The sequence below is a fragment of the Aquirufa rosea genome (genome assembly GCF_004118285.1).
Taxonomy (GTDB): Bacteria; Bacteroidota; Bacteroidia; order Cytophagales; family Spirosomataceae; genus Aquirufa; species Aquirufa rosea.
In genome coordinates, this window is sequence record NZ_SDHY01000003.1 from 346028 (window position 1) to 403698 (window position 57671).

Annotated in this window: 45 protein-coding genes and 1 tRNA gene (2 of these 46 running past the window's edge); 36 read left to right on the forward strand and 10 right to left on the reverse strand. The window is 39.1% G+C overall.

Features of this window, described 5'->3' with window-relative positions:
- Together ESB04_RS06605 and ESB04_RS06610 are read left to right on the forward strand one after the other, a co-directional pair.
- On the forward strand, nt 1-289 hold the end of the coding sequence (locus ESB04_RS06605) for a vanadium-dependent haloperoxidase (protein WP_129026936.1). It extends 1025 nt beyond the left edge of the window; the window shows 289 of its 1314 coding nt (coding positions 1026-1314); its start codon lies off the left edge, out of view; the stop codon is at nt 287-289.
- Nucleotides 289-678, forward strand: coding sequence for a group III truncated hemoglobin (locus ESB04_RS06610; RefSeq protein WP_129026937.1), 390 nt, complete (start codon nt 289-291; stop codon nt 676-678). Before ESB04_RS06605 ends, ESB04_RS06610 begins: the two co-directional genes overlap by 1 nt.
- A 106-nt stretch (nt 679-784) precedes the next feature.
- Here the strand turns inward: ESB04_RS06610 and ESB04_RS06615 are convergent, their stop codons facing one another.
- Entirely contained in the window at nt 785-1870 is a 1086-nt protein-coding gene (locus tag ESB04_RS06615) for a DUF5009 domain-containing protein (RefSeq protein WP_129026938.1), read from the reverse strand.
- Between the two features lie 78 nt (nt 1871-1948).
- On the opposite strand from ESB04_RS06615, the gene ESB04_RS06620 reads away from it, so the two are divergent.
- From ESB04_RS06620 to ESB04_RS06650, 7 genes are all read left to right on the forward strand, one after another.
- Nucleotides 1949-3025, forward strand: coding sequence for a GHMP family kinase ATP-binding protein (locus ESB04_RS06620; RefSeq protein ID WP_129026939.1), 1077 nt, complete (start codon nt 1949-1951; stop codon nt 3023-3025).
- Between the two features lie 8 nt (nt 3026-3033).
- Nucleotides 3034-3900, forward strand: coding sequence for a sugar phosphate nucleotidyltransferase (locus ESB04_RS06625; protein WP_129026940.1), 867 nt, complete (start codon nt 3034-3036; stop codon nt 3898-3900).
- Between the two features lie 160 nt (nt 3901-4060).
- Nucleotides 4061-5374: a gluconate:H+ symporter gene (locus ESB04_RS06630; RefSeq protein ID WP_129026941.1), complete on the forward strand. Its 1314-nt coding sequence runs from the start codon at nt 4061-4063 to the stop codon at nt 5372-5374.
- A 208-nt stretch (nt 5375-5582) separates the two neighbouring features.
- Entirely contained in the window at nt 5583-8789 is a 3207-nt protein-coding gene (locus ESB04_RS06635) for a SusC/RagA family TonB-linked outer membrane protein (protein WP_129026942.1), read from the forward strand.
- Between the two features lie 21 nt (nt 8790-8810).
- On the forward strand, nt 8811-10241 hold the full coding sequence (locus ESB04_RS06640; RefSeq protein ID WP_129026943.1) for a SusD/RagB family nutrient-binding outer membrane lipoprotein: 1431 nt from the start codon (nt 8811-8813) through the stop codon (nt 10239-10241).
- A 181-nt stretch (nt 10242-10422) separates the two neighbouring features.
- Entirely contained in the window at nt 10423-13572 is a 3150-nt protein-coding gene (locus ESB04_RS06645) for a SusC/RagA family TonB-linked outer membrane protein (protein WP_129026944.1), read from the forward strand.
- 18 nt (nt 13573-13590) lie between these two features.
- Nucleotides 13591-15036, forward strand: a complete 1446-nt coding sequence (locus ESB04_RS06650) for a RagB/SusD family nutrient uptake outer membrane protein (protein WP_129026945.1) — start codon at nt 13591-13593, stop codon at nt 15034-15036.
- A 442-nt stretch (nt 15037-15478) separates the two neighbouring features.
- Here ESB04_RS06650 and ESB04_RS06655 read toward each other — a convergent pair whose 3' ends face one another.
- Nucleotides 15479-17512, reverse strand: a complete 2034-nt coding sequence (locus ESB04_RS06655; RefSeq protein WP_129026946.1) for a M13 family metallopeptidase — start codon at nt 17510-17512, stop codon at nt 15479-15481.
- 47 nt (nt 17513-17559) lie between these two features.
- Here ESB04_RS06655 and ESB04_RS06660 point away from each other — a divergent pair, with 47 nt between their 5' ends.
- Entirely contained in the window at nt 17560-19605 is a 2046-nt protein-coding gene (locus ESB04_RS06660; RefSeq protein WP_129026947.1) for a S9 family peptidase, read from the forward strand.
- 58 nt (nt 19606-19663) lie between these two features.
- On the opposite strand, the gene ESB04_RS06665 is transcribed toward ESB04_RS06660, so the two are convergent.
- Nucleotides 19664-20746, reverse strand: coding sequence for a Gfo/Idh/MocA family oxidoreductase (locus tag ESB04_RS06665; protein ID WP_129026948.1), 1083 nt, complete (start codon nt 20744-20746; stop codon nt 19664-19666).
- 175 nt (nt 20747-20921) lie between these two features.
- On the opposite strand from ESB04_RS06665, the gene ESB04_RS06670 reads away from it, so the two are divergent.
- Nucleotides 20922-21812 (forward strand): sugar phosphate isomerase/epimerase family protein, encoded by an 891-nt coding sequence (locus ESB04_RS06670; protein ID WP_129026949.1) that lies wholly within the window; start codon nt 20922-20924, stop codon nt 21810-21812.
- A 4-nt stretch (nt 21813-21816) separates the two neighbouring features.
- On the opposite strand, the gene ESB04_RS12400 is transcribed toward ESB04_RS06670, so the two are convergent.
- Nucleotides 21817-21987, reverse strand: a complete 171-nt coding sequence (locus ESB04_RS12400) for a hypothetical protein (RefSeq protein WP_164969612.1) — start codon at nt 21985-21987, stop codon at nt 21817-21819.
- A 151-nt stretch (nt 21988-22138) separates the two neighbouring features.
- Between ESB04_RS12400 and ESB04_RS06675 the strand changes: the two genes are divergently transcribed.
- The 4 genes from ESB04_RS06675 to ESB04_RS06690 all read left to right on the forward strand — a co-directional run bounded on the left by ESB04_RS06675 (nt 22139) and on the right by ESB04_RS06690 (nt 24950).
- On the forward strand, nt 22139-22870 hold the full coding sequence (locus tag ESB04_RS06675; protein ID WP_129026950.1) for a dioxygenase family protein: 732 nt from the start codon (nt 22139-22141) through the stop codon (nt 22868-22870).
- Nucleotides 22871-22977: 107 nt separating this feature from the next.
- Nucleotides 22978-23406 carry a CBS domain-containing protein gene (locus ESB04_RS06680; RefSeq protein ID WP_129026951.1) on the forward strand — a complete coding sequence of 143 codons (429 nt, stop codon included), beginning with the start codon at nt 22978-22980 and terminating at the stop codon, nt 23404-23406.
- A gap of 9 nt (nt 23407-23415) precedes the next feature.
- Nucleotides 23416-24273, forward strand: coding sequence for a diacylglycerol/lipid kinase family protein (locus ESB04_RS06685; RefSeq protein WP_129026952.1), 858 nt, complete (start codon nt 23416-23418; stop codon nt 24271-24273).
- A gap of 62 nt (nt 24274-24335) precedes the next feature.
- On the forward strand, nt 24336-24950 hold the full coding sequence (locus ESB04_RS06690) for an arsenate-mycothiol transferase ArsC (RefSeq protein WP_129026953.1): 615 nt from the start codon (nt 24336-24338) through the stop codon (nt 24948-24950).
- Here ESB04_RS06690 and ESB04_RS06695 read toward each other — a convergent pair.
- The gene (locus ESB04_RS06695; RefSeq protein WP_129026954.1) at nt 24943-25368 is read right to left on the reverse strand and encodes a YybH family protein; all 426 of its coding nucleotides are present in this window, start codon (nt 25366-25368) and stop codon (nt 24943-24945) included. The genes ESB04_RS06690 and ESB04_RS06695 overlap by 8 nt on opposite strands.
- Nucleotides 25369-25536: 168 nt before the next feature.
- Between ESB04_RS06695 and ESB04_RS06700 the strand changes: the two genes are divergently transcribed.
- Both ESB04_RS06700 and ESB04_RS06705 read left to right on the forward strand, forming a co-directional pair.
- Entirely contained in the window at nt 25537-28386 is a 2850-nt protein-coding gene (locus ESB04_RS06700) for a PQQ-dependent sugar dehydrogenase (protein WP_129026955.1), read from the forward strand.
- A gap of 126 nt (nt 28387-28512) precedes the next feature.
- Nucleotides 28513-29859 carry a glycoside hydrolase family 88/105 protein gene (locus ESB04_RS06705; protein ID WP_129026956.1) on the forward strand — a complete coding sequence of 449 codons (1347 nt, stop codon included), beginning with the start codon at nt 28513-28515 and terminating at the stop codon, nt 29857-29859.
- 52 nt (nt 29860-29911) lie between these two features.
- On the opposite strand, the gene ESB04_RS06710 is transcribed toward ESB04_RS06705, so the two are convergent.
- Nucleotides 29912-30880: a phytanoyl-CoA dioxygenase family protein gene (locus ESB04_RS06710; RefSeq protein WP_235832189.1), complete on the reverse strand. Its 969-nt coding sequence runs from the start codon at nt 30878-30880 to the stop codon at nt 29912-29914.
- A 127-nt stretch (nt 30881-31007) separates the two neighbouring features.
- Between ESB04_RS06710 and ESB04_RS06715 the strand changes: the two genes are divergently transcribed.
- The 9 genes from ESB04_RS06715 (at nt 31008) to dnaG (ending at nt 43549) form a co-directional block, all read left to right on the forward strand.
- Nucleotides 31008-31862, forward strand: a complete 855-nt coding sequence (locus ESB04_RS06715) for an AraC family transcriptional regulator (protein ID WP_129026957.1) — start codon at nt 31008-31010, stop codon at nt 31860-31862.
- A gap of 45 nt (nt 31863-31907) precedes the next feature.
- Entirely contained in the window at nt 31908-32663 is a 756-nt protein-coding gene (gene kduD, locus ESB04_RS06720; RefSeq protein ID WP_129026958.1) for a 2-dehydro-3-deoxy-D-gluconate 5-dehydrogenase KduD, read from the forward strand.
- 145 nt (nt 32664-32808) lie between these two features.
- Nucleotides 32809-33981, forward strand: coding sequence for a glycoside hydrolase family 88 protein (locus tag ESB04_RS06725; RefSeq protein WP_129026959.1), 1173 nt, complete (start codon nt 32809-32811; stop codon nt 33979-33981).
- 190 nt (nt 33982-34171) lie between these two features.
- Nucleotides 34172-35692: a bifunctional phosphoribosylaminoimidazolecarboxamide formyltransferase/IMP cyclohydrolase gene (gene purH, locus ESB04_RS06730; RefSeq protein ID WP_129026960.1), complete on the forward strand. Its 1521-nt coding sequence runs from the start codon at nt 34172-34174 to the stop codon at nt 35690-35692.
- Nucleotides 35693-35831: 139 nt separating this feature from the next.
- Complete coding sequence (gene gyrB / locus ESB04_RS06735) at nt 35832-37799, forward strand: DNA topoisomerase (ATP-hydrolyzing) subunit B (RefSeq protein ID WP_129027045.1); 1968 nt, start codon at nt 35832-35834, stop codon at nt 37797-37799.
- 4 nt (nt 37800-37803) lie between these two features.
- On the forward strand, nt 37804-38016 hold the full coding sequence (locus tag ESB04_RS06740; RefSeq protein ID WP_129026961.1) for a hypothetical protein: 213 nt from the start codon (nt 37804-37806) through the stop codon (nt 38014-38016).
- An 8-nt stretch (nt 38017-38024) separates the two neighbouring features.
- The gene (gene ppk1, locus ESB04_RS06745) at nt 38025-40313 is read left to right on the forward strand and encodes a polyphosphate kinase 1 (RefSeq protein ID WP_129026962.1); all 2289 of its coding nucleotides are present in this window, start codon (nt 38025-38027) and stop codon (nt 40311-40313) included.
- A 28-nt stretch (nt 40314-40341) separates the two neighbouring features.
- Nucleotides 40342-41580 carry a NupC/NupG family nucleoside CNT transporter gene (locus ESB04_RS06750; RefSeq protein WP_129026963.1) on the forward strand — a complete coding sequence of 413 codons (1239 nt, stop codon included), beginning with the start codon at nt 40342-40344 and terminating at the stop codon, nt 41578-41580.
- A 4-nt stretch (nt 41581-41584) separates the two neighbouring features.
- A complete protein-coding gene (dnaG, locus tag ESB04_RS06755; protein ID WP_129026964.1) occupies nt 41585-43549 on the forward strand; it encodes a DNA primase in 1965 nt (654 codons plus the stop codon).
- A 243-nt stretch (nt 43550-43792) separates the two neighbouring features.
- On the opposite strand, the gene ESB04_RS06760 is transcribed toward dnaG, so the two are convergent.
- The 3 genes from ESB04_RS06760 to ESB04_RS06770 are packed head-to-tail and all read right to left on the reverse strand — an operon-like array spanning nt 43793 to nt 47146.
- On the reverse strand, nt 43793-44845 hold the full coding sequence (locus ESB04_RS06760) for a sugar phosphate isomerase/epimerase family protein (RefSeq protein WP_129026965.1): 1053 nt from the start codon (nt 44843-44845) through the stop codon (nt 43793-43795).
- A gap of 4 nt (nt 44846-44849) precedes the next feature.
- Nucleotides 44850-45995, reverse strand: a complete 1146-nt coding sequence (locus ESB04_RS06765; protein WP_129026966.1) for a Gfo/Idh/MocA family protein — start codon at nt 45993-45995, stop codon at nt 44850-44852.
- Nucleotides 45996-46006: 11 nt separating this feature from the next.
- Nucleotides 46007-47146 carry a Gfo/Idh/MocA family protein gene (locus ESB04_RS06770; protein WP_129027046.1) on the reverse strand — a complete coding sequence of 380 codons (1140 nt, stop codon included), beginning with the start codon at nt 47144-47146 and terminating at the stop codon, nt 46007-46009.
- 270 nt (nt 47147-47416) lie between these two features.
- Here ESB04_RS06770 and ESB04_RS06775 point away from each other — a divergent pair, with 270 nt between their 5' ends.
- Both ESB04_RS06775 and ESB04_RS06780 read left to right on the forward strand, forming a co-directional pair.
- Entirely contained in the window at nt 47417-48628 is a 1212-nt protein-coding gene (locus ESB04_RS06775) for an MFS transporter (protein WP_129026967.1), read from the forward strand.
- A 45-nt stretch (nt 48629-48673) separates the two neighbouring features.
- Complete coding sequence (locus ESB04_RS06780) at nt 48674-49252, forward strand: peptidylprolyl isomerase (protein ID WP_129026968.1); 579 nt, start codon at nt 48674-48676, stop codon at nt 49250-49252.
- Here the strand turns inward: ESB04_RS06780 and ESB04_RS06785 are convergent.
- Complete coding sequence (locus tag ESB04_RS06785) at nt 49233-50924, reverse strand: sodium:solute symporter (RefSeq protein ID WP_129026969.1); 1692 nt, start codon at nt 50922-50924, stop codon at nt 49233-49235. The two genes, ESB04_RS06780 and ESB04_RS06785, sit on opposite strands and share 20 nt — an antisense overlap.
- Nucleotides 50925-51226: 302 nt before the next feature.
- Here ESB04_RS06785 and ESB04_RS06790 point away from each other — a divergent pair.
- The 8 genes from ESB04_RS06790 to ESB04_RS06825 form a co-directional block, all read left to right on the forward strand.
- Nucleotides 51227-51311, forward strand: a tRNA-Leu gene (locus ESB04_RS06790).
- Nucleotides 51312-51378: 67 nt separating this feature from the next.
- Nucleotides 51379-52719, forward strand: coding sequence for a trigger factor (locus ESB04_RS06795; protein ID WP_129026970.1), 1341 nt, complete (start codon nt 51379-51381; stop codon nt 52717-52719).
- Nucleotides 52720-52860: 141 nt separating this feature from the next.
- Nucleotides 52861-53568 (forward strand): ClpP family protease, encoded by a 708-nt coding sequence (locus tag ESB04_RS06800; protein WP_129026971.1) that lies wholly within the window; start codon nt 52861-52863, stop codon nt 53566-53568.
- Nucleotide 53569: 1 nt separating this feature from the next.
- Nucleotides 53570-54820, forward strand: coding sequence for an ATP-dependent Clp protease ATP-binding subunit ClpX (gene clpX, locus ESB04_RS06805; protein ID WP_129026972.1), 1251 nt, complete (start codon nt 53570-53572; stop codon nt 54818-54820).
- Between the two features lies 1 nt (nt 54821).
- Nucleotides 54822-55349 carry a putative periplasmic lipoprotein gene (locus tag ESB04_RS06810; RefSeq protein ID WP_129026973.1) on the forward strand — a complete coding sequence of 176 codons (528 nt, stop codon included), beginning with the start codon at nt 54822-54824 and terminating at the stop codon, nt 55347-55349.
- 3 nt (nt 55350-55352) lie between these two features.
- Complete coding sequence (locus tag ESB04_RS06815) at nt 55353-56075, forward strand: alpha/beta fold hydrolase (protein WP_129026974.1); 723 nt, start codon at nt 55353-55355, stop codon at nt 56073-56075.
- On the forward strand, nt 56068-56754 hold the full coding sequence (cmk, locus tag ESB04_RS06820; protein WP_129026975.1) for a (d)CMP kinase: 687 nt from the start codon (nt 56068-56070) through the stop codon (nt 56752-56754). The genes ESB04_RS06815 and cmk overlap by 8 nt, the downstream gene beginning before the upstream one ends.
- Nucleotides 56741-57671 carry the 5' portion of an NAD(P)/FAD-dependent oxidoreductase gene (locus ESB04_RS06825; RefSeq protein ID WP_129026976.1) on the forward strand. Its footprint extends 110 nt past the window's final position, so only the first 931 of its 1041 coding nucleotides appear in the window; the start codon lies at nt 56741-56743; the stop codon falls past the right edge of the window. Before cmk ends, ESB04_RS06825 begins: the two co-directional genes overlap by 14 nt.

The following is a 57671-nucleotide window of genomic DNA, read 5'->3' on the forward strand; positions in this document are numbered from 1 at the left end:
TTTACAGACACCTCCCTTTCCAGAATATACCTCAGGTCATAGTACCATTTCTAGATCAGCTGCAGTTGTTTTAACGAAGTTGTTTGGAGAAAATGTTGCTTTTAATGACTCTACAGAAATTCCTTATGGCCTTCCTCCAAGGAAATTCAATTCCTTCATTCAGGCATCTGATGAGGCTTCTATTAGTCGACTTTATGGAGGAATCCATTTCTGGCCCGCTTTGGATGAGGGAGCGAAGCAGGGGCAAAAAGTGGCGGATTGGTTGACTCAAAAAGTTAAGACTCGCTAATGAAAAGGGATATAACTTCCAAGGCAGATATTGAAGTTTTTGTTGATGCATTTTATAAAAGTATGACCTCAGATGATTTGGTGGGTCATATATTTTTGGATGTCATGAAAGTGGACTGGGATCATCACCTACCTAAAATGTACGATTTTTGGGAAATGCTCTTATTGGATGGGCATTCCTATCGTGGTGCACCCATGCAACCACATTTAATGGTAAATCAAGTTATCCCCTTGTCTAAAGCCCATTTCGAACATTGGATTAGCTTGTTTACCCAAACCATTGATTCCTTATTCGAAGGGCCTAAAGCGGAAGAAGCTAAGACGAAGGCATTTAATATAGCTCAAACCTGGGCTTATAAATTTGACTACTTAAACAAGTTGGAGAAATAATCAAATTATCAACTTGCTGCGGTGTAAAATCGAAATTTTTTATTTGCTTGAACAACGTTGACAAGGTTTAAAACCTTGTCAACGTTGTTTTTGGTCAATGGGTAAGCTACAAGGAAATGTAGATTTTATGCTTATCCAGCCAAACAGCAATGCCTCCAATCAGTCCTAACACGACGAGGGAATTAACCAATTCGGCCCAATTTTCAGTGATGTGCAATTTTTCCATAAAGCCTCCAACAAATACAAAGGATGCTTTATTGAGCCATTGTGGACCTACAGATTCAAAGAACAAATAAATAAAAATAGAGTTTTTCCCAAAGGATAAAATATATTTCGGCGCAGGTAAAATGGGCTTGCTTCTTTCCCAGTTTAGATAAAATGCAGCCATCATCAAAGATATCCAGCCTCCAGAGGCTAATGTGAAGGAGAGGGTAGCAGTTCTTTTTATGATGGGAATCCCAGCAAAATCTAATCCATAGCCCACTAAAAGCCCTAATATTCCCAATCCAATGAAGGTGCGTAGCACGTTCGTGGGTGATGTACTTCTATGAATGATTCTTCCCATTAATGCTCCCCAAATGGTATGCGCCGCTGTGGGAATACAATTGATGGCAATCCAATGCCCACCGCTTAATTTTCCCATTAAAAACATGTCCATGTAAGAACCAAAGTTTTTATCCGGTGTATAAGGTTCGTTATATCCTGGAATGTCACTAAATACATATAAACTATGAGAAAGTAATAATAGTAACAGGGAAGCGGCGATTTGTAGAGGAATGGAGAACCGTAATAAGAAAAAGGCAATAATGGTGGTAACGGATAATTGAGTCAGTACATTCCATAATTCAAAAACCAACCTTTCTTTGCCAAGGCAATGAAGTCCTGTACCAAATAAAAATAACAATAAGGATCTTTTTAAAACCTTTGGCCATAATGTGCCATATGTTTCACCGTTATCCAATCTTTTATAAGTTGAAAAATAGAGAGCGGCACCCGCAATCATCATAAAACCTGGTTGAATTAAATCCCAAAAATGTAATCCCTGCCATTTGACATGAAAAAATTGGGAGATAATGAAATTGTCAGGAAATAAATTGTCCAAATTATGGTACAAATCAGTACTTTCCGCGGCAAGTAGAAAGAGAATAAAGCCTCGAAAATAATCGACAGATGGTATGCGCTTGGTGATCATCGATGATATTTAAGTGTTTCAAAGGTAAGGTATTTTTTTAAATCTAATTTGTACTTTTGTTTTACTTTAAATTTTAGCATGATTGTTTCTACCCCAGGTCGAATTTGTTTATTTGGCGAGCATCAAGATTACTTAGGTTTACCCGTTATTGCCGCGGCCATTTCTAAAAGAATACAGATGAAAGGTCAGTTTCGGGCCGATAAAAAGGTTCGCTTTTCATTACCGGATGTTCAAGCTGTGGAGGAATTTGATTTGGATTTTCCTTTAGAATATACCAAAGAAAGAGACTATTTTAAAAGTGTCTGCAATGTGTTGCATCGGAATGGCTATGCCCTTGGTAAAGGTTTGGAGATAGAAGTGAAAGGAAATATTCCAATCAATTCGGGAACATCTAGTTCTTCTGCTATGGTTGTTTCCTGGGTAAAGTTTCTAAGTGAAATGTACCAAATGCACCTCAGTCAAAAGGAAGTTGGAGAGATTACCTATGAAGCTGAGGTGCTAGAATTTACTGAGCCAGGTGGTATGATGGATCAATACTCCACGGCGGTGGGGAATGTGATATTTTTACAAAGTAGACCTAAAATTTCTATAGAAACCTATGCCAGAGAATTGGGAACGTTTGTTTTAGGAGATTCTTTGGAGGCCAAGGATACTTTGAAAATTTTGGCGCATGTCAAGTTTGGAATGTTGAGTGGCCTAGATAAAATTAAAAAGATTAACCCAAGTTTTGATTTAGAAAAGGCAAGCCTAGAAGATTGTTTACCTTATCAATCCAGCATAAATGAAGCCGAGTGGATTTTACTTCAAGCCAATATTTCCGATCGGGATATATTGTTAGAGGCGAAAGCCATGTTTGAAGGAAAGCAAACCTGGAGTGATGAAAAATTGGGAGATTTACTAAACCAACATCAGTTAAACCTAAGAGAGCACAAAAAAATCTCCACATCAAAAATAGATCGCATGATTCAAGCTTCCTTGGAAGCGGGTGCTTTGGGAGCGAAAATTAATGGCTCTGGCGGAGGTGGTTGCATGTTTGCTTATGTGCCCAATAACCCTGAAAAAGTGGTTGCCGCCATTGAGAAAGAAGGGGGAAAAGCCTACATCATTCGAGTGGATGAGGGGACAAAAGTTGAAAAAGAAAGTTTGTTTTATTAATACCAGACATGAAAAAAAGATTATTGATTTTAGCGGGTGGAATGGCTTCTCGTATGAAGAAGGCCTTGTCAGAAGGAAGTGATTTAGATCCTAATTTGGTAGCTCAAGCTAATTCTGTTACTAAAGGAATGATTCAAGTCGGGAAAAATGGAAAAACCCTAATTGACTACCAATTATACAATGCTCATCTAGCAGGAATAGAGGAAGTGATGCTTTTGTTGCATCCAACAGATCAAGTAACGCAAGAATATTGTGAAGATTTAATGTCTAGAGATGCTTGCTGGGGGATGAAAATTGTTTTTGCCCGTCAGCAAATACCTGCGGATCGTGAGAAACCTGCTGGCACAGCTGATGCCGTTTACCAAGCTTTAATGCAGCATGAAGATTGGCAAAAAGGTAGAGTGATTGTGTGTAATTCCGATAATCTATATTCTGTGAATGCGCTCAAGACACTTTGGGCTACTGAACATGAACAAGCTTTGATTTCATATCACCGGGATAGCCTATTATACCCAGCTGAACGAATATCTGCTTTTGCTCTAATCCGCACGGATGCGGAAGGCTATTTGTTGGAAATCATTGAAAAACCTACAGCTCAGCAGGCGGAGGAATTGATGGCTCAGCTAGGAAGACTAGGTGTGAGTATGAATATATTTGTGTTTGAAGCTTCTACTTTTTTACCCTACTTAGCCAAAACGCCCTTTCACCCTGTGCGTAATGAAAAAGAATTACCAACTTCAGTCGCTCTGTTTGGGGAAGGTACTGGAAGAGGTTTTTACGCCATTCCATTAGCTGAAAACGTTCCCGATCTAACTTCTAAAGAGGATATATTAGTGATGCAAAAGTATTTGGAAGATACTTATGGGGATTTTTAATGGAATTTAAAAGCTGTAGAGATTAATCAAACCTGCTTTTGTTTCCATGATTTTCTTCCTTTTACTAAAATATTTCAAAATAAATGGAGTAATTTAAAGAAAAAATGTGCTTTTGCTAATAAATTAAAACACTCAGTTTCCCTCAATTTATCCTTTACTCATGACCATCGCCATTGTAATCTTGTGTATTTGCCTGCTCGTTTTTTTGATAACCTATCAAAAGGTAAATGCCTTTATTGCGTTTTTGATCATAAGTCTAACGACAGGTTATTTATTAGGCTTGCCGTTGGGGGATTTAGCCAAATCAGTTCAGAAAGGAATAGGAGATACCTTGGGATCTTTGGTCACTATCATTGTATTGGGAGCCATGCTGGGTAAACTGGTCGCGAGTAGTGGGGCAGCTCAACAAATCTCTGGAAGTTTGATTCAGGCATTTGGTCAAAAAAATATGGCATGGGGGTTGATGTTAACGGGTTTTATCATTGGTATTCCTTTGTTTTATAATGTGGGTTTTGTGTTGATGATACCTTTGATTTTTTCATTGGTTCATCAGTTTAAATTGCATCCATTGATGACGGGTATTCCTATGATGGCTTCCCTGTCAGTAGCGCATGGCTTTTTGCCACCTCACCCGTCGCCGGCTGCCCTAGTGGCTCAGTTTAATGCGAATATGGGTACTACTCTTTTTTATGGCATCATCGTATCCATTCCAGCCATCATCTGTGCGGGTCCTATTTTTTCCAAGACTTTAACGAATATGCCTATTCGTTCATTGAAGGCGTTTCAAGGGGATGAAATTCCAGCCTCTCAATTACCCAGTAGGACATCCAGTTTTATTACGGCATTATTTCCCGTCTTTTTATTGGTATTGACGACTTTGGCTGATATAAAAATGGATAAGAATTCAGCATGGACTCCCTGGATTCATTTAATAGCCGACCCTTCCATGGTCATGTTAATTGCCATCTGTGTGGCAACCTATACCCTAGGTTTACGAATGGGGAAAAAAATGGAAGAAATTATGCACATTTATACAGATGCGGTAAAGGATGTGGCCATGATTTTATTGATTATTGCTGGGGCGGGATCATTGAAAGAAGTTTTGTTAGTTTCTGGCGTTAGTAAAGAAATTGCAGGCTATTTGCAGACTTTACCTTTTCCTCCTTTGGTATTGGGTTGGTTGATGGCAGCCATTATTCGCGTTTGTGTAGGTTCTGCCACCATTGCAGGATTGACAGCCGCTGGTATGATTTATCCTATTGTCTCCACGGGACTTGTTAATCCCAATCTCATGGTATTGAGTATAGGTGCTGGGAGTTTAATGTTTTCGCATGTCAATGATACCGGCTTTTGGTTATTTAAAGAGTACTTTAATTTGTCTGTGAAAGAAACCATTCGTTCTTGGTCACTTATGGAAAGTATTGTATCTATCGTAGGCCTACTAGGTGTGCTTGTGGTGGATCAGTTTATTTAATGGTTGAGTCATTATTTTTTTAAGAAAAAGTTGACTTTATTCAATTTCTCTAGGAAAAATTCAATATCAAATTTTGCTAATTTGTGCATTTAGGCATTTTTTCGCCTGTGAGCTTGTCTTTATACATAATTTTCTTTGGTATCTATTGGAAAATTTATAATTTGCCAAAGTTTTCAAATTATTTTTTCATTAAATAAACTAAGTCAATATGAAAAAACTCTTACTAGTGATGGCACTAGTGGCGACTGCATTCAGTACGTTGCTAGCCCAATCAAGGGTGGTTACCGGTAAGGTGACTGCTTCAGAGGATGGCGCTGCGCTTCCGGGCGTAAGTGTTAGCCTTAAAGGTACCTCGCGTGGTGTTACCACCGCAGCTGATGGTTCGTACAAAATCAGTGTAGACAACGGAGCAGCTCTTCAGTTCTCTTTTGTGGGTTACAAAGCTCAAACAATCAATGTAGGAAGCCAAAGCACAATCAACGTTGTGTTAGCAGCCGATGCAGCTGAATTGAGTGAGGTTGTTGTAACTGCCTTGGGTTTGACACGTACCAAAAACTCTTTGCCTTATGCTGCACAGCAAGTAAAAGGAGACGAGTTAACTCGTGTTAGATCAGGTAATGCATTTTCTGCTTTATCTGGTAAAGTAGCAGGTCTTCAAATTATTCAGGGTAATGCGATTGGTGGTTCCACTAACGTGGTTATTCGTGGTAACAAGTCCTTGACTGGTAACAACCAAGCTTTATTTGTAGTAGATGGTGTACCTGTAGATAACTCTGTTAAGAACACTTCTAATCAGCAAACTGGACGTGGTGGTTATGACTACGGTAACGCTGCTGCGGATATCAACCCAGATGATATCGAGTCTATGACTGTATTGAAAGGTGCTGCTGCAACGGCTCTTTACGGTTCTCGTGCTTCTAACGGTGTAATCATGATTACTACTAAGAAAGCGAAAAAAGGTTTAGGTTTGACAGTTAATGCTGGTTTAACGGTAGGAACTATTGATAAATCAACATTTGCTACTTACCAAAACCAATATGGCGCGGGTTATTCAGATCCATACCAAAAAGATGGTTTCTTGTATTTCGATGCTAACGGTGATGGTACTAAGGATTTAGTTATCAATACAGCAGAGGATGCTTCCTATGGAACTAAATTTAATCCTTCATTGATGGTTTATCATTGGGATTCATTTGATCCTGCAGGTCCAAATTACTTAAAGGCTAAGCCTTATGTAGCGGCTGCTAATACTCCAGTGAAGTTTTATGAGACAGCTATTTCCAACAACATTAACGTTCAATTGGATGGAGCTACCGATCAAGGAACTTTCAAGTTAGGATTTACTCGTAACGATGAGCGTGGTACTTTACCTAACTCAAGCGTGATCAAGAACATCATGAACTTAGCTGGTTCATACAATATCTCGAAGAAAGTAACAGCATCTGCTGCAGCTAACTTCTCAGTAATTGATGGTAAAGGTCGTTATGGTTCTGGTTATAGTGGATTGAACGTGAACCAAAACTTCCGTCAGTGGTACCAAACTAACGTAGATATCTTAGAGCAAAAAGAAGCTTATTTCAGAAATCAACAAAACGTAACTTGGAACTGGTCTGATCCTTCAAGTGCTGCTGGTTTGAAACCAATTTATACAGACAACTACTACTGGACTCGTTATCAAAACTACCAGAACGATACTCGTTCTCGTATTTTTGGTAATGCCATGTTGAACTACAAAGCTGCTGACTTCTTGAATTTCATGGGTCGTGTGACAATTGATACGTACAATGAATTCCAAGAGGAGCGCATTGCAGTAGGTAGCCAAGGTGTTCCCGCTTACAGCCGTTTCGATCGTACTTTCCAAGAGCTTAACTACGATTTGATGGGTAACTTTGACAAGGAAATCCTTTCAGGTTTAAATATGAAAGCCTTAGCTGGTTTGAACTTGCGTAAATCTTATGTTCGTTCTATTTCTGCTGCTACTAATGGTGGTTTGATCGTACCAGGTTTATACTCTATCGCTAACTCTAGAGGTACTGTATCAGCTCCTTCAGAAAACTATAACCCACGTGAGGTATTTGGTGTATTCGGAGGTTTGACCTTTACTTACAAGGATTTCTTAACTTTAGATGGAACTATCCGTCAGGATAAGTCTTCCACTTTGCCAGTTGCTAACAATGCTTATTTATACTACGCTGGATCAGCTAGCTGGTTATTCTCTCACCACATTGAAGACCTTCCATGGTTGACTTCTGGTAAATTGAGATTGAACTACGCAACTGTAGGTAATGATGCTCCTTGGGGATCTATCAAGAACGTATATGACAAACCAGATCCATTTGGTTCGACTATCTTGTTCTCAGCTCCTTCTACTCAAAACAACCCATTCTTGAAGCCTGAGCAAACTCAGTCTAAAGAGATCGGTTTAGAGATGGCTTTCTTGCAAAATCGTTTAGGTTTTGACTTTACTTATTACCACACGAATACTTTAGATCAAATCTTACCTGCTTCAGTTTCTTCTGCAACTGGTTTCTCTAGTACATTCGTAAACGCTGGTAATATTGAAAACAAAGGTTTCGAGGTTAGTTTATATGCTACTCCAATCAAAACACCTGATTTCTCTTGGAATGTAAATGTGAACTGGACTAAGAATAACAGCTTAGTATTGAGTTTATACAACGATAGCAAAAACTTGCAATTGGCTACTTTCCAAGGTGGTGTTAGTTTAAATGCTACAGTAGGTCAGCCTTACGGTATCTTACAAGGAAAGACTTGGAAGACTTTGAATGGTCAAAAATTAGTGAAGGCAAATGGACGTTATGACATTACTTCTACTACTACTAACAATATCGGTAATGTAAATCCAGATTGGATAGGAGGTATCAATAACTCATTCAAATATAAGAATGTAACATTGAACTTCTTAATCGACATGAAGCGTGGTGGTAGCGTATTTTCATTGGATCAATACTACGGACAAGCAACAGGTGTATATCCTGAGTCAGTTGTGTTGAATGATAAAGGAAATCCTTCTCGTTCGCCAATTGCTGAAGGTGGTGGTGTGATTATGCCAGGTGTTTTAGCTGATGGTTCTGTTAACACAATCCGTGTAGAGAACGATTACGGTACATTTGGTTATGCACAGAATCCAGCAGCTGCATTCGTATACGATGCTAGTTATATCAAATTAAGAGAGGCAAACATTGTTTACTCTTTACCTAGTTCGGTTGTACGTAAATTAGGAGGTGTTAAAGGAGTTGATTTGTCAATTTTCGGTAGAAACTTGTGGATCATCCAAAAATATGTTCCTTATGCTGATCCTGAAGAAAACCTTTCAGCAGGTAATATTCAAGGAAATCAATCAGGGGCTTATCCAACTACTCGTTCGATTGGATTTAACATCAAATTATTATTCTAATTATCCTAAAATTTGATAAAGATGAAAAAAATATTTTTAGTTTTTGTACCACTTTTGCTCCTTGCATCGGCTTGTACAGAAGATATTTCTCAACTGAACGTTGAGACTAAAAGGCCAGCAGCAGTACCTGCTCCTACCTTATTTTCAAATGCGATAAAGACAATTTCCGGATCTTTAGCATCTGCTAGTGTTAATACGAATGTATTCCGTTTTACGGTTAGCCATTGGGCTATGTCTACTTATCAAGATGAAGCTCAGTATGATTTTGCAACACGTAACATCCCTCAAGGATGGTGGACAACCATGTACCGTGACGTAATTGCGGATTTACGTGAGTCTGCTAAATTGATCAATGCTGATGCTTCTTTGAGCGCAGGAGAAAAAGCGAATAAATTAGCTATTCTAGATGTGATGGAGGTTTATACTTACAGTATTTTAGTGAATACTTTTGGTAATATTCCATACTCTGAGTCCTTGAATCCAGCTATCTTATTTCCTAAATACGATGATGCTAAAACTGTGTCTACCGATTTAATCAATCGTTTGAATGCAGATATCTCTAAAATGAATGCTTCTGCTGCAGGTTTTGCTTCTGCTGAAGATTTAATTTACAAAGGATCTGTTTCTAAGTGGATTAAGTTTGCTAACACCCTTCGTATGAAATTGGGAATGATCCAAGCTGATGTAGACGCTACTTTAGCCAAGACAGCTGTTGAATCTTCCGATGCAAATGCAATCTCTTCTGCTGCTGACAATGGTTTGTTTACCTACATGGCCGCTTCTCCTAACCAAAATCCATTATATGTGGATATCGTGCTAGGTGGTCGTTCTGACTATATCGCTGCGAAAGATTTAATGGATAAGTTAATTGGCTGGAATGATCCACGTAAAAGTGCTTACTTTACTCCTAACAATGCTGGTGTTTACGCTGGTGGTATTGTTGGAAAAGGAAATACTTACGTAGACTTCTCTCGTGCAGGTACTAAAGTTATCGATGCTTCGGCTCCATATGTTTTGGCTGATTATGTAGAGACTGAGTTTTTACGTGCTGAAGCTAAAGAAAGAGGATTTAATGTAGCAGGTACTGCTGAGTCTCACTACAACAATGCGATTCGTGCTTCTATCATTTACTGGGGTGGTACAGCTGCTGATGCTGATGCTTATTTAGCTCAAGCTGACGTTGCTTATTCCACTGCTGCTGGAGATTGGAAACAAAAAATCGGTACTCAGAAGTGGATTGCTTTATATAACAGACCTTATGAAGGATGGGTAGAAATTCGTCGCTTAGACCAACCTAAGATTTCAACTCCAGTAGGAGCTAAGTCTGGTTTCCCTACTCGTTTAACTTATGCTGCAAATGAGCAAACTTTAAATGGAACTAACTACACTGCTGCAGCTTCTGCGATTGGTGGTGATGTGGTAACAACTAAATTATACTGGGATAAATTCTAGTTATTTTTAGTATAAAGTTTATTTACATATTTTGAAAAAATGGGGCCTCTTTTGGGGCCCCATTTTTATTTTTAATCAAATGAAAACAATTTTTTAACAATTTGGTTAATAAATTTGTATGGGGTATTCGTGCATTTATGTATGTTATCTCAACTTATTTCTCATAATCAAACTAAATAAAATGAAAAAACTATTACTCCTCGGGGTATTGATGGTGGCTTCATGTGCCCCATTAATAGCTCAAATGAAACAGGTTACAGGGAAGGTGACCTCATCAGATGATGGAAGTGCCTTGCCAGGTGTCAGTGTAAGCGCAAAAGGTTCAGCGCGTGGAACCACAACCTCTGCAGATGGTTCATACAGTATTCAGGTGGCAGACGGTGCCTCCTTGGTATTTAGTTTTGTGGGTTATACCAGCCAAACCCTTCCTGTTGGAAATCGCTCTGTCATCAATGTTCAGTTAGCATCTGATAACAAACAGTTAAGTGAAGTTGTGGTTGTAGGTTACGGTACCAAAAAACGCACAGAGTTTACTGGTTCAGCTTCTACCATTAAAGCAGCAACCATTGCTGAAAGACCAGTTCAAAGCTTTTCACAAGGTTTGACTGGACAAGCGGCTGGGGTAAACATCACTCAACCTAATGGACTTTTGAATAACCCTCCAGTTATTCGTGTGCGTGGTTTGAGTTCATTGTCCCTTAGCTCTTTCCCTTTGGTAGTGATTGATGGTATACCTATCAGTACAGATAACGTTTCTGCCAACTCAACTACCAACAACCCATTAGCCGATATTAACCCTTCTGACATTGAGTCTATCGACGTGTTAAAAGATGCGGCTTCAGCAGCTATTTATGGTTCTAGAGCAGGTGCCGGTGTTTTATTGATTACTACTAAGCGTGGTAAATCAGGTAAGGCTAAAGTATCCATTGACTCTTGGGCAGGAGTAAGTCAGGCAGTTCGCTTACCAGATGTGTTGAATGCTCAGCAATACATGGATCACAAAAACATGGCGATTGCCAATGCTCTTTTGTTAAATCCTAATGCAGTAACATCTACTCAGCGTAACTCTGAGAACAAATCATTTTTACCTAACTACAATCCTGATGGAAGTTTAATTGATACCGACTGGTACAAAGAGGTTTATCAGACAGCAGTGTCTCAAAACCACAACATGACTATCACTGGTGGAAACGATAAGACTAGCTATTATTTTTCTGGGGGCTATTCTGACCAAGATGGTTTCTTGAGAAATAACACTTTCCAACGTCGTTCAGGTCGTTTTAATTTAGATCATCAAGCGACCAAATGGTTGAAATTAACTACCAATATCAACTATTCTAACACCTTCAACAGAGCCCCTATGTCAGGTTCTAATGCTGGTGGTGCTTTTAATACATCAGGTTTGGGTCGTATTGCAGTAGCGCAAGTGCCTAACTTGCCAGCATATTTACCAGATGGTTCATACAACTTAGAAAACAATACGGTTGGCCGTATGAATAACTTATTACCAGCTCAGTTCCCTAACCCAGCGGTAGTTCGTGATTTGGATAAGATTACTTCTGAGAATACTCGTTTGATTGCCAATTTAGGTGCTGAAATTCGTATTTTGGAAGGTTTAACTGCTAAAACTTCCTATTCATGGGATCGTAGAAATACGGAAAATATCCGTTTCTTTAACCCTTTCAATGGTGATGGTTGGTCAACATCTGGAGATGCTTATAACAACACAGCTCGTTCGGACAACTGGAACTGGATCAATACCTTACAGTATAATCTAACTTTAGCAGAGAAGCATAATTTTTCAGCGATTGTAGGTTCTGACGTTCAAAAGACTCGCGTATTAAACTGGGGTGCTCAGCGTCAAACATTAGCCGATTTCTTCTTTACTGATTTCCAAGGAAACTTTGGTACTAACTTGGCGGCTGGTAATGGAATATATCAAGTATCCTACGAGGCATACTTCGCTAACTTGAGTTATAACTTCAAAGGAAAATACTTTGTAAGTGGTAACATCCGTCGCGATGGTAACTCGGCTTTATCGACAGAAAACCGTTGGGGTGATTTCGGTGGAGTATCCTTGGGTTGGACTGTGTCTGAAGAAGAATTCTTCAAAAACATGGATCTAGGAAATACTATTTCATCTTTCCGTTTGAAAGCTAGTTATGGTAAAGTGGGTAACGGTAACGTTCCAAATGCTTATGGTTCTTACTCTACATTTGGATCAGGATTGTACGGAGCTGTTCCGACTTTATCCTTTAACCAAGCGGGTAATAAGGATTTGAAATGGGAAACTTCTGCTCAAACTAACGTAGGTTTAGACCTAAGTTTCTTAAATGATCGCATCACTTTAGAGGCAAACTATTATTACAAGGATATCAACAACTTGATTTTGAACGTGCCGCAAGCACCTTCTAAAGGTATCCCAGGAAACTCTATTTTGGCGAACGTGGGTGCGATGTACAATAAAGGATTTGAGATTGCTTTAACAGCTACTCCAATCAATACAGGTAAATTTAGCTGGAATACCAACCTGAACTTTGCTACCAATGAAAACATGGTGACTTCCTTGGTGGATGCTAATACCCCAATTTTGACGAATACTTCTGGTTTAGAGGCAACTTCTATCACTAAAGTAGGCTATTCAGCCGCTCAAATTTACGGTGTAAAAACAGGAGGAGTTAACCCAGCTAACGGCCGCAGAATTTTCATCAAGAGAGATGGTACTAAAGTACAGTATTTACACCTAGGAGGTGCTAATGCTTGGACTACTTTAGATGGTAAACCTACTACTTCTCCATCTTCAGAGCAGCAAATTTTGGGAAATACACTTCCAACGTTTTATGGTGGATTTAACAATACGTTCAAGTATGCAGGATTTGACTTAGGTCTAAACTTTACATTCTCTGGAGGAAACTATATCTATAACGGATCTCAAGCAGGTTTACGTGATCAGCGTGTTTGGAATAATTCGGTAGAAGTCTTGACTTCTTGGAAAAAAGAAGGTGATATCACGGAGATTCCAAGAGCTGTTTACGGAGATAACGTATCCAATGGTTCATCGTTCTTGATTGATGCCAATATTCAAAAAGGTGATTTCTTGCGTTTACAAACAGCTACCTTGGGATATAAAATTCCAGCTGATTTAAGTCGCTTAGGAATTTCAAGTTTACGTGTATATGCTCAAGGAACTAACTTGTTCTTGTTGACGCCTTACAAAGGTGTTGACCCTGAAATCTCTTCCAATGGAGATTCTAACTTAGCTTCCGGTATCGAGAGAAACTCCATCCCTCAAGCAAGAGCATTCACTTTTGGTATTAACATCGGTTTATAATTTTAACGTATAGATAAAATGAAATTATTCACAAATAAAATAGGATATTTGACTATAGCTTTTGCTATGACGGTATCCTCCTGCAGCAAGGATTTTCTTAATGCAGTTCCTGAACTAGACCTGTCTGATGCGACAGTATTTAGTACACCTGCTCGTGTGCTTTCTCAAGTAAATGGTTTGTATGGCTCCGCGAAGAGTGGTAGCTTATTCGGTGGTCGTTATTTAATTTATAACGATATCCGTGGAGAGGAATTTGTTAACCGTACGACTAACTCGGTAACAGGTTATTCTACTTATCAAGGAAACCAAGATCCTTCTGACACGTATTTAGCTGGTTTCTGGATTCAAGGTTATTTGACTATCAACCGTGCTAACTTATTCCTAGAAGGTTTAACAGCTAATCCAAATGCAGTTTCTTCTACTTTGGCGGCTAATTACCGCGGGGAGGCTAAGTTTATTCGTGCCTTGACTTATTTTTCTTTGGTACAATTCTTTGCTAAGCCATATATCTTAGACAAAGGAGCATCTCCGGGATTGCCATTGCGTTTGAAAGGAGAAACTTCTTCTTCTAACAATAATTTGGCAAGAAGTACAGTAGCTCAAGTATATGATCAAATTTTAAAGGATTTGAATGAAGCTGAAACTGAACTTCCAGATAGTTATTCAACCGCTTTGTTAAACACAACACGTGCACACAAGAATACGGCTATCGCCTTGAAAACTCGTGTATTGTTAGCTAAGGGAGATTATGCTGGAGTTATCACTGAGGCAAATAAAATTGTTTCAGCCGCAGCTCCGTTTAGATCAACCACTCGTGTAGCACATGCTTTACAGGCAGATGTTTCTGCTGTGTTTAAGGCACCTTACACCACTACTGAGTCTATTTTCTCATTCCCTATGGATGCAACTAATGCTCCAGGTACTCAAAACCAGTTGGGATATTATTTCAATGCTGGTAACGTAGAATACTATTTGAATACAGGTTCCACGGGTATTTACAGCCATCCGCAGTTTGCTGCCACCGATGACCGTAAGACTAAGTTGACAGTAGCTACTACGGCTATTGCCAGATTCCCATCTTCAACTAAATTCAGTGGAGTATCTCCATACATCGATTTCGTGCCAAACATCCGTTATGCTGAGGTTTTATTGAACCTAGCAGAAGCTGAGGCAGAAGCGGGTAACTTGAATCGTGCAATCAGTATCTTAAATGCTGTTCACAAGCGCTCAGATGCTACTTATGAGTTTACTGGATTAGATACCAAAGCTAATGTAGTTAGAGCTATCTTGACGGAGCGTCGTATTGAGTTTTTAGCGGAAGGTTTCCGTGCTAATGACGTATTACGTAGAGGTGAGCCATTAAATTCTTTTGGAGCTGGTACTTTAATTCAACCATCAGATCCAAGATACATTTATGGTATTCCATTAGTGGAGACTCAAACTAACCCAGGTATCGGTAATTAGTAGAGTTTAATTCCCAAAAAAAAGGCTTGCCATCGGCAAGCCTTTTTTTTCTAAATTTATTAGATATTGATTAAATAAACCGTTAAACCACTAATAATATACCTATGGATTTAGTCCAATTTTCATTTTTGCAATTAGTATGGCAAATTTTCAATATAATTATTGTCTTAGCTATTTTAAGTTTGATTTATTTTAAGCTAAAATTCTTTTTTAAGAAAAGAAAGGAGGAGTGAATTATTACATCAGTCCACTGAACTTTGTAAAATTGGATTAAAATACAATGGAGTAAATTATTCTGCTAGAGATAATTTCTTGAATGAATAATCTTACAATTACATTGAACTGCTATTAATTGAGAAACTCTTTAAAAAGGTACATGCTCATCCAATAGTTAGCAACTATCAAATGAGCATGTAAAATTAGGGTAAGGTATTTTATTAAATTACCAAATCTTAATTCGGTCCTCTGGTTTCTTATACAGTTTGTCGCCAGGCTTAACATTAAATGCTTCATACCAAGCGTCCATATTTACTGGTGCACCAATGGTACGGAATTCATTCGGTGAATGTGGGTCAGTAATAATTAACTGAGCTGCTGTTTCTGGTAAAGTAGAACCGCGCCACACCTGAGCCCAAGACAGGAAGAATCGTTGATCAGGAGTAAAGCCATCAATTTTCTTTTTGGATTGTCCTTGCTTGGTCATTTTAAATGCTTCATAAGCCATGTTCAGACCTCCCAGATCTCCAATGTTTTCTCCCATGGTTAATTTACCATTTACTCGAATGGTATCTAAAATTTTATAGCCGTCAAACTGGGCACCCAATAAAGCTGTTTTGGCTTTGAATTTATTCAAGTCCTCATCGGTCCACCAATTTCTCAAAGTACCATCTTTATCGTACTTACTCCCAGAGTCATCGAATCCATGTGACATTTCATGTCCAATCACAGCTCCAATTCCACCATAATTAATAGCATCATCTGCCTTAGGATCAAAAAATGGGAATTGTAAAATTCCTGCTGGGAACACAATTTCATTCATTACCGGGCTGTAATACGCATTCACCGTAGGAGGGGTCATTCCCCAGCGGTTACGATCTACTTTCTTGCCTACTTGACTCACATTCTCTTTGAATCCCCAAGCACCTGCATTACGAATATTTTGAAAGTATTGATCACCTGAAATTTCTAATCCTTCATAAGTTCTCCACACATCCGGATAACCTACTTTAGGACGGAAAGCATGCAGCTTGTCCATGGCCTTCTTCTTGGTGGCTTCGCTCATCCAGTCTAGTTTTTGAATTCGTATCTCAAAGGCCTTTCTAAGGTTTTCAATCAATTCATTCATTCTTTCTTTCGCCTCAGGCTTGAAATACTTTCTCACATATAATTGGCCTAATAATTCACCAATGGTTCCATCAGTTAAGCTGGCCATACGTTGCCATCGAGGAGTTTGGACTTTTTGACCACTTAATAGCTGATTGAAACTAAAGCTAGCTTTCACAAATGGGCTGCTCAAATGAGTAGCAGATCCCTTTAAAATGTTCCATTGTAGGTAGGATTTCCATTCAGGAATTGAAGTTTCTTTTAATATTTGATTCACATCTTCAAAAAACTTAGGAGCGGATACCAAAATGGAATCCTGCTTCGGAACGTTCATTTGTTGGAATAAAGTCGACCAATCGATTTCAGTCGTTTTCTGTTGGAATTCGTTCCATGCGAATTTGTTGTAGGTTTTATAAGGATCACGCATTTCTACACGTGACATTTGAGCCTGAGCCAATTTCTTTTCTAAGGCAAATACCGTGGTAGCATGTGCGTTAGCTTGCTCAGAGCTGTTGCCAACTAATTCAAATAGGGTTTTGATGTAGTTCTTGTAGGCTTCTTGAATCTTGGTGCTTCTTGCGTCAGATTTTAAATAATAATCACGGTCAGGTAAGGTGGTTCCTCCTTGATATAATTGCGGCACCATTTTCTCTACATTTTTTCTGTCTTGACCCACACCAAAACTAAAAAGAGGTGAACCCATACCAGAAATTCTAAATTGAGCTAGTGCATCCAAAACCTCTTTTTTGCTAGAAATGGTATTTACTTTATCCAAATCAGGCTTGATAGGCGTATAGCCCATTTTCTCAATAGCCACGCTATCCATAGCAGCAGCGTAAAAATCGGCTACTCTTCTTTCAATACTTCCCACTGGATAGGATTTTTGATTGGCTCTAGCTTCTTCTAAAATATCCTTGACAGCTTGGATATTAAAATCTCTCAATTGATTGAAACTTCCCCAGCGGGTTTCTTTGGCGGGAATTGGATTATTCTTTACCCATGTTCCATTGGCGTATTCGACGAAATCATCCCCCGCTTTTACTTTCAGGTTCATATTTGATTTGTCAATAAACTTTTTGGGGCTTTGGGCAGTTGTATTAGCTGGGGCAACAAAAAGACCAGCCAATACCAGGCATTGGTAAATTGCTTTCATTTTCTTTAGTTTGTCGATTTATTACAATTATTTTAATTAACTCATCAATGAACAAATTGTTATCCTGTATTTTACTTTTGCTGTTGGCATTGGGAAATCTTAGTGCACAATTGCCTGTTTTAAAGACATTTAATCATGAGGCAATGATGTCGACTAAGCGGGTGGCTCCACCAAAAATCAGTCCAGATGGTATGTGGGTTATTTATTCTCAACAAATTGTGAGCTATGATGCCGATGGAAATTCCAGCGACCTATGGTTGGCTGCAACGGACGGAAGCACCGCACCAAGAAAAATTACCCATTCCAAATCCAGCGAAGACAATTATTTTTGGCATCCTACTGAAAATAGAATTTTCTTTACCGCCAAACGTGAGGGAGATGAAGCTTCACAATTATATTCTTTGGATTTATCCTTGGGTGGGGAGGCGCAGCGAATCAGTCAATTTAGTTTAGGAATAAGTAGTCCCATGATAAGTAGAGATGGGAGTAAAATTCTGTTTAGTGCCAAGGTTTTTCCAGGAGTTTTTACTGATTCTTTGAATAAGAAGAAAGCAGAGGAAAAGAAGAAATTAAAGTATAATGCACGAGTATACAATTCATTTCCTATTCGCTTGTGGGATAGCTGGTTAGATGAAAAGCAATCTCATGTATTTGTATTGGATTTATCCAATAAACAGGTGAAAAATTTATTCGCTGAGATTAGCTTAATTCAATCTCCTGGTTTTCAGTTAGGATCATTTAATTGGGCCCCAGATCAGCAGTCTGTGGTATTTACCGCCACAACGGAATTAAATACGACAGCCTATCAAAATGCCATATCCAAGTTATATCAAGTAAGCCTTGAAGGAGGCAAAGAAAAGTTGTTAGTGGATGATTCATGGGATTATGCCTCGGTCGACTTTAGTCAAGATGGGAAATATCTCATAGCTACGGGTGCAGCTTTAGATCAAACCAAAATTTACCATTTAAACAGATTGTATCGATTCAATTGGCCAGATATGTCTGGGAAAATGGAATTAATCAAGACACTGGATAGGCCCATCAATCATATGGAAATTGGTCAAAAGGAGATATTGGCTAGTGTGGAAGACCAAGGCTTCGATCGCATTATCAAAATTTCCATTCAGGATGGAACTTTTCAAAATGTATTGGGCGGAAAACAGGGTTCTTACACTCAGGTTTCAATGTCTCAAAAGGAGAATATCTTTGCTTATCAATACCAAAGTATGGCTTTGCCTGCCGAGAATTTCGTTTCATTTGCTACCAAAGAAATAGCTATTTCGAAAGCCAACGACGCAAAGTTAAAGGACTATGATTTGAAAGATCCAGAGGTATTTTGGACGGTTAGTAGAGGTAGAAAAATTAGGAGTTTTCTTTTAAAGCCCGCATCTTTTGACCCGCAAAAAAAATATCCGCTATTTGTTTTAATGCATGGAGGTCCAGCCATTTCTATTAAAGACGCCTATGGCTATCGCTGGAATCCTCATGTGTTAGCTGGTACAGAATACGTTATCGTAATGACTGATTATACGGGTTCAACGGGTTATGGAGAAAAATTTGCTCAAGACATTCAATTGGATCCATTTAGGGGGCCAGGTCAGGATATTTTAGAAGCAGCAAAAGATGCCATGAAAAGATATTCTTTCATCGATGGGAACAGACAAGCTGCCGGTGGGGCGAGTTATGGAGGGCATTTGGCTAACTGGATGCAAGCAAGTACCAGTCATTTTAAATGTTTGATATCTCATGCCGGGCTAGTGAATTCTGAATCACAATGGGGTACATCAGATTATATTTGGGGAAGAGAACTGATGAATGGAGGTGCTCCCTGGGTTCCTACCAAAACTTGGAAAGAGCAAAATCCGATGCGATATGCTGCCCAATTTAAAACACCGATTCTTTTGACGGTGGGAGAAAAAGATTTCAGGGTTCCTTTGAACAATACCATTGAAAACTGGAGTATACTTCAGCGACAAAAAGTGCCTAGCAAATTGATTGTTTTTCCAGAAGAAAATCACTGGATTTTAAAGCCAGAAAACTCCCGTTTTCATTACCAAGAAATTCGCAATTGGTTAGCTACTTATTTGAAATAAAACAAAAGCCCGAGTCAGTAGCTCGGGCTTTTAATTGAAATTATTAGATAAATAGGAATTAGTTCAGTTCAATCATTTTTCCTGTTTTCACAGATTCATCACAAGCGAATGCAATTTTTAGACTATTAACGGCATCTGCCACGTGATCACTTAGATTCCAATCTTGTATAATGGCTTGATAGAAATATTCCTGCTCACGGTCGCATAAGCCTTGGTGATCAGGCTCATCCATTAAGTTTACCCATTCATCCTCTTGAGTAAACTCATTTTCAGTATTGATACTGGAATTATGCACTCGGAGAGATTCAGTTTTAGTATGTGATTCTACGGAATCTGATTTGCCTTCTCCACCAGCTTCTTTCGCCACAATGGAAACAGAGCCAAGTGGACCGAAAACATCTTTTACAAAATAGGCAGTTTGTGAGATCATTGGACCCCAGCCTGCCTCATACCAACCTACTGATCCGTCTTCAAAATAAATTTGAAGTTGACCATAATTGTAATTGTCCGCAGGAATATCATTGGTTAATCTAGCCCCGATAGCCGAAACACGAATAGGTTTGGATCGTGTCATTTGACACATCACATCGATGTAATGCACTCCACAGTCCACGATAGGGCTTAAGCTCTTCATGAGGTTTCGGTGTACATCCCACATAAATCCATGGCTTTGTTGATTCAAGTTCATTCGCATCACCAAAGGCTTTCCTAAACCTTTGGCAATTTCAATGAATTTTATCCAAGAGGGATGATGTCTAAGAATATAACCAACTACTAATTTCTTACCCGTCTTGCGAACCACTTCGGCGACTCTCTCTGCACCCGCCAAAGAATCAGCTATGGGTTTTTCTAAAAATACGTGGCAGCCTGCCTCCAAGGCAGCGATGGCATAAGCTTCATGCGTATCTGGATAGGTTGAAATACAAACTGCATCAGGGTTAGTTGCATTTAATGCTTCCGTATAGTCGGCAAATAAAGCATACTTGCCACCCAATTGTTGGTTTAATTTCTCTTTGCTATTTCCCGGGGAGACTAATCCACAAATATCAAATCCATCATGGGTATGGTATGCCGTAGCATGAGATGCACCCATATTACCACATCCCACCACTAATACGCGTAATTTATTTTTTGAACTCATTTTATTCGGTTTATTGATAAGTGAAATTAAAAAGATTGATGCATAAATGGAAAAGGCTTATAGGCTTTTGTGGCAATATGCCTCATTTTCTGAAAACTAGTCTGAATTTATACTGAATTAAATTTTATTGTATCAAAACAATACATTATAATTGTACCATTAAAACCCAACAATCATGCAAAGAAGGCAGTTTTTGCAACAATCCAGTGCCCTAGCGGCGTCATCCTTATTTTTACCGAGTCTAGGAGCATGGGAGCAAGCATTCACTTCAAAGCCCCTAGGACTTCAGTTATTTACCTTGTTTCAGGTGATTGATCAAGATGTTCCTGGCAATTTGAAGAAAGTGGCTGATTTAGGAATTCAGGAACTTGAGTCTGCTTTTAGCTTTAAGCCCATGTTTTATGGTTACTCGGGAAAAGATTTCAAGTCATTGACAAATAGTTTGGGATTAAAGTGGGTTTCCCATCACGTAATGGGGGCACCATTGAAGCCAAGACCGGGTTTTGATGTAAGTAAAATGCCTAAGTTTTTAACACTGAAAACTGATTCCAGTCAAATTATTGACAATGTAGCTGAGGCAGGTATATCCTATTTGGTTTGTGCCAACATACCGATCGAGTCAAAAACTGAAGTATCAGAGGCAGTTGAAATTTTGACTAAGGCTGGAGAATTAGCTAAGAAAGCTGGATTGACTTTTTGCTACCACAATCATGATGCTGAATTTAAAGAGATCGATGGCCAAAGGGCATTCGATGTGTTTTCCACTCAGATTTCTTCAGATATATTGAAATTTGAACTGGATTTAGGATGGGCAAATAAGGCTGGTGAAAATATTGTTGAGCTATTCAAAAAACAACCAGGCCGTTTCCCATTATGCCACATTAAAGATTTTGATGCAGATTACAAAAATATCGTTCCAGTAGGACAAGGAATCATTAATTATAAGCCTATTTTCGAAGCAGCCTCTATTGGAGGATTGAAGCATTTCTTCCTAGAGCATGATATGCCCAAAGATGCATTTGAGAGCATTCGATTAGGTAAAAGCGCTTTAGATAAAATTTTATAAATACCTAAATATCCCCTAAGAATCCGCCAAAAGTTGAATTGGTCAGGATAATATCACAAGCTGCCTTTTTCCAGAGGTTTTTTCTTTGGTTAAAGGCAGTTTTTATTCCATTCATTAAGGGTATCCAATTCATTGATTTTTTTGATTTTGCAAATTTATGAACGGGTAGTTTCATGTACCGTTTGGATTTAAATAGGTAGGTTATTCATCGACGTCCTTAGCTATTTTGACATTATCAATTATATGTTGACCGATTGTTGCAGAAATCATTAGACCTATTGTTCTATTTTTATCTTAAGTATAACTAAACTCTAAAGATAAACACATTGAAACGTAAAGACTTTTTATTTAAAGCAGGAGCCTCCGTAGTTATGGGCACTCTTGCTACCTTAGCTTGTAAATCAGATGAAACACTTAGTCCATCCAGTACTACTAGCTCCAGTTCTAATTCATCCTCTAGCAATTCCACTTCCTGTAAAGTTGGAGACACAGAAACGGATGGTCCCTATCCTTTATACAACAAGCGAGATGCATCCATTACGCATGCTGATATTACGGAGGGGAAAACAGGTATTCCCCTGAATATGATGATTGCAGTGAAAGATGTAAATGCTAATTGTGCTTTGCTACCTAATGCCCGAGTGGATGTATGGCATTGTGATAAGGATGGATATTATTCAGGATATGTCAATTCGGGATATTTAGGAACACAAGATAATACTTCAAAGACTTTTTGTAGAGGGATTGCCACTACAGATGCCAATGGAATAGCCCGTTTTACAACTATTTATCCAGGTTGGTATCAAGGGCGAGTTACGCATATTCACGCACAAATATATGTAAACAATGTCCTGAAATTAACCACACAAATAGCTTTTCCAGAAGAGATAAATACGGCCGTGTATAATACCGATTTATATAAAGCTCATGGCCAAAATGCCACTAAAAACACGACAGATTCCATCATTAAAGATTCTTTATCGAATGAATTAGCTAGTGTAAGTGTCAATGCATCAGGGGGATACGATTTGAATCATACCATTTTTATTGCGTTGTAGCTCATAGATATTTCTTCAAGAGGCTTCGGCCTCTTTTTTTATGCCCAATTATTTTGTTTGTAATATTTTTGTTTTAATTTGGATAATTCCTGCAAAAAATTAAAGTTATGAAAAAAGTCCACGATATTTTGTCGCAAAGAAAGAGGGATACCATAGCGGTGGCCCCAGATGCACCTGTGATTGAAGCATTAAAGATTATGCAAGATCAAAATATAGGTTCTGTGGTAGTCATGGATGGGAACCATTATTTAGGAATCATGACAGAGAGGGATTATGCTAGAAAGGTAATTCTCTTAGGAAAAAGTTCGATCGATGCCTCTGTAAAAGAAATTATGTCCACGGATTTGCCTCATGTAAATCGAGAAACTACCATTGAAATGTGCATGATCATCGTATCAGAGAAAAACATTCGGTATTTACCTGTACTAGAAAATGGGCATTTTGTTGGGATTATTTCGGTAAATGACCTAATTACTGCCACTATTCAAGACCACTTGGATACCATTGAGCATCTAAAGAATTATATTCAGATGTAATTGCTGGAGGTGGAAAAACTAGTCGTCGCGTTTTTAATTAATCCTATTTGTTCCTCTAAAACTAAATCCTATGCCCAATGGGTAGAGGAAATGGTAAAGGGAAAAAAAGGGCATTCCATTAATTTGAAATTGTTTTTTGGGGATTGGCCAAGTGATTTGAGTCCTTACAATCAAGTCTGGGTATTAGGTGGTGATGGGACCTACCATTATTTTGCCAATAGCTATCCCAATTGTTCTTTACCCATCGCCTTTTTCAAGGGTGGGACTGGCAATGATTTTTATTGGAAGCTTTATGGCAATTCCAGCCCTGAGGAACATTTGGAGATTGTACTTCAAGGTAAGGTTAAGAAAGTGGATGCCGGCCTATGCAATGGAAGATTATTCTTAAATGGAGTAGGAATGGGTTTGGAAGGAGAGGTGCTAGAATCTATGAATACAATTAGAGCCATCGGAGGCCTTATAGGCTATTTTTTAGTAGCAATCCCTCAGATTTTTTTATTCAGGTCATTTAAAGTCAAAATAAGCCTTGATCAAGAATGGTTGGAACGAAGGGTTTTTTTATGCATGGTTTTTAATTCATCTCGAGCTGGTGGAGGGTTTCATTTTGTGCCTCATGCTTCCATCTGGGACAATCAACTGGATGTATTATTATGTGAACCTTTGTCCATACTTAAAAGGATTTGGTATTTACCCAAGATTCAAAAGGGGAAGCATGAGCATCTATCTTTCCTTCAATTTAAACAAGCCAAACAAATAATCGTACAGGCTGAAAAGCCAATTAAAGCGCAAGTGGATGGTGAAATGATGATTTCTAAGCGCTTTGATTTCCAAGTGTTGGCGCAACATTTTCTAATCATCGTCCCTTAATTTTTTTTCATTGAACAGTATTTAGCATAAATTTTATCGTAATATTGCGATAAATTAATTGTATGTATCCCATTTTAGCCAAGAAAATTCAAACCTTACGTCAGCGAAGCATATCTGAAGAAAGAAAAGAGCAGGTAAATCTCTTAATTGATTACATGCGGCAATGCATAGTTGAGGCTAAACCCATCCGTTTGAATTTCATTTGTACCCATAATTCTCGAAGAAGTCAATTGGCACAAATATGGGCACAAACTGCTGCCCATTATGTAGGAATTCCTTTGCAATCATATTCGGGTGGGGTGGAAGAAACGGCCTGCAATGAACGTACCATCGCTTCATTGAAACGATTTGGATTTGAAGTGTACCAACGTGGTCATTCCAATCCCATTTATTTTATTTTTCATACTGAGGATGAACCATGTATGATAGCATTTTCTAAGATATATGACAGTCCCATTAATCCTCACCAACAATTTGCCGCAGTGATGACTTGCTCGCATGCTGATGAAAATTGTCCTTTTATTTCGGGAGCTTTGGCCAGAATTCCATTGCGCTATGATGATCCTAAGGAATTTGATGATAGCTCCGAAGAGGCGCTCCGTTATGATACATGTTCCGAACAAATCGCTTCGGAATTATTTTATGCTTTTGAAAAGCTTAAAGCAATGATTAGCTAGTATGATCTCGGAAAATTAGCCACTGGCCTTTAACTTTTTTCAGTAATAAAGTAAAATGACCGCCAATATCGCCTAGCTTAGGTCGAGTTAAATGCCATTTCCCAATTACCCATGCCGTTTTGGAGGCTGTAACCTCCACTTCCAAAATATCAAATTTCAGTTGGCCCATGGCCTCTTGATTGGGGTACGCGGAATGGTAACGAGCTAATGTGGCGTCCCAGCCCTGGGTAATCCCATTTTTACTAATAAATTTTAAGTCTTGTGAATGGTGATAATAGGCCATAAAGCCTGGAATATCACCCAGATTCCATCGTTTGTTTTGTTCTGCCAATACTTGTCGGATGGCGTTCTCATCGGAAGGTGTTTGAGCGAAACATTTTAATGATAGTAAAATGAAGACGAGTATTTTTCTAAACATGGTAGCTGATTTTTTAGAAAATTAAGTATTTTTCATCATTTTGATAGGAATTTGATGGCTATTTAAGACTTTGTCGACAAATACTGTGAATTGGTAGCAAAAGCAATCCAACATTTTTTTTCATTCAGCTTATTGTATCATTTTTGTAAAATGAACAACCTTACTAATATGAAACACTCTACTTTAGGCAAATCGATGTGCCTTTTACTACTTTCCTGCTTTACTTTCGGTTACTTACAGGGTAATGCTCAGGCTCCTGACGAAAATCGATTCGTGAAGTCTGTATTAAATGAAAAATTAGATGAACCCATGGAAATGGCTTTTTTGCCAGATGGTCGAATTTTATTTGTAGAAAGAAAAGGAGATGTTAAACAATACAATCCTGCTACGAAAGAAACGAAGGTTATTGCTCATATTGTAGTCAATACTAAATATAAAAATCGGGTAGGTTTTGTACGTGAAGCGGAAGAGGGATTAATGGGGATCGCAGTGGATCCTAATTTTAAAGTAAATCACTGGTTATACCTATACTATGCACATCCAACGGAGAGCAAGCACATTTTAGCTCGTATGGAGTTGAAGGGTGAGGAGTTATTGGTAGACCAGCAAAAAGTGATGTTGGAAGTACCTACTCAACGAGAGGAATGTTGCCACACAGGTGGAGGTATGGCTTTTGATAAATCAGGAAACTTGTTTCTAACCGTTGGTAATAATACTAGTAATAGTAATTCAGACGGTTATGCACCGATTGATGAACGTCCTGGACAAGCTTATTGGGATGATCAGCGTGGAGCAGCCAATACCAACAATCTATTAGGAAAGATTTTACGTATTCACCCAGAGAAGGATGGTACTTACACCATTCCCAAAGGAAATTTATTCCCTGTAGGCACACCTAAAACTCGTCCGGAGATTTATACTATGGGACACCGTAATCCATGGAGAGTCAGTGTTGACTCAAAAACAGGTTATATCTATTGGGGAGAAGTTGGACCAGATGCTTCGGTAGATTCTGACCGTGGTCCAAGAGGTTATGATGAGTTTAACCAAGCTAAAGGTCCAGGATTTTTTGGCTGGCCTTATTTCATAGGGGATAACAAAGCCTATGCCGATTACAATTTTGAGAATACAAATATTGGACCACGTTTTAATCCTGAAAAGCCAATCAATGATTCACCGAATAATGATGGTTTAAAAGAATTGCCTGCTGCTCAAAAGGCATTTATTTGGTATCCTTATGGAACTTCAGATGAATTCCCATTGGTAGGTGCATCAGGTAGAAGTGCTACAGGTGGTCCTGTGTACCGTCGTGCTGATTTTCCTGCCACGGCTAAACGAGCTTTCCCGTCATATTATGAGGGAAAATGGTTGATCGTTGAGTTTATGCGTGGTTGGATTATGGCCGTTACGTTAGATGAAAACGGTAATTATAAATCCATGGAGCGTTTCTTGCCAAGTCAAAGTTTTGGCAGTGCTATCGATATGAAATTTAGTCCAGATGGAGATTTATATGTTTTGGAATATGGCTCTGCTTGGTTTAAGGGAAATGATAACGCAAGATTAGTGAAAATCGAATATCAAGGTGGAAACAGAAAACCTGCTGTAGAAATTAGTGCGAGTAAATTAAGTGGGGCTTCTCCATTTAAAACAAAATTATCTTCTGAAGGTACCAAAGATTATGATGGAGATAAGTTGACTTATACTTGGACCGTTAAAAAACAAGGTAAGCTTGTTAAGACTTTGCAAGGCCCATCTCCTGAATTAGCCTTAGCTGAACCTGGAAAATACCAAGTAAGTTTAAAGGCAACGGATCCTAAGGGATTGAGTAATTCGGCATCTTTAGAGGTTCAGGTGGGTAATGAATCTCCAAACGTGGATATCGTCGTGCCTAGTGGCAATAAGTCGTTCTATTTCCCGGGCCAAAAATTAGCTTATCAAGTTAAAGTAGAAGATAAAGAAGATGGTGTACTCGGAAAAGGTATTGCTCCTGAATCAGTAGCGGCTACCATCGATTACATTGCCTCGGGATATGACCCCATTGAAATGTCTCAAAGTCACCGCAAGGCAGACAGCGATTTATTTGCTTCAGCAGGATTGAAATTAATCAATCAAAGTGATTGTAAATCATGCCATATTGCCAATGTTCGTTCAGTGGGACCTAGCTACCAAGAAATCGCATCCAAATACAAAGGTCAAAATGTAGTTGATCAATTAGCCGCTAAGGTTATTGCAGGTGGAATGGGAGTTTGGGGAGAACATGCTATGAGTGCGCACCCTCAAATCTCTAAAGCTGATGCTAAATCCATGGTTAATTATATTTTGAGTTTAGGTGATAAAAAAGCGAATAATAACATTCCATTGGCGGGCGAAATTGATGCTGTCGTTCCTAAGGAGCATGTGGGAACCAAAGGAGTATTTGTAGTTCGTGCAACCTATTTGGATAAAGGAAATAATAAAATTGCCCCAGCTCAATCGGAGAAGTGGTTGTTATTACGTCATCCTGCCTTAGATCCAGAGAAAGCAGATTTACGTTTTGGAATTCAGCAGTTGATTACCCCTGCACGCGCCACTAACATGGTGGGCCAAAATCCATATATTGCTTACAAGCAATTGGATTTGACAGGAATTAAATCCATGGATATTTCTGCTTCGGCTCAAGCCCGTACCAATGCTTCTGGTGGAGTAATTGAGATTCGATTAGATTCACCAACGGGGACCTTGATTGGAAAGACTACACCGATTGCTGTTTCTCAAGCTCCAGCATTTGGTCCTCCGCCGGCTGCTGCTAACTCTCAGCAAAAAGGAGCTCCATTAGGAACGCCAACTTCGGCTTCAGCAGCTGGAGCAGCACCTGCTGCACAAGGTGGTGGCCAAAGGAGAATGGGAGGTCCGGCACCAATCAAAGTGGATATACAGCCAGTCAATGGTACCCATGATGTGTATTTTGTTGCTGTCAATCCTCAAGCTGCGCCTCAACAAATTGTGGTTCAGATTTCAGGTATCGAAGTGAAGCAATAAACGTACAATAAATACAGTGAAATGGAGTTTTCTAGACGTATTATGCGGAAGAAAACTCCATTTTTTTAATGTATTAATGCGTAGATTTGCGTGTAATAGGTCTTTTCAACCTGGTAATTAATTGATATGAAATATATTTTTCTGATTGGTGGGGCAATATTCTCATTTGTATTTACGAGTTTGGCGCAAAAAAATATAACGGCTTCGTCGGATGCCAATGCGCCCTTGCATGCACTTCAGCCAGATTACACCACACCTTATGTGGTTCCAAACGAAACGCAAATCAAGGCGACAGTGGATAAGGTTTATACCTATTTAGAAAAGGCCACCCCTGCCAGTTTGATTCATAAAGCTTCTGGTGAGGGTTGGAATCCTTATCAAATTTATTCCGATCAGTTAACTTTTGCGAAAGGGGATTTTCGACCCGTTTCATATGAGTTTGGTGTGACCTATATGGGTATGTTGGCCTTGGAAAAAATAAGTGGGGATGCCAAATACAAGGAATATGTGTTTAAGCGTCTAAGATTTATCTTAGAAACCTTACCAAAAGCTTATCAGTATTCTCAACAAAACCCAAGTAAGACACATGTCTTAAGTGGCTTAATTAATCCCAAGGCCTTAGATGATATAGGTGCCATGTCTATGGCCTTTTTAAAGGCTAAACGAGCTGGATTTGATGGCGATGATTCCCTGATTACCCAAAAGGCTTTGAATTTTATTTTGAAGGAAGAACATCGCTTGCCGGATAAAACCTTAGCTCGTATGCGACCTTTACCTAATACGATTTGGCTAGATGACTTATTTATGGCCATACCAGCTTTGTTACAATTTGGAAAAGATTCCTTGAATGCGAATTGCTATAATGAAGCTGTATTTCAGTTTGAGTCTTACCAGAAACGAATGTTTAATCCCAACTTAGGATTGTTTATGCATGGGTATTTGGAGGGTTCAGAAGAGCACCCTGAATTTCATTGGGCTCGTGCTAATGGTTGGGCTTTATTGACCAATGCTGAACTTTTAGAGTACTTGCCTGCTAATCATTCGGCACGACCAGCTTTATTGGCACAATTAAAGAAGCATTTAAAAGGTTTAATGGCACTTCAAGATGGAACGGGCTTTTGGCATCAATTAATTGACCGAAACGATTCCTATTTGGAAACTTCGGCTACTGCCATTTATACTTATGTCTTAGCAAAGGGAATTAACCAGGGTTGGTTAGATCCTAGGACATATGGCCCTGCCGCTATTTTAGGCTGGCAAGCTGTGGCGTCCAAGGTGAATGCTCAAGGACAGGTAGAGGGAACTTGTGTAGGTACCGGATTAGCATGGGATCCTGCTTTTTATTTTAACCGTCCGATTTCTCCATTTGCGGCACATGGATATGGGCCGGTGCTTTTGGCAGGTTCAGCCATGTGGGAATTGATTAAGAATCATCCCTTTGAAGTCAAAGATTCAGCCATTCATTTACGATAAAAATTAGCCCAGGCAATTTGCTTGGGCTAATTTTTTGGACAGAGTTTATCCCTCAAACTTGTATTCCCAGAAGTTTTTTGCCAAGTACACTAAGTTCAGCTACGGCTTGACTTTTTTCTTTGCCTCTTGGGTCACCCGGGAAGGCATAACCTTCTGGAGCAATTTTGTTTTTCCATGAATTGATTCGCCATTCCAATAGGGCTTTATTTTGAGGTTCCGCTGGCATCATGGAGATATATTGAGCTATACGAACTTTATCTTGAGTTAAGTTGGGACGAATCCCATGAGCTAATAAACTATTAAATATCAACAAATCCCCTGCTTCCATTTTTACTTTTTTGAGTTCTAAGCCAGTTATATCAGGTTTAAAGCGATCTCTATCAGCAGGTTGAGTTAATTTCCAAGTATCATAGGTTCGATATAATTCTGGAATGCACTGAAATCCACCCATGTTCTCATCGGTTTGATCTACCAATGCTAATACACCCTGTACATTAACGGGTTTTGTCTCGGGATCATAATCCCAGTGAATAAATCCTTTGAAAGGATTATTGGGCTGCACTGGAAAATTTAAGTTGCAACGATCTATGGTAACCCATAAATCCTCTGTTCCCCAAATATCCACAAAGGCATCATACACCCGTTGGCTTTGTCGGTTGGTCCACAATAAAGGATGGTTGTACATTTCTACCATGCCTGAACCTACGAGTTCTCTCATTTGCATTTCGGCTCTTGGTTCAGTATACCAAGTACTTTTGTCAAGGGGATCTTTTTCTTCAAATTCCCATATCGCTTGAGCGGTTAAAGCGGCCTGTTCTTTGGAGATAGCATTTTTTACCACGATGTATCCTTCTCTCAACCAAAATTCAAATTCTTCCTGGCTCAATGCCTTCAAGGTTTTGTTGGATTTGCCATCATTTAATTGAGTAATACTGCTTTTCGCCAAGGATGGATTCCCAGGTATATCCCAATGGGCATTCATGGTTCCCATGGTCATCGTTGGTTGGGTAGATTCTTGCATGTGATGATTGATTTAACATCGGCAAGATAACGTGTTACTATGTTCTTTTTTATTAAACTATTAGCCACTTTTATAACTATATTGACAAATATTTAGAGAAAGCAACTCTTTATTGTCAAATAGGTACATGAAAGTTCAATTTGAGGCTATACAAATCAAGGAAGAAAGCTCCTTTCGAATATTGCAAACTCCCCATTTACAAGACTTTTTTCTTTGGCATTCTCATCCTGAATATGAATTGTTGTATGTCGAGGCAAATCAAGGCCCTAGAAGGGTGGGAGGTCATGCGAGTCAGTATGAGAAAAATGATTTAGTGTTTATTGGTCCTCATGTACCACATTTAAATTTTGATTATGGAGTCAAGGGGCCTTATAGTAAAATTGTGGTGCAAATGAAAGAGGATTTTTTAGGTAAAACCTGGGCGGAAGTACCTGAATTAAAAGAGATAAAAGCCCTTTTTGCTCTTGCAAAAAATGGAGTACGTTTTGAAGGGAATAGAAAGGAAGAAATGGGACAAAGACTGATGGCTTTACCTAATTTATCCCATTTTAATCAGTTTATAGAAATACTATCTATTTTTCAGGTATTGGCCCATGACATGAAAATTATTCATTTGAATGATTTAGCTACTTGGGAGAATCCCTCGCTCCGAGATCAGCATCGTTGGTCACGGGTAAGGTCTTTGGTGGAAAATCATTATATGGGCCCATTATCCTTGCAAGAGGTGGCTGAGCAATGTCATTTATCCAAAGAGGCTTTTTGTCGGTATTTCAAGTCCAAAACTCAATTGACTTTCACCAATTATGTAAATCAATACCGTATTACGCAGGCAAAAAAAATGCTTTTCGAGGATCGCAGTATTGGAGATATTGCATTTGCTTGTGGTTTTGATTCTATGGCATACTTTACCAAAATTTTTAAAAGACTTATTGGAGAAAGTCCAGTTCAGTATCGAAAGCGGATGAAGGCTGTAAATAATTGAGTAATTTTTAAAAAGATTCGACTTTTGACAATAAAATAAATAAGAATGTTTGATTTAAGTGGAAAATTGGCTTTAGTAACAGGCTGTAAAAGAGGTATTGGTAAAGCCATGGCTCTGGGCTTAGCTGAAGCTGGTGCTGATATTATAGGAGTTTCAGCCAACCTGGAGTTAATTGGTTCAGAGGTAGAAAAGGAGGTTCAGGCTTTGGGGAGAAATTTTAGTGCTTATCAGGCTGATTTTTCTAACCGGGAATCTTTGTACCAATTGATTAAAAATGTCAGTTTTGACTTCCCAAAAATCGATATTTTAGTAAACAATGCTGGTACTATTTTGCGAGATCCTGCGGCGGAACATTCGGATGAATATTGGGATGAGGTCTTAGAAGTGAATCTTACCTCGCAATTTATTTTAAGTCGGGAAATAGGACGAAGTATGCTCAAACAAGGTTCAGGGAAAATTATATTTACTGCTTCCTTATTAAGTTTTCAAGGGGGAATCAATGTGCCGGGCTATGCTGCTAGTAAGGGCGGTATCGCTCGTTTGACCATGGCACTTTCTAATGAATGGGCTTCCAAAGGGATCAACGTCAATGCCATTGCACCGGGCTATATAGCTACTGATAATACAGCTGCATTACGGGATGATCCTGATCGGAGTAGTTCTATTCTCAGCAGAATTCCGGCAGGCAGATGGGGTAGTCCGGATGACTTTAAAGGCCCTGTGGTTTTTTTAGCATCAGAGGCCTCCCAATATGTTCACGGAACTATTCTGACAGTCGATGGTGGCTGGATGGGTAGGTAGGATGTGAATGATGGATGGTAAATTGTAAATGGTGAATTGTAAATGGTAAATGGTAAAATTATGGAGTGTAAATTATCGATTATAAATTTTGGAATATGAGCGCAATAATTCGGATGCGAATATCTTTGGAACAAATTACAAACCTATGAAACATGTCTTTTTAATCTTTTGCTTTATCAGCACAGGACTTTTTGCCCAGAAAATTGATGTAAATAAACAATTTGCTTTGGCAGCTCAACAATACCAACGCATGTTGGCTGATCACCCAGATACCAGTACCACGGTACACTCCGCACGTCCAGATGGGACTTATCGAAATATGCCTTCGAGTTGGTGGTGCTCCGGATTTTTCCCAGGTAGCTTATGGTTGATTTATGAAAAGACCAAAGATCCTCAGTGGGAGAAAGCGGCTAGATTATGGACAGCTGCCGTCAAAAAAGAGCAGTTTAATACAGGTACGCATGACCTTGGATTCATGATGTTTGATTCCTTTGGCAATCAGTTACGTCTAACCAAAGATCCACAGGCAAAGCAAGTGTTGATTCAATCAGCTAAATCATTGTCCACACGATTTAACCCCAATATTGGATTGATTAAATCTTGGAATAGTTTCAAAGGAGGATTTAAGTACCCCGTGATCATTGACAATATGATGAATTTGGAATTATTGTTTTGGGCTAGTCGCGAAACAGGCGATAAGCGCTTTCATGATATTGCCATTACTCATGCTGATAATACCATCAAAAACCATTTTAGGCCTGATTATTCGAGTTATCACGTGATACTTTATGATGAGGAAGGAAAGGTTTTAGCGAAGAAACAACATCAGGGTTATCAAGATGAGTCAACTTGGACACGAGGACATGCTTGGGCTATTTATGGCTATACGGTGATGTACCGTGAAACCAAGAATAAAAAGTACTTGGATTTTGCCCAAAAAATTGCTGATTTTTATTTGAATCATCCGAATCTGCCAGCTGATAAAATACCTTATTGGGACTTTTATGCGCCGAATATTCCAAATGAAGAGCGCGATGCTTCGGCAGGAGCCATCACTGCCTCGGCTTTATTGGAGCTAAGTACTTATTCGGGTGTTAAAGGTAAGCGTTATTATCAAGATGCGGTTACTATGTTGAACGCATTGTCTAGTCCTGCTTATCGTGCTGCATTGGGTGAGAATAATAATTTTTTGATCAAGCATTGTGTGGGCGCTAAGTCATTGAATTCGGAAATCGATGTGCCCCTGGTTTATGCGGATTATTACTACCTAGAAGGCTTGTTGCGCTATGAAGCTTTGAGCAAGAAAAACAAAAAGTAGAAGTTAATTTATCAATTTAAGGGGAGTGCAAGCGAAGCACTTGTGTTCCCTTTTTGATTTTAAGTAGATTTTATTGGACGCTCTTTGGAGCGGAGTCAAACAGCTCGAATAATCGCCAAGCATTCGCAATTTGATTAGTCGGTTTTTGTTTTAATTTGTACCTTTGTGGCTTCATTTATTTCCAAGCCTCATGTCGATTAAAAAAATTCATTCAGCCTTAATTTCTGTTTATTACAAAGATGGTTTAGCGCCTATCATTCAAAAACTTCACAAAGAAGGAGTCACCTTATATTCAACAGGAGGAACTCAGTCTTTTATTGAAGAATTGGGAGTTCCAGTGATTGCGGTAGAGGAATTAACAGGTTATCCATCCATTTTTGGAGGACGAGTAAAGACCTTACATCCTAAAGTTTTTGGAGGAATTTTATATCGTCGTGATAATGCTTCGGATGTAGAAGTAGCTAGGCAATATGAAATTCCGGCTTTGGATTTAGTCATGGTGGATTTATATCCATTTGAAGAAACAGTAGCTTCGGGTGCTTCTGATGAAGATATTATAGAAAAAATAGATATAGGTGGTATTTCCTTAATTCGTGGTGCAGCCAAAAATTTTGCCGATGTACTGATTGTTTCATCTAGAGATCAATATGCTGAGGTATTATCGATGTTTGAAGCAAATGGAGCAGGAACTACGTTGGAACAAAGAAGAAGTTTTGCACAGAAGGCATTTGCCGTTTCATCTCATTATGATGGAGCTATTCAACGCTATTTTGCTAGTGAATCAGCTGATTTAACCCATTTCAAAGCATTACCTGCTCACGGATTGCGCTATGGAGAAAACCCACATCAGCAGGGTAAGTTTTATGGAGATTTAGAGGCATTATTTGATAAGTTGCATGGTAAAGAGTTGTCATACAATAATTTAGTGGATGTAGATGCTTGTTTATCTTTATTGGATGAATTTGAAGAAACAGCCTTTGTGATCATCAAACACATGAATGCTTGTGGAGTAGCTACAGGAAGTACAGTGAAAGAAGCTTACGATAAAGCCTTGTCTTGCGATCCTGTGTCGGCATTTGGAGGTGTTTTAGCTACCAATCGTGAAGTAGATAAGGCAGCAGCGGAATCAATCAATCCCTTGTTTTGTGAAATTTTAATAGCTCCATCATTTACAGAGGAGGCGTTAGAGGTATTGAAATCCAAAAAGAACCGAATTCTTTTAAAGAGAAATCAGGTGGAATTCCCAAAGGTGATGTTCAAGACATTATTAAATGGTGTGTTAGAACAAGACAAGGATTTAGTAATGGAGGGAGTAGCGGATTTTAAGCCTGTAACACAGGTAATCCCTTCAGAGGAACAAAAAAGAGCTTTAGCCTTTGCCTTAAAAATTTGTAAACATACTAAGTCGAATACCATCGTATTGGCTAAGGAAGGTCAATTACTAGCTTCAGGCGTGGGACAAACCTCTCGTGTAGATGCCTTGAAACAAGCAATTGAGAAAGCGAAAGAATTTGGTTTTGATTTACAAGGTTCGGTGATGGCCTCAGATGCATTTTTCCCATTCCCTGATTGTGTAGAAATAGCTAGTCAGGCCGGTGTGGTAGCGGTGACTCAGCCGGGAGGCTCTATCAAAGATCAAGATTCCATCGACTTCTGTAATGCGCATGGTATGGCCATGGTTATGACAGGAATTCGCCATTTCAAGCACTAAAATTATTGCATTTTTTCCCAAGATTTTTGTTAGCTTTTAAGGGAAAAAATCCTTATTTTTAAAAAATTAATTCAAGAATTTTTTGATGACTGTCACAGGTAATGTGGGAGTTGATCATTTAACCCATTTACATATCATTATGTCAGAAGCACAAGATTCGTCGGCTCAAGATAGAGCAAATTATGGTGCAGATAATATTCAAGTTTTAGAAGGTTTAGAGGCGGTTCGTAAGAGGCCTTCCATGTATATTGGTGATACCGGATTTAAAGGTCTTCATCACCTGATTTGGGAGGTGGTAGATAATTCCATCGATGAGGCTCTTGCTGGACATTGTGATTTAATTAAAGTAACAATCAATACCGATAATTCCATATTGGTGGAAGATAATGGTCGGGGTATTCCTACTGGTATGCACACCAAGGAGAAGCGATCGGCTTTGGAAGTAGTAATGACGGTACTGCACGCTGGAGGTAAATTTGATAAGGATACTTATAAGGTTTCTGGAGGTTTGCACGGGGTGGGTGTTTCCTGTGTGAATGCTTTGTCGACCGATTTAAAGGTAACTGTTCAGAGAGAGGGTAAGATTTTCCAACAAGAATATAAGATTGGTGTTCCGCAGTATCCTGTAAAAGAAGTGGGAACCACAGATAAAACCGGTACCTCGGTGTTATTTAAGCCAGATCCTACCATATTTTCTGTAACGGAATATAAATATGAAACCGTAGCGGGTCGTTTGCGCGAATTATCCTTTTTGAATGCAGGTATTCGGGTGTATTTGACAGATTTACGTGATTTAGATGAAAATGGTGTGCCAAAGTCGGAGGAGTTCTATTCAGAAGGAGGTTTACGTGAGTTCGTGACCTATCTGGATGCTACTCGTGAGCCCTTGTTCTCTGAGCCGATTTATATGGAGGGGGATAAAAATGGTGTACCGGTTCAAGTGGCCATGTTGTACAATACTTCTTATTCGGAAAATGTAGTTTCCTATGTGAACAACATCAATACGATTGAGGGAGGTACACACGTCGCCGGTTTTAGAGGTGCATTAACGCGTACATTGAAAAACTATGCAGATAAATCAGGTGCTTTAGAGAAATTGAAGATTGATATTGCAGGGGATGACTTTAGAGAGGGCTTAACGGCTGTAATATCAGTGAAGGTGGCTGAGCCTCAATTTGAGGGCCAAACAAAAACTAAATTAGGTAATGGTGAGGTTTCTGGTGCGGTTTCAGCTGCGATGTCAGATATGTTGGAGTCATGGCTGGAAGAGCATCCTAAAGAGGCTCGTCAGATTGTAGCTAAAGTAATTTTGGCAGCTCAAGCAAGACATGCAGCACGTAAAGCTCGTGAGATGGTTCAACGTAAGACAGTCTTAGGTTCTAACTCCTTGCCAGGAAAATTGGCTGACTGTTCAGATTCAGATCCAGAAATATGTGAATTATACCTAGTGGAGGGAGATTCAGCAGGTGGTACGGCTAAGCAAGGCCGTAACCGTGCTTTCCAAGCTATTTTGCCTCTGAGAGGTAAGATTTTAAATGTGGAAAAAGCGCAGGAATACCGCATTTATGAAAACGAGGAGATTAAAAATATGATGACCGCCTTGGGTGTGTTTTTTGGTAAAGATGGGGATGAGAAAGCCCTAAATATCGATAAGTTACGTTATCATAAAATTATCATCATGACGGATGCCGACGTGGATGGGAGCCACATTCGGACATTGATATTGACTTTCTTCTTCCGTTACATGCGTCCATTGGTAGACAATGGCTACATCTACATTGCTCAACCTCCTTTATACCAAGTGAAGAAGGGGCAGAATGTACGTTATGTATGGACGGAAAATCAGAGAGACCAAGCTATTCAGGAATTAGCTGGAGGAGGAAAAGAAGAAAGTGTAGGCGTACAGCGTTACAAAGGTTTGGGAGAGATGAACGCAGAGCAATTGTGGGAAACTACCATGAATCCAGAGTCCAGAACCCTGAAACAGGTAACTATTGAGTCAGCTATAGAGGCAGATGTGTTATTCTCTATGTTGATGGGTGATGAAGTTGCCCCTCGAAGGGATTTTATTGAGAAAAATGCCAAATATGCTAAAGTAGACGTTTAATCGCATGGAGTTTGATTTCAAATCTTACCATATTCGAGCCATTAATGCGTCTGACGAGGCAGAAAAAAAGGCAATTAATCAAGAGTTGAAAGACTTTTATGCCAGCCTTGGTGAGGAAGAAAAGAAGGTTTTTAATGCAGAATTGCAGCGTTATTTGCTTCAAGAAGTAGGTCGTTTAGGGTCAGATTATGAAGCAATTAAAAACTCAAATGCCTAGAGAAAGCAATGGATCATTCAGATAAAGTATCCAAAAATAGCCAAACAAAAGATTCCTCAACAGGGAATCTTTTGTCATTACTAAAGCCTAAGAATTGGAAGATCAATTTAGTAGCTCCTAGAGATTCTTCTAGGAAGGTGGAGAAAGCAATTCAAAGGTCAAAGGATATTATAGCTAAGTCTAAATTTATCTCCAGAGATTTATCTTGGTTAAAATTTGATGAGCGTGTATTGGATCAAGCCAGGGATAATCAAAGAACCCTGTTTGATCGTCTAAAGTTTTTGGCGATTACTGCCTCCAATTTGGATGAATTTTTTACTATTCGAATCGGCTCTCTTTACAACTACATAGATTTTGGTAAAGAGCGTACGGATTATTCGGGTTTGAGGGAAGTTCCTTTTAAGCAAACCTTGATTGCCGCCGCACAGGAATTTAGTCAAGAAAAGCACCGCCTATTTTTAGAGGAGATTTTACCACTTTTTCCTGAAAATGGTTTGATGTTGGCTAGCTTGGATGATCTGAGCGTAGATGAAATGCAAGAGGTAGAGACTTATTTTCATCGGACTATTTATCCCATGCTTACTCCGATGGTATTTGACCATACCCATACTTTTCCGAGTTTGTTGGCCAAAACCTTGATCTTTGGCGTGGTGACCTTGGGTACTATGGAGAAGAAATTACATGGGAAGCATAAATCCGATAAGGACAAAAAGATTTCATTTGTGCAGATTCCCCTCAATTTAGCACGTTTTTATGTTATTGAGCGAGATGATAAAGTGCTTTTTCTGCCGATTGAGCGCTTGATTCGTCACCATCTACAAGTACTTTACCGTAATGTAGAAATCGAGTCTACTACCTTATTTAGGATTACACGAAATGGGGATTTTGATGTGGTAGAACATGAGGATGCGGAAACAGATTTTGTAGATGAGATAAAAAAGAAGATTAAGGACCGTCGCTTAGGTCGTGTGACCCGCGTGGAAGTGGAGAAAAATCATTCTGAATTTTTATTGGAAGAAATGTTGAAACGATGGTCATTGGAGAAGTCCGACATTTTCATCAAACCTTCCATTCTAGATTTTACTGCTTTTTGGCAAATAGTCAAACATCCGGAGTTTAAGGCTAAAATGGCAGTTAACCCACCTGTGGTACCTGCTTTGGGTTTAAAATCGGTGAAGATTGACGATATATTTGAAACGATGAAGCGAGGGGATATTTTGCTTCATCATCCTTACAATAATTTTGATCCTGTGGTACAATTATTGGATCAGGCGGCAGACGATCCTCATGTACTGGCCATTAAAATAACCTTATATCGAATTTCTAAAAACTCTCGAATTTCGCATGCTTTATTAAGGGCTGCTGAGCAAGGCAAGCACGTGTCTGTACTATTTGAAGTGAAAGCACGATTTGACGAGGAAAATAATATTCGAGAAGCCACTAAACTTCAAAAAGCGGGCTGCTTTGTGATATATGGTATTCCTGGATTGAAGACGCATACCAAATTATTACAGGTGATTCGTAATGAGGGAAATTATGTGATGAGTTATGCGCATTTATCCTCTGGGAATTACAATGAAGATACGGCCAAGCTTTATACGGATATAGGTTTGTTAACCACTGACAGTCGTATTACACAAGATATTTCAGAGTTTTTTAATGTGATTACGGGTCATTCTATGCCCACGCATTATGAGCATTTGATTACTGCACCTAGAGATATGAGGAATCGCTTGTTGGAGATGATTCAAACTGAAATGGACAATCATTCCAATGGTTTTCCATCAGGTATTTGTCTTAAAATCAACTCTTTACAAGATACTCAGACCATGGAAAAGTTATATGAGGCTTCTAAGGTAGGTGTTCCTGTGCTATTGATTGTACGTGGAATCTGCTGTTTGAGACCACAAAGAAAGGGTTTGTCGGAGAATATTTACATTAAGTCCATTGTTGGTAATTATTTAGAACATACCCGTATCTATTATTTCCACAATGCCGGTGAGCCTAAAGTATATGGTGGATCGGCAGATGTGATGGTGCGTAGTTTTGACCGCCGAATAGAGTCATTATTTGAATTGGTTAATCCAAGGGCAAAAAATATGGCCACCACGATTTTATTGTGGAATTTAAGAGATACCGTAAATTCTTATGAAATGCAAGAGGATGGCTCATACTGGAAAGTAGAAAGCAATGAGCCTTTTAATATTCATCAGGCCTTTTATGAAATAAAAGAGGAAGATTTGGTCAGTCAATTGCCATTTGATCAATTTACCGTTACTTTAGAAGAAGAAAAATAAGCAATCACACACATCAATATACTATTTTATGGAAAGATTTACGGGCTTATTGGGTATCGTATTAATTCTGGGAGTTTCATTTTTAATGTCCAATAACCGCAAGGCGATTAACTACCGTACGGTAGGAGTGGGTTTGCTATTACAAATATTTTTGGCCGTTTTTATCTTGAAAACTGATACTGGCCAGGCCATTTTTCAATGGTTAGGAGATTCGATCAATACCCTTTTAGGGCAGGCAGATAAAGGGGCTCAATTTGTGTTTGGGTCCTTGGTGAATAGGGATTTGATGTCTCGCGCATTTGGTACAGGTAATGACTATATCTTCTTTTTCAAGGTAGTTCCTACCATCATTTTTGTGGCCGTATTGGTGAATATGTTTTATCATTTGGGCATTTTACAAAGGGTTGTAGCTGCTATTGGTAAAGTGGTGCATTGGTTAATGGGAGTTAGTGGTGCGGAGGCTTTGTCCAACGTGGCTTCAACTTTTGTTGGTCAAGTGGAGGCTCAAATCATGATAAAGCCTTATTTGAAAAATATGACCAACAGTGAGTTGATGGCATCTATGACTGGAAGTTTTGCATGTATTGCCGGTGGAGTGATGGCGGTATATATTTCCTTGGGCGTTCCTGCGGCCTATTTATTGGCAGCGAGTTTGATGGCTGCTCCTGGGGCCTTGGTGATTTCAAAAATCATTTTTCCAGAGACGGAGAAGTCGGAAACAGAGGGTGCGGTAAAATTAGAAAAACAAAAATCTCATGCTAATTTGGTGGATGCTGTAGCGGCAGGAGCCAGTGAAGGATTGAAAGTGGGATTGAATGTCATAGCCATGTTAATTGGTTTTATTGCTTTAATTGCCTTGGTGGATTTAGGCTTAGGGCATTTGGGTAGCTGGATTGGCATGCCTGAATTATCTATGAATTTATTATTGGGGAAATTATTTTCTGTATTTGCTTTCGCTATGGGTGTTCCCTCTGCGGATATTGAGGTGGCCGGAGCATTGATGGGAAAGAAGATGGTGGTGAATGAGTTTGTGGCTTATTTGGATATGATGAAAGTGAAAGATACTTTAAATCCCAAAACCATTGCCATTACCAGCTTTGCCTTGTGTGGTTTTGCTAATTTCAGTTCTGTGGCCATTCAAATAGGAGGAATTGGCGAATTAGCCCCATCTCGTAGAAGCGATTTAGCTAAATTAGGCTTTAAGGCATTGATTGCTGGGACATTGGCTAGTTATTTATCGGCTACCTTAGCGGGATTATTATTGTAGAGGTATGCGCATTGATCCCGAAACCGTCGAACGAATCAAACAGGCGGCCGCTGTGGCCGAGGTGGTAGGGGATTATGTAACGGTCAAAAAGAAAGGCGCCAATTATTGGGCATGCTGTCCATTCCATGGAGAGAAGACTCCTTCTTTTTCAATTTCACCAAGTAAAGGAATTTATAAATGTTTTGGTTGTGGTAAAGCGGGAGATTCAGTTCGCTTTATTATGGATATTGAGGGCTTGGGCTACGGAGAGGCTTTGAGGCATTTAGCCAAAAAGTATGGCATTGAAATTCAGGAAGAAGAATTGAGTGATGATCAGATCATTCGCCAAAATGAGCGGGAAAGTCTATTGATTATCCTTGAGTATGCCAAAGCGTTTTTCAAGAAACAATTGCTGGAAAGTCCGGAGGGACAGTCCATTGCCATTCCTTATTTTAAAGAGCGAGGTTTTTCCGATGCGACTATTCAAGCCTTTGATTTAGGTTACAGTCCTGAAGGTTGGGATGTATTTTATAAAGCGGCTTTAAAACAAGGTTTTAGCCAAGAGATTATTGAGAAAGCGGGTTTGGTGACTCAAAAGAATGAGGAAGGGAAGGTCTATGATCGTTTTCGTAATCGGGTCATTTTCCCCATTCATAGCGTTGCCGGTAAGGTCATTGCCTTTGGGGCACGTATTTTAAAGTCTGATAATAAAAACCAAGCTAAATATTTAAATTCTCCTGAGACTGAGGTTTACCATAAGTCGGCAAGTCTATACGGAATATCCCAAGCTAAAAACGAAATCCGGGCCAAGGATATTTGTTATTTAGTGGAAGGATATACCGATGTGATTTCCTTGCATCAAGCAGGAATTAAAAATGTGGTGGCCTCATCTGGTACATCTTTGACCACGGAGCAAATTCGCCTAATTGGTCGATTTACTCAACATATTACGGTATTATATGATGGAGATTCCGCTGGAATCAAAGCCGCCCTGCGTGGGATGGATCTGATTTTAGAGGAGGGATTGCAGGTAAATTTGGTGGTTTTCCCGGATGGGCAGGATCCTGATAGTTATGTCAGGAAAGTGGGTTACGAAGAATTTTTAGCTTATATCAAATCCGAATCAAAAGATGTTATTTCTTTTCAAGCTAACTTATTTTTAAAAGAAGCAGGAGATGATCCTTTTAAAAGGGCGGAATTGATTAAGGAAATGGTTCAAAGTATTTCCAAAATTCCAGATGCCATTCAAAGGAGTTTATTTGTTCAAAAGACTGCATCTTTGATGCGATTGGATGAAGATATCTTGCTTGCGGAATTAAATAAGATTCATTTAAAAAATCTAAAGCAAAAAGGGGGAGGAATGTCGAATGTTCCAGATTCGATTCCTCCACAACAATGGCAAGAGATTCAAGATATCATTGAGCCAAGTAGTCAGGTCACAAAAGAGAGTCCTACTAATTTAGCTTATTTCCAAGAGTCAGAATGCATTCGTTTGTTGATGAATTTTGGACATTTAGAGATTAGTCCTAGTAAGGCGCCAGGTCTAACTTTGATGCAATATTTAATAGAGGAGTTAGAGGGGACACATTTTCAAACACCACTTTTTGAGGAGATATTAGAAATCTGTAAAGCTGAGTTTAGTCAGCAGCGTTTTCCTGCACCTGAATTTTATTTACATCACCATAATGAGGAGATTCAAAGATTTGCCATTGATATGATGGCAGATAAACATAGTTTATCAGACGTTTGGAAAGACAAACATGACATCCGCGTTAGACAAGAGGAAGAGATGTTGGAGGATTTGGCATTTAAGAATGTATTACGTTTGAGGAAGGTATATAATGATCAACATTTGCAAGAGACTTTACAGAAAATGGAAAGCTTTCAGGGTGATGCTGATGCCATGAATGCTCTTTTATTGGATTTTATTCATTACAAAGAGATTCAAAAGAATATCTCTCAAGAATTGGGTACGGTCATTGAAAAATAACTGTTTTTCCCTTAAGGCTGTTAGCGTTTCAAACGCTGACAGCCTTGCTAAAGCTAGGGAATTTTTGTCAAAAAAGATTTTTTTGAATTGATTACTTGAGGAAGTAATCAGTTAATTGGTAATTCTTGGAATACGGCAATTTTATTCCATTTAAAAACGTTCATGCTTTTACAACGCTGTCAAGGTTTGAAACCTTAACAGCGTTAAGCAAAAAGCTGGTAAAAGCATGAAAGGCTTATATCCCTATAATCCTAATACACGTTTATTAAACTCTTCGTCGGCGCCACCACCTGCGAAATCATCAAATACCTTTTCGGTAGCTTTAATGATGTGGTTAGCAATAAATGGAGCTCCTTCTGTAGCTCCCTGTACAGGATCCTTGATACAGCATTCCCATTCTAAAACAGCCCAACCTTGATATCCGTATTGAGTTAATTTCGAGAAAATACTTTTGAAATCCACTTGGCCATCTCCCAAAGAACGGAATCTTCCAGCCCGGTTTACCCAAGATTGATAACCGCCATATACCCCTTGTTTGCCTGTTGGATTAAACTCCGCATCCTTCACATGGAACATCTTGATGCGCTCATGGTAGAAGTCAATGTATTGTTTGTAATCCAATGCCTGTAAAACGAAGTGCGATGGATCATATAGTAAGTTAGCTCTTTTATGTCCTTTGACAGCCTCTAAAAACATCTCGTAGGAAATGCCATCATGTAAGTCCTCCCCCGGGTGAATCTCATAGCAAAGATCTACACCGCATTCATCAAATTTGTTTAGAATAGGAGTCCAGCGACGAGCCAATTCAGCAAAGCCTTGTTCTACTAGTCCAGCGGGACGTTGTGGCCATGGATAAACGGTATGCCACATCAATGCCCCAGAGAAAGTAGCATGAGCGTTCAAACCTAAATTTTCGGATGCCTTGGCGGCATACATCAGTTGTTGTACAGCCCATTCCGTTCTGGCTTTAGGGTTTCCTTTGACAGAATCTGGTGCAAATCCGTCGAACATGATGTCATAGGCTGGATTAACCGCCACTAATTGTCCTTGTAGGTGAGTAGAAAGTTCAGTGATCTCTAAACCCTTCGCAGCCAATTTCCCTTTTAATTCGTCGCAATAAGTTTTAGACTCAGCTGCTTTTTGCAGATCGATGCAGCGAGAATCCCAAGAAGGAATTTGTACCCCTTTGTAGCCTAAACCTGCGGCCCAGGTGGTAATACCGTCTAATGTATTAAATGGTGCCACATCACCCATAAATTGGGCTAAAAATATGGCAGGTCCTTTGATGGTTTGCATATTATTAAATTTTAACCCACGCTTGTTTGCGGGTACTTTCTAGAATTTTTTCACAAATTAATAATTCACGGTATCCATCCGCAAAAGTGGGATAGCTTGGCTTTTCTGGCTGTTTCCCTTGCTCGATGGCAGCATATACCTCTTTGAACAATTGTTTAGATGTATCTGGGAATCCTTCATTATGGCCTCCTGGGAATGTCATGATAGCTGATGCCTCAGGATAAGCTAATGATGGGTCACGCATCAATACTTGGTTTGCCTGATCTCTGTTTCCTAACCAAAGTTCATTTGGTGCCTCTGAGTTCCAGGCAAAAGTTTTCTTGGATCCAGAAATTTCTAATTTCAATTGGTTTTTACGTCCTGCCGAAACTTGAGAAACGGTGATGGATCCACGGTTACCATTGTCGAAACGTAATAAAACGTTAGCATGATCCTCCGTAGTAATATTCACATCCGCATAATCTTCTGGCTGAAGCATTTTACCCGAATAAGTTTCAATAGCTTTCAAAGGCTTCTTACGTGTAGGGTGTACCGTATTGAAATCCGCCATTACTTCCACCGTTTTTAGACCTGTCACATATTCAATGATGTCCATTAAATGGGATCCAATATCAGCAATAGCTCTGGAATCTCCTGATTTATCTGGTTCTAAACGCCAGTTATAGTCTGTTTCATAAAATAACCAATCTTGCAAATATGATCCGATGATGGAATAAACATCTCCCAAGTCACCTTTCTCCCGCATGGTTTTCATTTGGCGAACCAATGGGTAGTAGCGAAGGTTAAAGTGTACCGCGTTTACTTTACCTGATTTAGCAGCCAATTCCACTAATTCTTCTGCCTCAGCAAGGTCTTTGGCCAATGGTTTCTCACAAACCACGTGCTTGCCAGCTAATAAAGCGGCTTTTGATTGGGAATAGTGAAGGAAGTTGGGCGTACAAATGTGTACGCATTCGATATCATCCTGTTTCATTAGCTCATCGAAAGTATACCAACGAGCGATTCCCAATTGTTTTGCCTTGGCCTCTGCCAATTCAATGCTAACCTCACATAATGCAGCCACTTCTACATTTGGCAATCGTCTCAATGCTTCAATGTGCGCAGGTCCAATAAAACCTGTTCCCACGATTCCAACTTTAATTTTTGTCATGATTTTGTAAATTAAATTTCAAATTTGGTCCACTTATTTTTATTATCTCGGGATGATTTTACCACATTTTCAATAAATGCCATTCCCTTAATTCCTTCATCAATTCCAGGGAAATCATATAATGGATCAGGGGTTTTCCCTTCCCAACGAGCTCTCAAGGCAAAGGCAAAATTTCGATAAATATTTGCAAATGTTTCTACATAACCTTCAGGGTGACCCGCTGGCTGACGAGTATGGGCTTGCGCTTGCGCAGATAGGCTGCCTACATTCGTACGAATAGTTCTACTACCCCCATCTCTCGATTTAATGATTAGGGTATTTGGGTCCATTTGGTGCCATACTATACCTGCTTTAGAACCATAAACACGGATATTTAAATCGTTTTCTTCTCCATTGCAAATCTGGCTGCAATGCAATACTCCACGTGCCCCATTGCTGTAATGTATCAAAATATTTCCATCATCATCCAATTGACGTCCCTCCACAAAAATGGTCAAATCCGCACACAATTCATCAATTTCCAATCCCGTAATATATTCTGCCAAATTTTCAGCATGTGTACCAATGTCACCAATTGCCCCTGCCGCACCACAACGAGCTGGATCTGTTCTCCAGGCGGCTTGTTTTTGACCTGTAGCCTCTACCAAGTCAATCAGCCATCCTTGTGGGTACTCTACGATGATCTTTCTTATTTCTCCTAATTCTCCAGAATCTACCAAATGTTTGGCTTCCTTAATCATGGGATAACCCGTATAATTATGTGTCAGCGCAAAGATTAATCCTGTGGAATCAATAATCTTTTTTAATTCTTTTGCCTCAGCTAAATTTAGGGTAGCTGGTTTATCACAAACTACATGAAAGCCGTTCTCTAATGCGAATTTTGCGGCTGGAAAATGTAGGTGATTAGGTGTTACTATGGAAACAAAATCCATTCGTTCGCCCTCAGGTAATTCCTTCTCTTTTAGAATCATTTCTTTATATGATCCGTATACCCTACTAGGATCTAGATACAAAGCAGCCCCTGTTTCCCGTGACTTCTCGGCGCTTGAGCTAAATGCGCCACACACTAATTCTATTTCTCCATCTAGTTGAGAACCACGGCGGTGAACAGCACCAATAAATGCATCTAAACTACCCCCAATCATTCCCATGCGAACTTTTCTACCTTGACGGCTTTTTGCCTGTGTGGAAGAACCTCCCTGAATCATATCTGTATTGATTTAGATTTTTGTAAAAAATTGACTTTAAATATACTAATTTGAGCCAAATACGCGGTAGAATTAACGAAATATTAAAAATATTTTAAATTTAATAGGAAACTTTCAAAATCTTTTTGTTTTTTTGACATGATTTTTCTAATGATAACTTTTATTTTTTCAAGAAAAAACGTTGTTTCACCCTTTAACTAAATCTAAACAACTATGAGTCAAACCATTAATGCAAATCGACTATTTTATGCTAGCTGTTTTGCCCTCATCACCACTGCCTTCTCTTTTAGTATAAGAGCGGGTATCCTGACGCAGTTAGGCGCAGAATTAAGCTTGGATACTGTTCAATTAGGACATATCAACCAAATGTGGTTCTTAGGTTTCCCTATTTCCATGATTCTTGGAGGGGTTTTCTATTCAGCCATAGGACCCAAATTAATCATGCAAATTGCTTTGGTTGCACATACCATTGGTATTTTGATGACCATTTATGCAACAGGTTATGACACCTTATTGATTTCAACATTATTGATAGGTTTAGGTAATGGATGTACTGAAGCTGCTTGTAATCCAATGATTGCAGATTCTTATTCAGGTTTGGATTTCAATAGTAAGTTGAACCGTTTCCACATGTGGTTCCCAGGTGGAATTGTGATTGGTTCTTTGATTTCTAAATTTATGACTGATGCAGCTATGCCATGGCAAGCACAAATTTGGGTAATCTTAATTCCTACAGCTATTTATGCTGTATTGTTCTATGGACAAGCTTTCCCAAAACCTCGTGCAGGAGCAGAAAATGCTTTAGACAGTTTCAAGGCCATGTTAAATCCTTTGTACATTTTCATGGCAGCCTGTATGGCATTAACGGCTATTTCAGAATTTGGTCCTCAGCAATGGGTGGGTCCAATCTTGGCAAAAGCAGGAGCTAGTCCTATGTTGATATTAGCTTTAGTAACTGGATTAATGGCTGTGGGTCGTTATTTCGCAGGTCCTATCATTCATAGATTAAATACCGTTGGAGTACTTTTAGGTTCAGCTATTTTTGGAGTTATTGGTCTATACATGATGTCTACCATGGATGGTTCTATGCTTTACGTAGCAGCAGTATTCTTTGCTTTGGGTATTTGTTACTTCTGGCCAAACATGCTTGGCTATGTGAGTGAGACTATGCCTCAAACAGGAGCTCTTGGATTATCCATTCTAGGAGGAATAGGAATGTTTTCATCTTCTATGTTCCAGCCAATCATTGGTGCGTGGATTCAAGAAAACAAAGTAGCTGCTGAGGCTACTGGATTAGCTGGTGATGCGGCTGATTTAGCTGCAGGTCAGGCTACTCTTTCTAACATGATGCTTTTCCCAGCTATTTTGATTGTTGCTTTTGTAGGATTATACTTCTTTGGAAAGAAAGTAAATCACTCAGCATAATCCATATTTTAATTAATTTAGGGGGCTATTTAGCCCCCTTTTTTTATGCGCATACTCCTACTTCTTTTTATTTTATCATTGAGTGCTTGCCAGTCGAACTGGAACCTGGACCCGGTTCATGTCAAGGAATCCCTAGAAAAAGATGTCCACCAATGGACTGAAAAAAAGGTCCTTGTGAGTACCCGATTAGGGGATTTTGAAATGGAATTGGATGCCCGCACTCCCCTGCATCGCATGAATTTTATTCGATTGGTGAAATTGGGCTATTATGAAGACCGTTATTTTTACCGAATCATCTATGTAACGGGTATACAAGGAGGAGGCGAATACATGGATCGCTTAAATTATTTGATTCCAGCAGAATATATCGACGATTTAAAACCTGTGCGAGGTAGTTTGGCCATGGCCCGATACGATGAGGGTAATCCTGAGCAAGCATCTTCACCCAGTGAATTTTTTATTGTCACCGACACCGAACAAGCCGCTAGATTTTACAAAAAATATGTGGTATTTGGTAAGGTTACCAAAGGCATGGAGGTTGTCGATGCCATATTTAAGGCTAAATCCTACGATGAAAAGCCAGTCATTCCAGTTAAATTTGATATTAAGGTTTTGCCTGAGTGATTTGTCCAATCCATTGGAAAGTAAAGGCTAAAATAACAACCATCACGCAGCCCAGTACATTCAACCATAAAAAGGCCATTAAGTCTATTTTCCAAGCATAAATAACAAATGCTTCTGCGATAATGGCGGCCCAAAACACATCTCCTCCTTGCGTTTTAGGTAAATAAAAGGCACATAGAAAGACACCCAGTATGGTTCCATAAAACCATGAACCTAAGATGTTTACTACTTCAATCAGACTGCCCATATTGACTGAAAATTGGGCCACAATCAGACAGAAAATACCCCAAGCCAAAGTCACCATTTTGGAAGACCACCAATAGTGCTCATTGGTACCATGTGGATGTATGAATCTCTGGTAAATATCGACCATCACAGTAGAAGTTAGTGAACCAAAGGCGGATGCCATGGAACCCATAGAAGCTAATAAGATCATGGCAATGAGAAAACCAACCAGTCCAATCGGTAAGTGATCTACGATGAATCGCAAGAATATATAATTCGTATCCTGGCTGTCTGCTTTTACATCTTGTGATTTCAATAAATCGACAGCCTTTTCTTTAATCTTTGCTTGCTGCGCATGTAAATCTAAAATTTGCGATTTCAGGATGGGAATTTGGTCGGCCTGCTTCTGGTTGATGGCAGCGATTAGTTCCTTTTCTTTCTCTTTTTTCTGTAAAAAGATTGCTTTATTTTTTTGATCAATAGCCTCATGTCCTTTGGCGGTCTCCCAATGTAGTTCAGTGCTTTTATTGAAAAATATAGGTGCTTGGTTGAATTGGTAGAAGACAAAAACTAGTATGCCGACAAGCAAAATGAAAAATTGCATGGGTATTTTTAGGAATCCATTTAATAGCAAACCTTTCTTACTTTCATTCGCAGTATGGCCTGTTAAATATCTGCCCACCTGGCTTTGATCTGTTCCAAAATAAGAGAGTTGCAAAAAGAATCCACCAATGATTCCAGACCAAATGGTATATCGATTATTGATATCAAATTTCCAATCTATCAGATTTATTTTTCCCATTTTTCCAGCCAATTGTAGTGATTCCTTCATGCCAATTTCTTCAGGCAGGGATAGAATAATATAAATGCCAGCAATTACCATACCGGCAAGCACGACACCCATTTGCAATAACTGGGTATAAGAAATGGTCTTGGAGCCACCCAGAATACAATAAAAAGTTACCACCGCCGCCGTAATGCCATTGGTCCAAGTTAAATCCCAACCCAATAAGGTAGATAAAATGATTGAAGGGGCAGCTATCGTTACGCCGGTGGATAGTGCTCTAGGAATAAGAAAAAGAAAACTAGTTAAAATACGAGTTTTGGAGTCAAAACGTTCCTCCAAAAATTGATAAGCCGTATATATTTTTAAATGGTAATATTGAGGAATAAATGTGACCGATAGCACAATCATGGCAATGGGTAAGCCAAGATAAAACTGCACAAAACGCATGCCATCAGTGTAGGCTTGACCGGGTACGGATAAAAAGGTAATGGCGGATGCCTGAGTGGCCATTACTGATAAAAGGATGTGGTACCAAGGAAGTTCCCTGTCTGCTAAAAGGAAACCTTTCAACGAGTGCTTTGCTTCACGGCCTTTCCAACTGCCATACAGTACAATTCCTCCGATAGTTAACACTAAGACTAGCCAATCTAATAGATGCATGGTTATCGGAATATGGCGGTAAATAACTCAAAAAACAGAATAATCAATACCACAAAAATACCTAAAGACAGGTACCAAGATTTCCAAGAAGTGTGGTGATGCTGGTTTTCTGGTTTCATGTTGGAAATGATTGTCTAAAAATACATTAGAAAAACTAACAAAGAGCAAGATTGATTTGAAAAGCTGTTAATTTTTGTGAATTCTTTTGTTTGGTAAAAAGACGAAATCCCAACTAAATATAAATTTCCAATGTCTGTTGGAATACTTAATTTTGCTAGTTACCTTTGCACCTCCAAATGCAAGCGGGCGTGGTGGAATTGGTAGACATACCAGACTTAGGATCTGGCGCCGCGAGGCATGGGGGTTCGAGTCCCTCCGCCCGTACCATCGGCAAGCCCTCAAGACCTACAGGTATTGGGGGCTTTTTTTAATTAAAAAATTTAAATACTTCCATATGAATATTTCGCTCAACCATTCAAATGATTTAGAAGGTCGTTTGACTGTTGTGGTTTCAGCTGCTGATTACCAAGAAAAGGTAGAAACTAAATTAAAAGATTATCGTAAAAAGGCGAGCATCAAAGGTTTTCGTCCAGGTATGGTTCCGATGCCCTTGATTAAAAAATTGGCAGGACAATCCATTTTAGTGGAAGAAATCAATCATTTATTGGGCCATGCAGTAAGTGATTACATCAAAGAAAACAAATTGAACCTAGTAGGTGAGCCTATGCCAGCAGTGGATGAGGCTGACGCTATCGATTGGGAAAAAGATACTGAATTTACTTTTCATTATGATTTAGGATTTCATGGTGAGTTTAGCGTGGATTTAGAAAAAATCAAGTCGGTGAATTCATACGAAATCAAGGCTGATAAAAAGGAAATCGAGGAAACCATTGAGAATTTGAAGAAGCAATTTGGCGAGCAAATTCATCCAGAAACGGTGGAAGATCGTGATTTAGTTTTTGGAACATTCACACAAGGGGAATGGATAGAGAAATCAGCTATTCCTTTGCATTCAATCAATGACAAATCCAAGAAGATTTTCTTAGGTGCTAAGGTGGGTGATACCTTAAAGTTTGCCATTGATAAAGTATTTGTTGATGCCAAATCATTGGCACTTGCTACAGGAAAGAAAGAAGATGAGGTGGCTGATTTGACAGGAGAAGTTTCTTATGTAGTAGAAGACATTACTCGCTCGGTTCCAGCTAGCCTAGACCAAGCATTTTTTGATAAAGTACTAGGAGCTGGTAAAGCAACAGATGAAGCTAGTTTCCGTGAGCAGGTTACTGAGATTGTTCAAGATAACTACAAGCGTGAAGCGAACTATTTGTTGCGCATCGATGCAGAGAAAGCTTTGTTGGATCAAGTGAAAATTGATTTGCCAGAGGCATTCTTACGTAACTGGTTGATTCGTATCAACGAAGGTAAATTTACAGCGGAGCAAATAGACCAAGATTTCGACAATGTGAAAAAGGATATTCGTTGGAATTTGATCAAAAATGAAATCGCGGCTAAATTTGAGGTGAAAGTAGAATACGCTGAGGTAGTTGAAAAAGCAAAAGACATGGTGCGCCAGCAGTTTGGTGGTTACTTGTCAGCCGATCAACCAGGCATCGAAGAAATGATCGAGAAAATAGCTATGGGTTATTTAAGCGACAAGTCGAAGTCAGATAATTTTATGAATTTATACAATCAGGCTTTCGCTGATAAAGTTTCCAATGTCATTGTTGAAAAAATTCCACACAAGGTATCTAAAATTGATGTGGACAAATTCAAAGAAATAGCAGCGGCTTTATAATAAGTCTTATTTGTTGGAATTTTCAAGACCCCGTTTTTACGGGGTTTTGTGTGAACTAAGCCATTTGAAATTTGGTTTACCAGCTAATTGCTCGCAATTAATCCGACATTTATTTTAAATTTGAATCTAAAACTAAAAATTATGTATCCCAAGGAATTATCAGGAGACGAGTTTCGTAAATATGCCGTACACCACAGAGGTTTGAATGGTTTAGCTGTAGATCAATACATGAATCAAATGGGTGGTCAAGTGAATCATCGCATTGACGATATGACCCAATATATCATTGAGGAGCGCCCTATGCGTTTTGCCCAGATAGATGTATTCTCACGTTTGATCATGGATCGAATTATTTTTATGGGTGTTCCAGTAGATGATTACATGGCGAACATCATCGTGGCCCAGTTATTGTTTATGGAATCGACTGATGCCAAAAAAGACATTGTGATGTACATAAACAGTCCAGGAGGATCTGTTTATGCTGGATTAGGTATCTATGACACCATGAACTACATTCGTCCGGAAGTTGCTACCGTATGTACTTCATTAGCTGCTTCTATGGGAGCGGTATTGTTGGCTGGCGGTGCCGCAGGAAAGCGTTCTGCTTTAGAGCACGCCCGAATCATGATTCACCAACCATCTGGTGGTGCACAAGGACAAAGTCGTGATATTGAAATCACAGCCCGTGAAATCGTTAAAATTCGTCAGGAATTGTATGAGATCCTTGCCAAACATTCAGGAAAGAGTTTTGAGGATATCGAGCGTGATTCAGATCGTGATTATTGGATGAAGGCAGCTGAGGCGAAGGAATATGGTTTAATTGATGAAATTTTAACTCGTAACGTGTAGGATGGCTAATCCCAAAAAAAATAATTGCTCTTTTTGCGGTCGAAATAAATCGGAAGTAGGAATTTTGTTGTCAGGCATTGATGGTCAAATTTGTGATCAATGCCTGCAACAAGGTTATGAGGTGATTAAGGAAGAGTTAGGAGCTCCTGTAGTCAACAAAAAGAATAATACCCAGTATCAATTTGAGTTAGTTAAACCCAAGGATTTAAAATCTCACCTAGATTTATACGTAATTGGTCAAGAAGAAGCTAAAAAACATCTTTCTGTGGCCGTTTACAATCATTATAAGCGCTTAATGCAACCTGCCCACGAACAGGATGTTAAGATTGAAAAATCCAATATCTTAATGGTAGGGGAGACGGGAACCGGGAAAACCTATTTGGCACGGACCTTGGCACAAAAGTTACAAGTACCTTTTTGCATCGCGGATGCTACTGTGATCACGGAGGCTGGATACGTGGGAGAGGATGTGGAAACCATTTTAACCCGTTTGTTACAAGCTGCCAATTATGATGTAGCCAAAGCGGAATGCGGTATTGTATTCATCGATGAAATAGACAAAATAGCCCGTAAATCTGATAATCCTTCCATTACCAGGGATGTATCGGGTGAAGGAGTTCAACAAGCCTTATTGAAATTATTGGAAGGATCAATTGTGAACGTACCTCCACAAGGTGGACGTAAACACCCCGATCAAAAAATGATTGCGGTAAATACAGAAAATATCTTATTCATTTGTGGGGGAGCATTTGATGGCATTGGTCGACATATTTCTAAGCGTTTAAATGCTCGTCCGATCGGATTTTCAGGAGATGATACTTTTTATGATTCCTTTGAAAAGGATCAAATCATGAAATACGTGACGGCACAAGATTTAAAATCATTTGGTTTAATACCTGAACTTCTTGGTCGTTTGCCGGTAATCACTTACCTAAATCCATTGGATCAGGATGCCTTATTATCCATCTTAACCAAGCCTAAAAATGCCTTGGTGAAACAATATGAAAAACTATTTGAGATGGAAGGAGTGAAATTGACTTTTAGTCAGGAAGCATTGCAATACATGGTTGAACAAGCCATGCAATATAAATTAGGTGCGCGTGGTTTGAGATCCATCATGGAAGCTATTATGACAGATGCCATGTTTGAAATACCATCTCAAACAGACATTTCAAATTTTGAAGTGGACTTAGCTTATGCTAAATTGAAATTCGAAAAAACTGTGTTCCATCAAATGAAAGTTGTAGCTTAACATGAAAAAAAATCTATTCGTTCTCGCATTAAGTTTATTCATTGCTTCTTGTTCTTACAAAGGAGCTTATTTTGCTGTTTACCAGCAAACTCACCATGCTGATAGCAAGGTCATAACAAATCCTGTAAAAGTAGAAGAGCCTACTCTTTTGGTAAGTCAATCCAATGAGATTACAGAGGAAATTGCTCCTGTACAAGCTAATACTCCAGAGGAGGCTAAGTTGATTTCTGAGTTAACTTCTTTAAATCAAGAAGTAAAATCCATGAAACACATGGAAAAAAAGGAATTGATTCAGCATAAGAAAGAATTCAAAGCCCGTTTAAAATCCCAAATCAAAGAATATAAAGCTCAAGCTAAAAAACAAAAGCAAGCAGCTGGGGCGTCTTCTTGGGATTCTAAAGTGAAGATTGGGGTGATCCTATTAATTATAGGTATTATCCTTTCCATCTTTGGCTTAGGAGCCATAGGTGCCGTATCTGCCTTTATAGGTTTGATATTTGTTTTACTAGGCTTATTGCATACATTTTAGTTTATGAAGGGAGTCATCGTCTGTTTACACGGTTTTGGTGAAGATCACCGTGTTTGGGATGATTTTATTCCCCCTTATACTTGGCCTTATCCTGTCCTTTCACCTAACTATGCTGATTGGACAGATTGTTCGAGTATGTCGGACTATGCCAATAAAATTGTATCTAGTTTGCCTCAAGACCAGCCTTGGTTTCTAATTGGGCATTCCATGGGTGGCTATGTGGCATTAGCATTTGCTAAGCTTTATCCTCAACAGGTTAAAGCAGTAGTGATGCTGAATTCTACGGCCATGGCAGATTCAGATGAGAAAAAACTGAATCGAAATAAAACCATCGATTTTTTGAATAATTGGGGGACAAAAGCCTTTATTGGGCCATTTGTCCCTCAATTGTTTACAAAGGATTTTGCCGCCAATCAGGCATCTCTCATTCAAAATTTAATCCAACGTTATCAAAGTATTCCTGCGGAAGGTTTAATGGCTGCTTCTGCTGCCATGAGAGATCGCGCGGCTGGATTCGATTTGTTGGCATCTACACAGATTCCTTTCTTGTTCATACATGGAGATCAAGATTCCATCGTATCTTTGGAGGATGTCAAACGGGCTTGCGCAACTTCAAACTTACATCGACTGGTGCGTATTCCTAATTCAGGACATCAATCAGCCTATGAAGCGCCAGATGAAGTGCATAGCACAATTGTTTCTTTTATAAATACCCTTCATGTCTAAGATTATTGTGGCCCTAGATGGCTTTTCTTCCTGTGGTAAAAGTACAACGGCCAAGCGTGTGGCTGCTCAGTTGCATTATGCCTTTGTAGACACAGGTGCCATGTACCGTGCAGTGGCTCTTTATTTTCACCGCAATCAAGTGGATTGCGAGGATTTATCAGCAGTAGAAAAAGCATTAGAAGAAATACATATTAATTTTGAATTTAATCCAGATAGACAAGCCTCTGATACCTATTTGAACGGTGAAAACGTGGAAAAGGAAATCAGAAAAATGTACATTTCGGATATTGTTAGTCAGGTGAGTGCCATTCCTACTGTGAGACATGCCATGGTGGCACAGCAACAAAAAATGGGAAAAAAGAAAGGTGTCGTAATGGATGGTCGTGATGTAGGGACTGTTGTTTTTCCAGAAGCAGAAGTTAAGATTTTCATGACAGCAGATCCAAAAATCAGAGCTCAAAGGAGAAAATTGGAATTGATGCAAAAAGGGGAGGATTTACCAATGGAACAAATAGTTGAAAATTTAAGAATTCGAGATGAAATTGACTCCAATCGGAGTGAGGGTCCATTGAGAAGAGCCGATGATGCCATCGATTTGGATACTTCATATAAATCCATGGATGAACAAGTAGCCTTTGTGTTAGAACAAGTTCGACGAGTTCAACATGCCAAAAAATAATGAATCTTTACCTATTCTTATTGTAGGACAGGGCTTGGCGGGCACCGTTCTCGCACATACCCTAGATCAATTAGGTATTCCTTTTACCCTATTGGATGCGCCTAAAATCTATTTTACTTCTTCTTATGCTGCGGGAGGAATTTTTAACCCCATTACAGGTAGAAAATTAGAAAAGTCCTGGTTAGTGGAGGAGCTTTTTAACTATTTGTTCCCATTTTATACTTCTTTAGAAAAAAGTTTAGCTCAATCATTTTTTCATCCCATGCCTTTATTTAGGCCATTTGCCAATGAAGAAATGAAAAAATGGTTAATGGAAAGAAAGGAAGCTATCCACAACGAATACCTTAGATGGACAGAGGAGGGTGTATGGGTAGAAAAAGCTGGTTGGCTGGATGTTGAAGGATTTTTGCGTGTATCCAGAGACTATTTTTTTGGAAAAAAATGCTTGAAGGAGTTTGCTTTAGACCCAATTAAAGATGTAGTATTGGGGGCTTCTAGTGTTCGTTTTCAAGAACAGGAATATTCTTGCTTGGTATTTTGTGAGGGCTTCCATGCTCAAAAACAGAATCCTTATTTTGGACATTTGAATTTTTTGCCTGCCAAAGGGGAACTATTGAAAATTCGAACTCAAGAACCTGCAGAAGATTATATCCTCAATAAGAATGGATTTCTTTTGCCTTTGGGTAATCGGGAGTTTAAAGTAGGCGCCACCTACCGTTGGGATGATTTTTCCCAAGAAGCCAGTGATACAGCCCGATTGGATTTAAATAATAAGTTGAAAAGTTTAGGCGTTTACCATTACGAAGAAATGGAAATGTCCACGGGTGTTCGTCCAGCTACGCAAGATCGAAGACCTTTAGTGGGTTTTCATCCGCATTTACCTTTGGCTATTTTCAATGGATTTGGATCAAAAGGAG

Coding starts and splice junctions, on each gene's coding strand:
- ESB04_RS06610 (WP_129026937.1), top strand. CDS start 289: ATGAAAAGGGATATAACTTCCAAGGCAGATATTGAAGTTTTTGTTGAT.
- ESB04_RS06615 (WP_129026938.1), bottom strand. CDS start 1,870: ATGATCACCAAGCGCATACCATCTGTCGATTATTTTCGAGGCTTTATT.
- ESB04_RS06620 (WP_129026939.1), top strand. CDS start 1,949: ATGATTGTTTCTACCCCAGGTCGAATTTGTTTATTTGGCGAGCATCAA.
- ESB04_RS06625 (WP_129026940.1), top strand. CDS start 3,034: ATGAAAAAAAGATTATTGATTTTAGCGGGTGGAATGGCTTCTCGTATG.
- ESB04_RS06630 (WP_129026941.1), top strand. CDS start 4,061: ATGACCATCGCCATTGTAATCTTGTGTATTTGCCTGCTCGTTTTTTTG.
- ESB04_RS06635 (WP_129026942.1), top strand. CDS start 5,583: ATGAAAAAACTCTTACTAGTGATGGCACTAGTGGCGACTGCATTCAGT.
- ESB04_RS06640 (WP_129026943.1), top strand. CDS start 8,811: ATGAAAAAAATATTTTTAGTTTTTGTACCACTTTTGCTCCTTGCATCG.
- ESB04_RS06645 (WP_129026944.1), top strand. CDS start 10,423: ATGAAAAAACTATTACTCCTCGGGGTATTGATGGTGGCTTCATGTGCC.
- ESB04_RS06650 (WP_129026945.1), top strand. CDS start 13,591: ATGAAATTATTCACAAATAAAATAGGATATTTGACTATAGCTTTTGCT.
- ESB04_RS06655 (WP_129026946.1), bottom strand. CDS start 17,512: ATGAAAGCAATTTACCAATGCCTGGTATTGGCTGGTCTTTTTGTTGCC.
- ESB04_RS06660 (WP_129026947.1), top strand. CDS start 17,560: ATGAACAAATTGTTATCCTGTATTTTACTTTTGCTGTTGGCATTGGGA.
- ESB04_RS06665 (WP_129026948.1), bottom strand. CDS start 20,746: ATGAGTTCAAAAAATAAATTACGCGTATTAGTGGTGGGATGTGGTAAT.
- ESB04_RS06670 (WP_129026949.1), top strand. CDS start 20,922: ATGCAAAGAAGGCAGTTTTTGCAACAATCCAGTGCCCTAGCGGCGTCA.
- ESB04_RS12400 (WP_164969612.1), bottom strand. CDS start 21,987: ATGAAACTACCCGTTCATAAATTTGCAAAATCAAAAAAATCAATGAAT.
- ESB04_RS06680 (WP_129026951.1), top strand. CDS start 22,978: ATGAAAAAAGTCCACGATATTTTGTCGCAAAGAAAGAGGGATACCATA.
- ESB04_RS06690 (WP_129026953.1), top strand. CDS start 24,336: ATGTATCCCATTTTAGCCAAGAAAATTCAAACCTTACGTCAGCGAAGC.
- ESB04_RS06695 (WP_129026954.1), bottom strand. CDS start 25,368: ATGTTTAGAAAAATACTCGTCTTCATTTTACTATCATTAAAATGTTTC.
- ESB04_RS06700 (WP_129026955.1), top strand. CDS start 25,537: ATGAAACACTCTACTTTAGGCAAATCGATGTGCCTTTTACTACTTTCC.
- ESB04_RS06705 (WP_129026956.1), top strand. CDS start 28,513: ATGAAATATATTTTTCTGATTGGTGGGGCAATATTCTCATTTGTATTT.
- ESB04_RS06710 (WP_235832189.1), bottom strand. CDS start 30,880: ATGCAAGAATCTACCCAACCAACGATGACCATGGGAACCATGAATGCC.
- ESB04_RS06715 (WP_129026957.1), top strand. CDS start 31,008: ATGAAAGTTCAATTTGAGGCTATACAAATCAAGGAAGAAAGCTCCTTT.
- kduD (WP_129026958.1), top strand. CDS start 31,908: ATGTTTGATTTAAGTGGAAAATTGGCTTTAGTAACAGGCTGTAAAAGA.
- ESB04_RS06725 (WP_129026959.1), top strand. CDS start 32,809: ATGAAACATGTCTTTTTAATCTTTTGCTTTATCAGCACAGGACTTTTT.
- purH (WP_129026960.1), top strand. CDS start 34,172: ATGTCGATTAAAAAAATTCATTCAGCCTTAATTTCTGTTTATTACAAA.
- gyrB (WP_129027045.1), top strand. CDS start 35,832: ATGTCAGAAGCACAAGATTCGTCGGCTCAAGATAGAGCAAATTATGGT.
- ESB04_RS06740 (WP_129026961.1), top strand. CDS start 37,804: ATGGAGTTTGATTTCAAATCTTACCATATTCGAGCCATTAATGCGTCT.
- ppk1 (WP_129026962.1), top strand. CDS start 38,025: ATGGATCATTCAGATAAAGTATCCAAAAATAGCCAAACAAAAGATTCC.
- ESB04_RS06750 (WP_129026963.1), top strand. CDS start 40,342: ATGGAAAGATTTACGGGCTTATTGGGTATCGTATTAATTCTGGGAGTT.
- dnaG (WP_129026964.1), top strand. CDS start 41,585: ATGCGCATTGATCCCGAAACCGTCGAACGAATCAAACAGGCGGCCGCT.
- ESB04_RS06760 (WP_129026965.1), bottom strand. CDS start 44,845: ATGCAAACCATCAAAGGACCTGCCATATTTTTAGCCCAATTTATGGGT.
- ESB04_RS06765 (WP_129026966.1), bottom strand. CDS start 45,995: ATGACAAAAATTAAAGTTGGAATCGTGGGAACAGGTTTTATTGGACCT.
- ESB04_RS06770 (WP_129027046.1), bottom strand. CDS start 47,146: ATGGGAATGATTGGGGGTAGTTTAGATGCATTTATTGGTGCTGTTCAC.
- ESB04_RS06775 (WP_129026967.1), top strand. CDS start 47,417: ATGAGTCAAACCATTAATGCAAATCGACTATTTTATGCTAGCTGTTTT.
- ESB04_RS06780 (WP_129026968.1), top strand. CDS start 48,674: ATGCGCATACTCCTACTTCTTTTTATTTTATCATTGAGTGCTTGCCAG.
- ESB04_RS06785 (WP_129026969.1), bottom strand. CDS start 50,924: ATGCATCTATTAGATTGGCTAGTCTTAGTGTTAACTATCGGAGGAATT.
- ESB04_RS06795 (WP_129026970.1), top strand. CDS start 51,379: ATGAATATTTCGCTCAACCATTCAAATGATTTAGAAGGTCGTTTGACT.
- ESB04_RS06800 (WP_129026971.1), top strand. CDS start 52,861: ATGTATCCCAAGGAATTATCAGGAGACGAGTTTCGTAAATATGCCGTA.
- clpX (WP_129026972.1), top strand. CDS start 53,570: ATGGCTAATCCCAAAAAAAATAATTGCTCTTTTTGCGGTCGAAATAAA.
- ESB04_RS06810 (WP_129026973.1), top strand. CDS start 54,822: ATGAAAAAAAATCTATTCGTTCTCGCATTAAGTTTATTCATTGCTTCT.
- ESB04_RS06815 (WP_129026974.1), top strand. CDS start 55,353: ATGAAGGGAGTCATCGTCTGTTTACACGGTTTTGGTGAAGATCACCGT.
- cmk (WP_129026975.1), top strand. CDS start 56,068: ATGTCTAAGATTATTGTGGCCCTAGATGGCTTTTCTTCCTGTGGTAAA.